General features: G+C 69.6%; 42 protein-coding genes and 1 pseudogene (1 of these 43 running past the window's edge). 25 read left to right on the top strand and 18 right to left on the bottom strand.

What is annotated here, in order from left to right; translation table 11 throughout:
• Positions 1–937, bottom strand: partial view of a hypothetical protein gene (locus tag ABS52_07770; GenBank protein ID ODT03816.1) — the 5' portion only. The gene continues 1,079 nt to the left of window position 1, outside the view; only the first 937 of its 2,016 coding nucleotides appear in the window; its start codon is at positions 935–937; its stop codon lies off the left edge, out of view.
• 708 nt (positions 938–1,645) lie between these two features.
• Here ABS52_07770 and ABS52_07765 point away from each other — a divergent pair.
• The 15 genes from ABS52_07765 to ABS52_07695 all read left to right on the top strand — a co-directional run bounded on the left by ABS52_07765 (position 1,646) and on the right by ABS52_07695 (position 17,691).
• Positions 1,646–1,849 (top strand): hypothetical protein, encoded by a 204-nt coding sequence (locus tag ABS52_07765; protein ODT03815.1) that lies wholly within the window; start codon positions 1,646–1,648, stop codon positions 1,847–1,849.
• Positions 1,846–3,111, top strand: coding sequence for a hypothetical protein (locus ABS52_07760; GenBank protein ID ODT03814.1), 1,266 nt, complete (start codon positions 1,846–1,848; stop codon positions 3,109–3,111). The genes ABS52_07765 and ABS52_07760 overlap by 4 nt, the downstream gene beginning before the upstream one ends.
• Positions 3,108–3,941 (top strand): hypothetical protein, encoded by an 834-nt coding sequence (locus tag ABS52_07755; protein ID ODT03813.1) that lies wholly within the window; start codon positions 3,108–3,110, stop codon positions 3,939–3,941. Before ABS52_07760 ends, ABS52_07755 begins: the two co-directional genes overlap by 4 nt.
• Before the next feature lie 8 nt (positions 3,942–3,949).
• Positions 3,950–5,728 carry a hypothetical protein gene (locus tag ABS52_07750; protein ODT03812.1) on the top strand — a complete coding sequence of 593 codons (1,779 nt, stop codon included), beginning with the start codon at positions 3,950–3,952 and terminating at the stop codon, positions 5,726–5,728.
• Positions 5,729–5,901: 173 nt separating this feature from the next.
• Entirely contained in the window at positions 5,902–6,987 is a 1,086-nt protein-coding gene (locus tag ABS52_07745; protein ID ODT03811.1) for a hypothetical protein, read from the top strand.
• A complete protein-coding gene (locus tag ABS52_07740; GenBank protein ODT03810.1) occupies positions 6,984–7,385 on the top strand; it encodes a hypothetical protein in 402 nt (133 codons plus the stop codon). The genes ABS52_07745 and ABS52_07740 overlap by 4 nt, the downstream gene beginning before the upstream one ends.
• Entirely contained in the window at positions 7,385–7,867 is a 483-nt protein-coding gene (locus tag ABS52_07735) for a hypothetical protein (protein ID ODT03809.1), read from the top strand. Before ABS52_07740 ends, ABS52_07735 begins: the two co-directional genes overlap by 1 nt.
• Before the next feature lie 822 nt (positions 7,868–8,689).
• Entirely contained in the window at positions 8,690–9,064 is a 375-nt protein-coding gene (locus ABS52_07730) for a hypothetical protein (protein ODT03808.1), read from the top strand.
• 107 nt (positions 9,065–9,171) lie between these two features.
• Positions 9,172–9,912 (top strand): hypothetical protein, encoded by a 741-nt coding sequence (locus ABS52_07725; GenBank protein ODT03807.1) that lies wholly within the window; start codon positions 9,172–9,174, stop codon positions 9,910–9,912.
• A 532-nt stretch (positions 9,913–10,444) separates the two neighbouring features.
• Positions 10,445–10,681, top strand: a complete 237-nt coding sequence (locus ABS52_07720) for a hypothetical protein (GenBank protein ODT03806.1) — start codon at positions 10,445–10,447, stop codon at positions 10,679–10,681.
• Positions 10,682–10,936: 255 nt separating this feature from the next.
• Positions 10,937–11,212, top strand: coding sequence for a hypothetical protein (locus tag ABS52_07715; protein ODT03805.1), 276 nt, complete (start codon positions 10,937–10,939; stop codon positions 11,210–11,212).
• A gap of 271 nt (positions 11,213–11,483) precedes the next feature.
• Positions 11,484–12,023 (top strand): hypothetical protein, encoded by a 540-nt coding sequence (locus tag ABS52_07710; protein ID ODT03804.1) that lies wholly within the window; start codon positions 11,484–11,486, stop codon positions 12,021–12,023.
• Positions 12,024–12,450: 427 nt separating this feature from the next.
• On the top strand, positions 12,451–12,933 hold the full coding sequence (locus ABS52_07705) for a hypothetical protein (GenBank protein ID ODT03803.1): 483 nt from the start codon (positions 12,451–12,453) through the stop codon (positions 12,931–12,933).
• A 134-nt stretch (positions 12,934–13,067) separates the two neighbouring features.
• On the top strand, positions 13,068–16,304 hold the full coding sequence (locus ABS52_07700; GenBank protein ID ODT03802.1) for a hypothetical protein: 3,237 nt from the start codon (positions 13,068–13,070) through the stop codon (positions 16,302–16,304).
• Positions 16,305–16,344: 40 nt separating this feature from the next.
• The gene (locus ABS52_07695; GenBank protein ID ODT03801.1) at positions 16,345–17,691 is read left to right on the top strand and encodes a hypothetical protein; all 1,347 of its coding nucleotides are present in this window, start codon (positions 16,345–16,347) and stop codon (positions 17,689–17,691) included.
• Between the two features lie 123 nt (positions 17,692–17,814).
• Here ABS52_07695 and ABS52_07690 read toward each other — a convergent pair whose 3' ends face one another.
• Both ABS52_07690 and ABS52_07685 read right to left on the bottom strand, forming a co-directional pair.
• Positions 17,815–18,393, bottom strand: coding sequence for a hypothetical protein (locus ABS52_07690; protein ID ODT03835.1), 579 nt, complete (start codon positions 18,391–18,393; stop codon positions 17,815–17,817).
• Positions 18,394–18,468: 75 nt separating this feature from the next.
• Complete coding sequence (locus ABS52_07685) at positions 18,469–20,223, bottom strand: hypothetical protein (GenBank protein ID ODT03800.1); 1,755 nt, start codon at positions 20,221–20,223, stop codon at positions 18,469–18,471.
• Between the two features lie 120 nt (positions 20,224–20,343).
• Between ABS52_07685 and ABS52_07680 the strand changes: the two genes are divergently transcribed.
• Positions 20,344–22,725, top strand: coding sequence for a hypothetical protein (locus ABS52_07680; GenBank protein ODT03799.1), 2,382 nt, complete (start codon positions 20,344–20,346; stop codon positions 22,723–22,725).
• Complete coding sequence (locus ABS52_07675) at positions 22,722–24,131, top strand: hypothetical protein (protein ID ODT03798.1); 1,410 nt, start codon at positions 22,722–22,724, stop codon at positions 24,129–24,131. Before ABS52_07680 ends, ABS52_07675 begins: the two co-directional genes overlap by 4 nt.
• Positions 24,132–24,140: 9 nt before the next feature.
• Here ABS52_07675 and ABS52_07670 read toward each other — a convergent pair whose 3' ends face one another.
• Both ABS52_07670 and ABS52_07665 read right to left on the bottom strand, forming a co-directional pair.
• Positions 24,141–24,659, bottom strand: a complete 519-nt coding sequence (locus ABS52_07670; GenBank protein ODT03797.1) for a hypothetical protein — start codon at positions 24,657–24,659, stop codon at positions 24,141–24,143.
• 20 nt (positions 24,660–24,679) lie between these two features.
• Positions 24,680–27,976 (bottom strand): glycosyl hydrolase, encoded by a 3,297-nt coding sequence (locus ABS52_07665; protein ODT03796.1) that lies wholly within the window; start codon positions 27,974–27,976, stop codon positions 24,680–24,682.
• A 239-nt stretch (positions 27,977–28,215) separates the two neighbouring features.
• Between ABS52_07665 and ABS52_07660 the strand changes: the two genes are divergently transcribed.
• From ABS52_07660 to ABS52_07650, 3 genes are all read left to right on the top strand, one after another.
• A complete protein-coding gene (locus ABS52_07660) occupies positions 28,216–29,640 on the top strand; it encodes a Na+/H+ antiporter NhaA (GenBank protein ID ODT03795.1) in 1,425 nt (474 codons plus the stop codon).
• A gap of 69 nt (positions 29,641–29,709) precedes the next feature.
• Positions 29,710–31,737: a hypothetical protein gene (locus tag ABS52_07655; protein ID ODT03794.1), complete on the top strand. Its 2,028-nt coding sequence runs from the start codon at positions 29,710–29,712 to the stop codon at positions 31,735–31,737.
• A 12-nt stretch (positions 31,738–31,749) separates the two neighbouring features.
• Positions 31,750–32,658, top strand: coding sequence for a hypothetical protein (locus ABS52_07650; protein ID ODT03793.1), 909 nt, complete (start codon positions 31,750–31,752; stop codon positions 32,656–32,658).
• A gap of 41 nt (positions 32,659–32,699) precedes the next feature.
• Here ABS52_07650 and ABS52_07645 read toward each other — a convergent pair whose 3' ends face one another.
• From ABS52_07645 to ABS52_07620, 6 genes are all read right to left on the bottom strand, one after another.
• Positions 32,700–33,221: a hypothetical protein gene (locus ABS52_07645; protein ID ODT03792.1), complete on the bottom strand. Its 522-nt coding sequence runs from the start codon at positions 33,219–33,221 to the stop codon at positions 32,700–32,702.
• 254 nt (positions 33,222–33,475) lie between these two features.
• Positions 33,476–34,681: a hypothetical protein gene (locus ABS52_07640; protein ID ODT03791.1), complete on the bottom strand. Its 1,206-nt coding sequence runs from the start codon at positions 34,679–34,681 to the stop codon at positions 33,476–33,478.
• A 334-nt stretch (positions 34,682–35,015) separates the two neighbouring features.
• The gene (locus tag ABS52_07635) at positions 35,016–36,566 is read right to left on the bottom strand and encodes a hypothetical protein (protein ID ODT03790.1); all 1,551 of its coding nucleotides are present in this window, start codon (positions 36,564–36,566) and stop codon (positions 35,016–35,018) included.
• A gap of 162 nt (positions 36,567–36,728) precedes the next feature.
• Positions 36,729–37,652: a hypothetical protein gene (locus ABS52_07630; GenBank protein ODT03789.1), complete on the bottom strand. Its 924-nt coding sequence runs from the start codon at positions 37,650–37,652 to the stop codon at positions 36,729–36,731.
• A gap of 191 nt (positions 37,653–37,843) precedes the next feature.
• Positions 37,844–38,299 carry a hypothetical protein gene (locus tag ABS52_07625; protein ID ODT03834.1) on the bottom strand — a complete coding sequence of 152 codons (456 nt, stop codon included), beginning with the start codon at positions 38,297–38,299 and terminating at the stop codon, positions 37,844–37,846.
• A 246-nt stretch (positions 38,300–38,545) separates the two neighbouring features.
• Positions 38,546–39,007 (bottom strand): hypothetical protein, encoded by a 462-nt coding sequence (locus tag ABS52_07620; GenBank protein ID ODT03788.1) that lies wholly within the window; start codon positions 39,005–39,007, stop codon positions 38,546–38,548.
• Between the two features lie 303 nt (positions 39,008–39,310).
• On the opposite strand from ABS52_07620, the gene ABS52_07615 reads away from it, so the two are divergent.
• Entirely contained in the window at positions 39,311–41,395 is a 2,085-nt protein-coding gene (locus ABS52_07615) for a hypothetical protein (protein ID ODT03787.1), read from the top strand.
• Positions 41,396–41,455: 60 nt separating this feature from the next.
• Here ABS52_07615 and ABS52_07610 read toward each other — a convergent pair whose 3' ends face one another.
• The 3 genes from ABS52_07610 to ABS52_07600 form a co-directional block, all read right to left on the bottom strand.
• On the bottom strand, positions 41,456–42,304 hold the full coding sequence (locus ABS52_07610; GenBank protein ODT03786.1) for a hypothetical protein: 849 nt from the start codon (positions 42,302–42,304) through the stop codon (positions 41,456–41,458).
• A 141-nt stretch (positions 42,305–42,445) separates the two neighbouring features.
• Positions 42,446–44,428, bottom strand: a complete 1,983-nt coding sequence (locus tag ABS52_07605) for a hypothetical protein (protein ODT03833.1) — start codon at positions 44,426–44,428, stop codon at positions 42,446–42,448.
• A gap of 159 nt (positions 44,429–44,587) precedes the next feature.
• Positions 44,588–45,196, bottom strand: a complete 609-nt coding sequence (locus ABS52_07600) for a hypothetical protein (GenBank protein ID ODT03785.1) — start codon at positions 45,194–45,196, stop codon at positions 44,588–44,590.
• Positions 45,197–45,355: 159 nt separating this feature from the next.
• Between ABS52_07600 and ABS52_07595 the strand changes: the two genes are divergently transcribed.
• The gene (locus tag ABS52_07595; protein ODT03784.1) at positions 45,356–49,048 is read left to right on the top strand and encodes a hypothetical protein; all 3,693 of its coding nucleotides are present in this window, start codon (positions 45,356–45,358) and stop codon (positions 49,046–49,048) included.
• 78 nt (positions 49,049–49,126) lie between these two features.
• Here ABS52_07595 and ABS52_07590 read toward each other — a convergent pair whose 3' ends face one another.
• A complete protein-coding gene (locus tag ABS52_07590; protein ID ODT03832.1) occupies positions 49,127–50,299 on the bottom strand; it encodes a di-heme enzyme in 1,173 nt (390 codons plus the stop codon).
• A gap of 323 nt (positions 50,300–50,622) precedes the next feature.
• Here ABS52_07590 and ABS52_07585 point away from each other — a divergent pair, with 323 nt between their 5' ends.
• Entirely contained in the window at positions 50,623–51,555 is a 933-nt protein-coding gene (locus ABS52_07585) for a hypothetical protein (protein ID ODT03783.1), read from the top strand.
• 3 nt (positions 51,556–51,558) lie between these two features.
• Here the strand turns inward: ABS52_07585 and ABS52_07580 are convergent, their stop codons facing one another.
• From ABS52_07580 to ABS52_07570, 3 genes are all read right to left on the bottom strand, one after another.
• The gene (locus ABS52_07580; GenBank protein ODT03782.1) at positions 51,559–52,755 is read right to left on the bottom strand and encodes a hypothetical protein; all 1,197 of its coding nucleotides are present in this window, start codon (positions 52,753–52,755) and stop codon (positions 51,559–51,561) included.
• Positions 52,756–52,836: 81 nt separating this feature from the next.
• Positions 52,837–54,300, bottom strand: a complete 1,464-nt coding sequence (locus tag ABS52_07575; protein ID ODT03781.1) for an amidohydrolase — start codon at positions 54,298–54,300, stop codon at positions 52,837–52,839.
• 131 nt (positions 54,301–54,431) lie between these two features.
• On the bottom strand, positions 54,432–56,051 hold the full coding sequence (locus tag ABS52_07570; protein ODT03780.1) for a hypothetical protein: 1,620 nt from the start codon (positions 56,049–56,051) through the stop codon (positions 54,432–54,434).
• 193 nt (positions 56,052–56,244) lie between these two features.
• Here ABS52_07570 and ABS52_07565 point away from each other — a divergent pair, with 193 nt between their 5' ends.
• Together ABS52_07565 and ABS52_07560 are read left to right on the top strand one after the other, a co-directional pair.
• Positions 56,245–56,640, top strand: a complete 396-nt coding sequence (locus ABS52_07565) for a hypothetical protein (protein ODT03779.1) — start codon at positions 56,245–56,247, stop codon at positions 56,638–56,640.
• A pseudogene (locus ABS52_07560) lies at positions 56,630–57,671 on the top strand (hypothetical protein). Before ABS52_07565 ends, ABS52_07560 begins: the two are co-directional and overlap by 11 nt.

Here is a 57,671-nt window from a genome sequence, read left to right as displayed (position 1 = left end):
CGGCGACAGCGGGTGTCGAGTCGTTTTCGGGCTGGAGAGTCGCCGCGGCAGGACGCAGCAACGCCCTCAAGGTCGTGAGCTGCTGCTCCCTCCAATCCGGTCGCTGATCGCTCCTCACGTCGATGCACCGGACTCGGCGCGACTCCGTGAGCCGGTTCGAGAGGTCGCGCCAGTCGCACACAACGTGGTGTGCCACCATGAGACCGCCGAGGCTATCTCCCTCTGACAGCAGGGCACGCTCGGCCTTCGCGGCGGCGCCACGCTCGCGGTTTGGGACTTCTCGACGCACGGAGATGGTGATGAGTTGGCCGAACGATTCGCGTGCGGCATCGAATCGTACTGCTCCCCCACTCGCCAGCTGCATCTCGAGGTTCCACACGGTGCGGGGATCGCACCACTCGTCGGCGGCGAGGTGGTCACGCTCGACGATACGGGCGATGTCCTCGTTCGGCCGCTCGAACCCCTGATAGGCATAGTCCTTACACCCACCCCAGAGGTCGAGCAGCGTCCGGACTCCCAGGTCGGCGAGTGCGATGCGATGCGTGGTCTCGCGCGGCTCGAACACCTGGACGCGACAGTATCCGCCAATCGGGTTCGGGCTCAGGAAGCGTGTCCCGGCGGGCATGGCCGCCGCGATGGTCACGATGAAGGAGCGCATTCCGGCCGCGACGTTGCTGACGGGCGGCGATTGCCCGGTTCGATCGGAACCGAGTGCGGTCTGCACGACGTCGCGGAGTTCACGCAGTCCCGCGGGCAGCGGCACGTGATCTACCTCCGTGCACACCTCCCGTGTGATCCACTGCCCCAGGCGCGCCGAGGCACCGGATGACTTCGCCCAGTGCGTCTCCAGAAGTATCACGCGGTCGATGGCGTTCGGCTGGTACGCCAGCCACGCCTTCAGGGCTACGGCGTTAGCGGCGGGGCTCTTCCCGACCATCGTGACATATGTCGCCCCCATTAGCCCGTCCTCCCGTCCCGGCGCGTCCAGTCTTCGGTGTATTCGCCATCGTCGTCATGCGCGCTGGCGGTGCTGTTGCGACGCGCAACATGCGGGCGAATCGGCGCGGTGGCAAGGCGGCGGCGTGCGAAGCAGCTGTGGGACGCGGATCTCCAAGACGGCGAGAAGGTGTCGCATGGCGCAGAGGTGCGTGCGTCTATGCGATGCAGGCACGAGCCAACCCCTCTTGCGAGGTCTCCGATGCTGGTACTCCCGCTCGTTCTAACGATGGCACTCTCGGTGGATTCCGTTCCGGTCCGACGCCTGGTGGTGTGCGGGATTGATCGGAGTGGCAGCGCATACTCGATGCGCGAGGATGCGGTCTACGAGTGCGCGCGCGTACTGGCCAAGGCGGGAAGCGGCGATGAGGTCATCGTGCGCTGGATTTCCGAGCGGTCGTACGCCGCCACCGAGCGTGTGGTTCACCTGCGAGTACCCGAGGCACCACGTGTGTGTGGGAGCAGAATGGACGTGCCATGCAGCAGGGCCTACGCGCAGTGGGAAACCCGAGCAGCAGCCGCGAAACGCGCCGCCGTTGCGCGCCTGCTAGCCGCCCCAATCGTGCGAGCCCCGGCGACCGATATCAGGGGCTTTCTTCAGAGTGCTAGCGAGGCAGCGACAGCGGCACCCGCTGGCGTCCAGCGGGAAGTGCGAATCGTCACTGATGGATTCGACAACCTCCAGCAGAAGATCGCCCCTGATCTGCAGGGGGTCGTCATCTCGATCGTCATGCTGCAGGTCGAGAGCGCAGTCGCGAGGTCTCTCGCGACGCGCGAGGTGTGGAAGGAGTACTTCCGCGCTCACGGCGCCGTTGAAGTGAACATCTACCCCGCGGAGGGCAAGCCCCGATGATGATACCAGGACTCCTGCTGCTGAGTGTCGTTGTCATCGGCCTCTATCACCAGACCGCGCACCGCGTGCTGGCGGCCATCTTCAGTGCGCCACACGTTGCCCTCATCGGGGCGCGCGATCGTATGACGGCGCGCGCCGCGTCGCTGCGGCAGCGGGTCGACGCGACGCGCGAGGCCAGCGGTGGTGGAACGCTCTTCGGCGCCGCAATCACGACGCTGATCTGGACGATCCTGGCCGTGGCCGACGCGGAGTTGGCCGCGGTCACGTTCGGCCCGGTCCTCGGATGGGACTTGGGCACCCTCGAACGGCGCCTCGGCGTCCCGGCGGGCGCGATCGAGACCTATGCCATGCCCGCACTCCTCCTCACGACCCTCGCGACGGCCCTCTTCGCGCCCTGGTTCGCGTCTGAACTCACGAGGCCACGGCTTCTGGCAACGCGCGGTTTGGGTCGTGGCGAGCGCATCGCCTACAGGGGCGCCGCCCTCGTAGCGCTCTTCGCCACGGCCGGAAGCTTGTTAGTCTCGAGTCTCTACCGAGTCGAGGTGTATACCTCGGCCCAGCCGGCGACATCAGCCGTGTCCGCGATGCCCGAAGGGGTGGTGGATGAAGTGGCGGCGCTGATCGAGGCGCCATCCGAGGATGTCGCGCCGGTCACGCCGGCCTCTGGCATCGAGCGGGCGATGTACGAGTGGCTGTTCATCGGCCTCGCGGTGTCCACATTCCTCTTGGTAATGGTCACGTGGCACTACGGACCCGTAGCGCTTTCGATCGAACTCTGGCTCCTCCTGCTGACGCTCACGGCGACGGCTGCCCGCTTGGCCGGAGCGGCCGCGGTCGTTGCGAATGGTCTGCTCGGATGGCTCTACGAGTTTGCGCACCCTGCGATGGAACTCTGCCAGAAGGGCACGATCACGCTTACGCGCCCGGCCATCTCTTACGTGCGCGCGCTAAATCGTCGTGAGAGCGCGCTGGGCCAAGGGGCGCGGCCGTGGATGATCGCACTCACGTCCTGGACCGACGACCTGGAAGTGACCGACGCCCCCGCCGGTCCCGGATCACTGCACGAGGGTGTCGCACCAGCGAAGGCGGCGGCGTCTCCTGTACAGGAGTCGCCGGACACGAGAACGCCAGAGCAAGGCGTTGAGTTCGAGGAGCCCGTTGTGTCGCAACAGCACGCGTGGGAGGCGTACCCCGGCCGCAACGCCGAGGCCACCGCCAACGCCAACGTCAACGCCAACGCCGACGAGGGACTGAGCCGATGAGCGAGGAGAGCTACTACACGGTTGACGCCTTCACCTCGGTCGCGAGCGAGCAGATTGCGCAATCGGCCATGCTTCGCGCCGACGTCGGCGCCGCCCGCGGCCGGCCTACGGCGGTCGTGCTGGCTGAGCTGCTGTCGGGATTGGGCGCCGCCCTGACGCGCTCCTCCGCCCGCTTGGACGAGGCGTTGGCCGGGACGACCAGTGCGCTCGCGACCCTTCGAGTCGCTCCGCACGCCGCGCTGATGCGGGCGTCGCTCGACGCCGAGCGTCCTGGTCTGCTCGAGCGGGTGGAGGGGATGGCAAGTGCGGCATCGCTCGCCGCCGGCGGCACGGCCGATCCGTTTGGTCGTTGTGAGGCCCTCACCGCGGCCGCACGCGAACTGACGTCCGGACTCGAGGCCGCGGCGCTGCGACTCGCCGTCGCCGAGCGCACGGTGCAGCTGCGTATGGTGAGCGCCGCGCTGTCCGAGTGCGGGTTCACGGTCGGTCGATCCGCCAACTGGTCCGGCGGACGCGCGGCCCTTACCGCGATCGGTGCGGGCCGGTCCGCGGTGACGGTGGAACTCGATCCCGCGCGTGGCCACATCAACATGGACCTCCAGGGCATGGCAGGCCTGGACTGTCGCGCCGTGGCCGAACGGCTGCGGGCGGCCATGGGGCGCCACGGCTTGGCGCTCTCCCTGCGTGACCGGAGGACGCACGGCGATCCGAACGGCGGAGTGCTCGTGCGCCGACTGCGCTCGGCGCTGGGCGGTGTGCCGACCGCACAGGACGACGAACAGCGCCCTGTGCGGCGGTCGAGGGTCACCCTTTCGACTACCCGCAAATGAGCGCTCCCATGCCGCAATGGCTCCAGGAACTCGAGGAGGCGCGGACGTCGGGCGCGGCCGGCGTGATACTCACCGGCAACACCGTTGACCGTGTACACCTCGCATCTCCCGGGGTGGAGGTGGCGTTTCTTCGATACGCGATCGCGCACCATCTCTCCCAGCAGGGGTTACGCGTGGGCTACCACGCGCTCGGCACGGGATTCGAGGTATTGGAGACGCCGCCCAACCGCGGGAGCGCGGCGTCGCCGCCATTCGCCGACGTCCCCGTCGGACCGTCCGAGTGCCTGCTGGTGCTGTCCGCGCTGGAGCGCGTGCTGCGCCTGCCAGGGTCGCAGGCCGCCGTGATCCTCGACTATGCGGAATTGCTCCTGCCGCAGAGCAGCGGCTCGGCCGCTGGCATGTCGCCTTCACATGCCCAGGCCGTGCAGATCGTGCACCACTGGGCGCAGGACGACCTGATCCGCCAGGCGGGGAACTTCATCGTCATTGTGTCCAACGACGGCGCGCTCCATGAGCTGCTGCTCGGCACCGGCGGGTTCCGCACGGTGCGGATCGACCTGCCGACGGAGGAGGAGCGCGCGCGCTTCACGACGCACCTATCGCACGTTCGTGCCAATGGCTATGCGCGCACGCTGGGAACGCTCGCCGCGGACTACCCGGTGGAGGAGTTCGCACGCAACACGTGCGGCCTGCGCCTCAGCGACATCGAATACCTGATGCGCCGTGCCGCCGCCCGCAAGACCGACGTGACACGTGACGACGCGCGGACCGAGAAGCAGCATGCCATTGCGCAGATTTCGCGCGATCTCGTGGAAGTCGTCGAACCGCGCGCGGGATTCGAGTCCGTTGCCGGAGCCGCGCACGCGAAGCGCTACTTCAGCGCAGTGCGGGGACAGTGGATGCGTGGGACCGCGTCGTGCCCGCAGGCGATCCTCCTGGCCGGGGTGCCAGGGTGCGGCAAGAGCCACATCGTGCGCGCGGTCGCCCGCGAGTTCGGGGCGCCGCTCCTGATCATGCGGAACGTGCGCGACCAGTTCGTGGGCCAGAGCGAGCGCAACCTCGAGCGTGTACTCTGGATCGCCGAGAACCTGTCGCCGTGCATCCTGTGGACGGACGAACTGGATCAGGCCATTGGGCAGCGGAGCACTGGGCAGTCTGCCGATGGAGGGACGTCGGAGCGCATGCTCGCCCGACTGTTCGAGTACTTCGGCGGGATGAACAAGCGGGGGCGGATCCTGTGGATTGGCACGACCAACCGTCCCGACATCCTGGATCCGGCGCTCTTGGACCGTTTCCAGGTCGTGCTACCCTGGATTCACCCGACCACGCGGGAGCGTGGCGAGCTGATTCCGTTGCTGGCGAAGCAGATCGACCGGCAGCTCGCCGAAGGCATCGACCTAGGAGTCTTCGAGTCGAGCGCCGCGCTGGAGATGCTGACGGTCAGGTCGCTCCAGGAAATCATCGTGGCTGCGGCGATGTTGGCGGACGCGCGCACGGGAGAGTTCGGTGCTCCGATTGGGCACGGCGATCTCGCCGGGGCAATCGAGGACTATAAGTCGTCGCAGAATACGACGGAGCACGAGTTTCTCGCATTGAAGGCGCTGCAGATGGCGTCGTTCACCTCGTTGCTTCCGTGGATGAGCGAGGGTGGGTGCGACGTGCGCGACCTTCCCCCGTACCTCCGGGACCTGGTCGATCCCGCAACCGGCCGAATGAACGACGAGGAGCTCGCAAATCGCATCAGCCAGCGCGAGCGGGAGCGCGCGGAAGGACGGTGGCGCCGATGATCGTCACGCCGCAGTCCCTCGCCGTGCACGGCGGCACGCCGACGGTGCGAACGGCCGAGTTGGCCGTTGCATGGACGGGGGCGCGGGGGCGTCGGGCAGTTGCGCAACATCTGCTTGCCGCTGCAGACGATGCGCTGCTGCTCTCGGATCACGAGGGCTCAGGTGCTGTCGGAATGTTCGAGCGCGCGTTCGCGCGAATGGTGGGCGCCTCGTTCGCGATCGGCACGTCGTCGGGAACGGCGGCGCTCATCGCGATTCTCCACGCGTTGGGTGTCGCGCCCGGCGACGAGGTCATCGTCTCTACGTACGGGTGGGGTTCCACGGTGGGCGCAGTACTCGCTGTTGGCGCCATCCCACGATTCGCGGACATCGATCCGCTCACTGCGTGCCTGGACGCTACCACATTGGGGACACTCATCAACAAGCGCACGCGCGCGATCCTGGCCACCCACATGTTCGGGATTCCAGCCGATGTCCGGAAGTTGCGTGATGTTGCCGACGCTCATGGCCTGCACCTGATCTTCGATGCGGCGCAGGCGATGGGTGCATCCGTTGACGCGGAGCCGCTAGGCCGATTCGGGGATGCCGTCGCCTGGAGCTTCGGCCGCTACAAGCTGCCATACGTTGGCGAGGGGGGAATGATCACGACGAACGATCCTTCAATTGCCGATGCGTTGGTCGTCGTCAGTCAGCACCCGTCGCGTGCGCGTCGGGAGGTGCTCGATCCGGCCATGCGCCCGCTGATCGACGAGTGCTCGCTGTCGTTGCGGATGCATCCACTCGCCGCTGTCATGGGGACGGCGGCTCTTCCGGAACTGCCCGCCCGGATTGCGCGGCGCCGGCGTGCGTGCGAAGCGCTCCGCGCGCGGATTGCCGAGCTGCCCGGCGTATCGGTCGTCGCTTCACACGGGGGGGCGATCTCGGGGTGGTACTCGTTTCCCCTTGCCTTCGACCGGGAGGGCTGCCTCGGCGTGACGCGCTCGGCGATCGTTTCAGCACTCCGTGCGGAAGGTGTTCCCCTGGAAGAAGGGCCGGTGCGGGTTCCGATTCACCTGCGGCCGCGATGGGCCGGTGTGCAACCGGGAGCGCGACTCGCCGTCGCCGAGCGTCGTTGTGAGGAGGAGTACCTCATTGCAAGCGAGAGTCGCTGGTTAGGGGTACCGCCGGCACGAGTTCGTGAACTCGGCGATGCCTTCGAGAAGGTATTCACGAACTTGCCGTGCCTGGCTCGCAAACGTTCAGCCATGGAGGCGTCATGAGCGTCGGCGAACTCGCGTTGTTCTTCCTGCCGCAGTCGGCGTATCCGCTGGCGATCGTCGCACTCGCGCTGGGAGTGATCGTCGGGTTCCTGCCCGTGTCCAAGGCGGTGCGTCTCATGTTGCTGCTCGCATTCCTGCCGATCCTGACGACTGTGATGGTGCAGGTGCTCGCGATGTTCCCATGGTACGTCGCGGCAGGGCTTTTCCTCTTCGTGCTCTTGTCAGTCGTTCGTGGCGTGCTGGAGTTGTTCCTGGGGCGCGAGGCTGCGGGACATGTGCTCGGATGGATGGTGGTGTCGTGCATCCGGCTGGCGTTCAGGATTGCGGTGGGCGCGCTGAGGCTGGGGGTGCAGGCTACGCGACGCGTGGCATATGCAGATCCACGGAGGCTCAACTGATGCGGATTCACGTGACGCTTCTGCTCGTGCTGATTGTCATCAGTGCTCCCTCGCTCGGAGCCCAGCCGGCGCGTGCGGCGGCGCGCGCTGCACGGCGGGCGGTCGCCGCCGACCTGCGGGCGATATTCAAGCGCGATCTCGCGCGAGACGCAGCGACTGCGTCGAGGCGTCTGCTCGCGCCGCGCCGGGTCTTTCGGTACACCACGAAGTCGCGAGCCCTGCGAGAGGCGAAGCACGGCTTGCCTGCGGGCACGCACATGACTGGCACGGCTGGCCCAGGGCGGCCGATGAGCGGTGCAACGGCGGCGCGGAAGTATGGCCTGCCTCGCATTCCCACGGTGCGCGAATTGATCGAGCTGCCTCGCGGCGCCATGGTCCGGGTGAACAAGGCGCTCAATGGATGGCGAGGGGCTGGTGAGACGACGTCACGCCAAGTGGTGAAGCCGGGGGCGATCAAGCGGATTGTGCCGCTTCGGAAATAGAGGGGAGGACGGCCAGGGACCTCGCTCCCGGCGTGTTGCCGCCGATTGAATACTGGACACCCACCGACTGAAGATGGGACACGCATCCGCCGGCCGCGTCTAGCGGCCGGGTCCCGTTCGTCGACCTTCGGGCTTTCGGCCCGTGAGAGCCCGATATGCATGGAGCGTCCACACGTATGCGCTCGTCACAACTGTCGGCCGAGGCCGGAGGAGGTCGCCTCGAAGCGGCTCGGGGGACCCGAGTGGGGAGGGGCACGACGTATCGGTGGATCCACAAGGGCTCAATGGAGGAGCCGCTGGCCCTCATCCAGGCGCGCTACCACCCTTGGCCTGGGGTCCGTCCCCAATCTCCCGGCGCTCACCGCCCGTATCACTGACCGTCTGCGGGACCACCGCGACCGAAGTCCCACCCGCCTCTTCGCCGAGTGCCGGGCGGCGGGCTATAACGGCGGGATCTTCCAGCTCCGCGTCTTCGTCGCCGGCCTTCGTCCACCGCCCTCAACCGGAGCGCTTCCAGACCGTTCCGGTACATCAGGCGCAGGTCGACTTCGCGCGGTGCCGCTTGCCCTGTGGCGTGCGTTGGGCGCTCGTCGTGGTGCTCGGGCACTCGCGCCTGCTCTGGATGCAGTTCTATCCGCCGCAGGATCTCCAGGCGCTTGAGCATCACGACTTGTCGGCCTGCTTCGCCACCTGGGCGGCGTGCCGCGCGAGCTGCTATTCGACCGGATGCGGAGCGTGCTCACGCGCAACGATCACCTGGCGGGCGGGGGCCTCGAGGCGAATCTCAAGTTCGTGCGCTTTGCGCGACATTAGGGCGCCCCCGTGCAGGCCTGTCATTCCGGCCGGGCCCAGACCAAGGACAAGGGCGAGCGGCCGATCCGCTACCTCCGCGAGAGCATTCACTACGGCCGCACGCTCGTGAGCGATGCGGACCTCAACGCGCAGGTCATGACGTGGCTCGACACGGTCGCCAACGTCAGCGTTCACAGCACGACGGACTGCGTGCCGGCCGATCGGTTCGCCACGGTCGTGCGGCCGACGTTGCAGCCGTTACCCACGAGCCCTCATCGCAGCGGGCTGGTCGCGCTGCCCGCACGAAGCGCCGCTCCGCGCACGGCGTCGCCAGTCCCCAGCGTGGTCGTCGAGCGGCGGTCGCTGCAAGACTACGCGGCGTTAGGCCGTGTGGGCGTTTCATGAGCGCCGCCCGTCTGGCCACCACGGCCCCCTCGGTGCGTAAGCATCTCCGCACGCAGCCCCTTAGCGCCCACATCGACCTGCGCAACGCCCGGCGGCTCCAGACTGCGATGCGGGCCGCGCGCCTCCCCGTCCTCACGACGCTCGCCGACTTCGACTTCACGTTCCAGCCGTCGGTCAAGCGCGAGCAACTCGAGAGCCTGTACACGCGCGGCTTCCTCGACCGCAAGGAGAACGTCGAGTTCCTCGGGCCGCCCGGTGTGGGCAGGACGCACCTCGCGCTGTCGCTCGCCGTGCGGGCCGCCGAGCAGGGACGTCGGGTCTACTTTACGACGCTCACAGATCTCCTCCACGCGTTGGAGGATGCCCAAGCCGCGGTACGCTTGCCGCAGTGGCTCCAGACGCTCGTCTTCCTCAGTCTCATGGTGATCGACGAGATCGGCTACCTCCCGATCTCGCGCGTCGGGGCGATGCTCTTCTTCCAGGTCATCGCCCGGCGCTACGAGCACGCCTCGACGATCCGCACGAGCAACAAGGGCTTCGAGGAGTGGGGCGAGAGCTTCGGCGACAACGTCATGGCCGCGGGCCTCATGGACCGCCTCGTGCAACACTGTCACATCGTCAACATTCGGGGCAACAGCTACCGCCTCCGTCCGCACGCCGAACTCACCCGGCGGCTCCATACCCGCCGCCCCCCACCCCCTCCTCACCCCGGGAGCGACGAGGACGTCGCATCGACACCACAGCTGACCTGCCGGGCTAGCCCCCCACCCCGTGTCCCATTTTCCATCGGCGTTGACGGAGGACTCCCCAAGACGCGGTGCAGGACCGCATGGTGCCGCAAGCGATAGCTGTTGCCGCGGATATTCACGATGTGGCAGTCGCGCACGAGCCCGTCGATGCGCTCCGCCGCCATGACGTTGTCGCCGAAGATGTCGCCCCACTCCGACTGCCGGCCGACGTCTGCCATTCCCCACCCCTCCCAAGCGACGAGGCGGGCAGGGACTTGGGCGCGGCGCGCCGCGTAAGTTCGCGCGACCCCGTTGCCGTGAACGCCGGACCAGTGCCGCCGATCGAGCAGACAGCTGGGATCCTCGTCCGATCGGCCCCAAGGAGCGTCGGCCAGAAGCTGCGCGCCCGACCACCTCCACGTTCGACGGTCGAAGCATCCGCCGATGCGCCCGACCACGGCCGGTGGCCGTACTCGCATCCGACCACCCTGTCCCGAAGCCCCTCGGGGGCTCCGCTCTTGTCAGAACATTGCTGTGCGCAGCCGCATTCCATGCAATACACAGGACATTGGCTTTGCAGGAATGCGGCATGGCAACGGACGCACTGCACGAAGCACCGCTGCTACAGTCTCGAAAGGGACCGCTGGAGCTCGTGATCCTGGCGGCCCAGCGGGAGCAGCCGCGCTACAGCCTGGCGCTGTTGCGCCTTCTGCAGCGCCTCCCCACGACCACCGTCACAGAGGTCACCTTGCATCAGCCGCTGAATCGCCTCGAGCGGGACGGGCTGGTGAATGCCAACTGGGTGCAGGAAGGCGAGAGCCGACCTCGCAAATACTACGAGCTGTCCGCCAGGGGCAAGCACGAATTCATTGCGCTGGCGCAGGCATGAAAGCAGTCGGTCGCCGACATCAATGCGCTGCTGGCCGACCTGGACAGCGTCAAACATCCTACCGAACGACGCTGACATGATTGCCCGTCATCCGATCCAGGCCTACGTGCGCGCCGCCGCCGACGGGGTTCCGCATCATCCGGCGCGTCCGATCGCCGCGGGTGGCACGCCATCCTCTTGCCACCTTGGCGAGACCGACGTCGCTTACAGGGCGGGCGACGACGGACCATGCATGTTCCACCAGGGCGACGCGGGATGTCCCAGGCGGTGCGCGGCAACAGCCGTGAGGGATGTTACGCAGAGGAGAAGCGCCATGCAGTGACCGACTCCTTCGCGCTGGAGGTGACATGCCCGACGGACCAGAGTCGATTCATCATGCGGGCATCGCCGCGCTTACTCTTCGGGAATCACGAGACCAAGCACCTGCAGGGCAATCTCCAGTCGACGCACAAGAAGCACTTCAACGCTGCCGCCATTCTTGGCCGGCCCCAGTCCGAGCTCCTCGGCGATGATGCGTTCCTTGGTCGCTGAATGACCTCAATGGTATCGTGCGCAGGCGCTATCGCCGGATCTGGTATCCGACACCTGATGCCAATGAGGAGGCCTTGCTGCTCAACCCCGGGACGGGACCATCGTGGTAGCGCAGCGACTGCAAGGCCGCATCCCTCGCAGCACCCCGACTTTCGGCCAACGGGAGTCCACGATGCCCTCACGCACACCGCCGCACGTCACGCGCAGCCACTCGACGCTCCCCGCCGGTAATCGCGCGGACACCCCGCCAGTACCAACACCCCCCCCGACCGTGAACCCTCCGTCCGGTCTCCGCCTGATCGCGGCCTTCGAGGCCGCCAAGGGATTCCTGGTGCTCGTGGCGGGGTCGGGGGTGCTCCTCCTGCTTCATGCCAACGTCCAGGCGCTCGCGCAACGCCTGGTGGCGCACTTGCACCTGAATCCCGCCAACCGAATCCCGCTCGTCTTCCTGCACCTGGCCGCCGAATCGACCAGCACCCGGTTGCGGTGGCTCGCGATGGGGGCGCTGACGTACGCATTGCTCCGACTGTGGGAAGCCGTGGGGCTCTGGACTGGGCGGCGCTGGGCCGAGATGATGGGGGTGCTGTCAGGGCTCGTCTACATCCCGTTCGAGCTGCGGCTGCTATACCGGCACCCGGGTTTCGAACCCCTCATCGCCGTCTCGGTCAACGTGGTCGTGGTCTGGTACCTGTGGGTACGACTCCGGCCTGATGGGGAGCCTGCTGATCGGCACGGCGGGTGGCGTCGTTGGGGTCCGGGTGCTCGACGGAGCCGCGCGCACGCGTCGATGCGCAGAACGACGACAAGGTGAACCTGAACGCGGAGATGCAGGTCCTGAGCCTGCACGCCAAGTTCGACACGCTCATCGCCACGCGACTGGCGGAATTGGAGGCGCGGCTGGCGGCTCAGGCGGCGCTCCTGGAGCGCCTGGCTCGTCCGACGGGCGAGGAGACCGGCGGGGCGGAGTCGCCGGCGTCGTAGCGCGGGGCGATCTCCCAAGAGAATCTGAACGCCCAGCCCCCCTCAAACGTTGTATACGGTCCCGTCGCCCGATTTGGGTCTTGCGGTGATTTGCGCAGCGCGTACTGTGAGCGCCGATCAGGCGACACCTTTGCATACCGCTGACGTTGCAGCTGGAGAAGCTCAGGATGGCCTCACGGGCACCCGCCCACCGGTCAGACCAGGCCGGGGAACCGCCACGCATTCACCACGCGCACCCCACGCGTGCCGCGCGCCTGGTGCGCCCCGCACGTCGCGGGCGCCGGGCGCAGCTCGCGAGCGCGGCACGCCTCCTCACCCTCGCCCTCCTGGCCGGATGCTACAAGTTCGTCCCGGTGGCCGGCGGGGCACCGGCGGGGGCGATAGTGCGCGTGCGGCTCAACGAGCAGGGGGCCACGACCCTGGGCAAGCGGCTCGGCGTCGCCCCCGCGACCCTCGAGGGCGAAGTCCTCGACGCGACGCGTGACTCGCTGGTCATCCGGATGACCGCCTCCACCTCCGCCTTCACGGCGCAACGCGTCACCTGGGTGGGCGAGCGCGTCGCGATCCCCGCCGACGCGGTGGCATCCACGGAACGCCGCACCCTCGACAAGCGGCGCACGATGGTCGTGGCGGCATCGGCAGTGGCAGGTTCGATCGTGGTCTTCCTTGGCGTGCGAAACATGCGCGGTGTGGCGGGGGGCGACGGCACACCCGGGGGCGGTGGGGGAACTCCTCCCTGATCCGCCCCGCCGGGGCGCGGCAGTCGCCATCAGCTGGAAAGCTCGTGTCCATTAGTTGCATCTCACCACAGTCGGAGGGACGTTGGATGATCAGATGGGTCGTTAACCAAATCACCGGGGGCATCGCCGCGGCGATGTTCCTGGGACTGGCGAGCGCAGGAACGAGTGCGCACGCACAGGTCGCCCCGACCAGTGGCGGCACGATCGAGGGCGTGGTCCGCGACGCCGCCAGCCAGCAGCCGCTCGCCAACGCGCAGGCGTTCATCGTCGGCACGGGGATCGGCGCCAGCACCAGCGCCACCGGGACGTTCCGGCTCACCAACGTCCCGGTGGGGACGGTCGAGGTGCGCGTGCGCCTCATCGGCTATGCCCAGGCGACCCGGAGCGTGACGGTCACCCTGGGCGAGACGGCGCGCGTCGAGTTCGCCCTCCAGCAGTCGGCGTTGCAGCTGGAAGCGGTGGTCACCACGGGCACCGGCACGGCGGTGGAAACCAAGAAGCTCGGCAACACGATCGGCACGGTCGACGTCGCCGAGCTCCGGAGCGCCCCCATCCAGACGCCGACCGAGGCGCTCGCGGCCCGCATGCCGGGCGTCATGGTCCTCCCGTCCAGCGGCGTCACGGGCGGCGGCGCACGCATCCGCATCCGTGGCAACGCCTCGCTCTCGCAGTCCAACAACCCGATCATCTACATCGACGGCGTCCGGATGGACAACGGCGGGTCGGGCTTCGGCGGAACGGCGACCTCGCGCCTCGACGACATCGACCCGACGTCGATCGAGCGCATCGAGGTACTGAAGGGGGCCGCCGCCGCGACGCTCTACGGCACCGAGGCCTCCAACGGCGTCATCCAGATCTTCACCAAGAAGGGCGCGCAGGGAAATGCCCGGTGGAACCTGGACTACGAGCGCTCACAGCTGGCATACCCGGGCGACCGCGTCGCCCCCAATACGGGCTTCGCCCGTACCCCGGAGCAGGCCGCGCTGCTGAGCAAGCTGTACAGCCAGAAGATCACCCCCTTCGTGCCGTTCGGCTACAACGTCACGGAGCAGCTGTACGAGACGGGCTACGGCAACGTGGTCAACGGCTCGGTGGCCGGCGGCACGGAGCGCATGACGTACTACGTGGGCGGGCGCTATCAGTATGAAGACGGCCCCTTCACGTCGGACAAGCTGGGCGGCCTGGCCGCCGACATCGCGCGCCGCACGCAGACCTCGATGAACCTGAACATCTTCCCGCGCGAGAAGATCAACATCGGCTTCCAGTCACGCTACACGCTGCTGCACAGCGAGGTCCCGCAGGGGGGCAACTCGATCTACTCGCCGTATGCCCAGGCGATGTATGCGCGCCCGGACATGGGGTATTGCCTCGACGACAACGGCGTCAAGTCGATCGATGCCATTGCGGGCAACGGGCGCTGCAAGCGCATCGGGAATCCGTTCGGCAACACGCTCAGCAACACCGTCCGCGAGTCGTTGCAGCATGAGATCTACCAGGACGGGACGCACTACACGGGCGCCCTGAGCGCCCGCTGGACGCCGAGCACGGAGTTCAACTTCGACGCGACGCTCGGGCTCGACAACACGTCGATGCGCGCGGTGAGCTTCTGGCCGTTCGGGAACGCGGTGGACCGCTTCTCGCTCAACGCCCCCGACGGCTCGCGCAGCGTCGACGACCTCTGGCAGCAGAACATCACCCTGGACGTGAAGACGAGCTGGGATCGCCAGTTCACCCCCGCCATCCGCTCGACGCTCGTGGTGGGCGGGCAGGGGTTCATCACGCACCAGCGCAACGAAGGGGGGTCCAACCGGAACTTCCCCGGCCCGGGGCTCGAAGTGGTCGGGGCCGGCAACACGCCGAGCGTGTACGAGGGGCTCGTGAAGGTGGTGAACGCGGGCTACTTCGTGCAGGAGCAGGTGGGGTTGAACGACTGGATCTTCGGTACCGTCGGGGCGCGCTACGACTACAACAGCGCCTTCGGCGAGAGCGCCGGCGGAGTGCTGTACCCGAAGGCGAGCATCTCGGTGGTCCCGTCCGACCGCCCGTGGTGGACCTCGGGACTGGTGTCGACGTTCCGCGTTCGCGCGGCGATCGGCCGTTCGGGGCGCCAGCCGGGGGCGTTCGACAAGTTCACGACGTATCGCGCGCAGGCGGCATCGACGGGCGGTGGCCTGATGCCCGACAACCTCGGGAACCCGGACCTCAAGCCCGAGGTCTCGACCGAGATCGAGGCGGGCGCCGAAGCGGGCTTCCTCAACGATCGCGTGAGCCTCACGGTCACCAACTGGCACCGCAAGGTGACGGACGCGCTGGTGCAGAAGCAGTTCCCGCTCTCCGGTGGCTTCACCGCCCGCCAGCTGGCCAACATCGGCGAGCTCGAGGCGAACGGGTGGGAGATCGGCCTGAACGGGTACGTGGTCAACAAGCCGAACCTGTCGGTCGACCTCTTCGCGAACGCGTCGTACCTGCACCAGAACGTGGTGAGCCTGGGTGGCGCGCCGCCAATCAAGGTGCAGGGGTCGTACGTGCGCATTCGCGGCTTCATCAAGGAGGGGTATGCCCCGGGTTCGCTGTTCGGGGCCAAGATCATGGCGCCGTGCAGCAGCTACGGGAATCCGGCGGCACAGGCCAAGGGCGGCTGCCTCAAGGCGGACGAGACGCCGTTCACGTTAGGCACGACCGGGCGCGCGGCCACCAAGGCCGAGCTGCTGGCGGCGCTCGCCAACCCGATCAACCCGACCAACCTGAAGCTCCTCCGCGCCGACGACAACGGCAACGGTGACTACCTCGATCACTACCAGGGGAAGCCGATGCCGGACTGGCAGGGCGCCTTCGGCGGCAACGTCCGCGTGGGGAAGCGCTGGAAGGTCGCGACCCTGTTCGAGTACAAGACGGGGAACTACACGATCACCAACCTCACCGACGCCTTCCGCAACGCCTCCCCGACGCTCGGCCGCAACAAGATGGCCGCCACGAAGGTCGAGGCCACGCTCCTGAACCCGGCGTCGACGGCGGAACAGCGCTACGACGCCGCCATGAAGTGGCTGGGACTGGTGGCGCTGTCGCCGTACGACGGGGCCAACCAGAACGATCCGGGCGACATGATCCGCTGGCGTGAGCTGAGCCTGACCTACACGGCGCCGGCAAGCTTCGCCTCGCGCATCGGCGCCAGCGAGATGCAGTTCATGTTCGCGGCGCGCAACCTGATGCTCTGGACGCGCTACCCCGGCACCGACCCCGAGGCCAACTGGGGCGGTGTCTCGAACAGCCTCTCGTCGAACCAGGTCGACAACAACTTCTATGAATCGAGCGACACCTTCGCACTTCCGCTTCCGCGTCGCTTCGCCCTCACCGTCCGCCTTGGCTTCTAGGGAGCATCGACGATCCATGATTTCGAGAATCGCAGATCCGATGCACGCGCGCCGGCAGGCTCGGCGGGCGACCCTCGCACTTGGCGTGGTCGGCGCCCTCCTGACGGGCGCGTGCGGCAGCCTGCTGGATGTAGAGAACCCGAACAACGTCAATGCCGATGCGCTCAAGGTGCCCGCGTCGGCCGCGGCGCAGGCAAACGGGACCCTGGCCGCGCTGACACGCGGCGCGGTGCAGCTGGTGGGGCACGCCGAAATCGCCAGCGACAACCTCGTCTGGAGCGGTTCGCTGGACGGCGTAGACCGGCTCAGCCGTGGCGAGGTGCGCGATCCCTACAACGAGTTCCTCGAGGACGCGTTCAATGGGATGACGCCAGCGCGCTTCATGGCGGCGCGCACCATCAAGCAGCTCGAGGAGTTCAAGGCAGCCGGGACGCTGGCCGATCCCACGCAGCTGGCGCTCGCCAACCTCTATGGTGCGATCACGTACGACTTCCTGGCCAACCACTTCGACAACTTCGTGATTGCCTCGAACCAGCGTGAGGCGGGCGATGCGGTGGGGCCGGACAAGATGGTCACACTGTACGACTCGGCGGAAGCGGCGGCGACCCGCGCCCTCACCTCCGTCCCGGCGGCCAACACGCTCCTCAGGGGACAGGTCCTGGCGATGCGAGCCCGGGCGAAGTTCGATCGCGCGATCTGGCGCAAGCTGAACCCCTCCGGCAAGACGCCGGCGCAGCCGCTGGTCGACGACCAGGGAGCGGCGGACGACGCCATCGCCGCACTCCCGCTGTTGGGTAGCGACTATCGCTACAAGCTGGAGGTGCAGACGGGAATGGGGTGGGGGAACTGCTTCCTCCCGTCGTGCACGAACTCCCGACGCGAAGTCATCTTCAACCCGGCGCTCGCCACCTACAACTACACCACCAAGGTGATGACGGTGGCGCTGAAGGATCCGATCACGGGGCAGCCCGATCCGGCGGTGGGGCAGCTGCTCACCGAGTTCGTCAACGGGCTGACGATGTCGCCGCTGACCGTGACCGGTTCGCGAGACATGCTCCTGATCGCGGCGGAGGTGGCGCTGGCGAAAGGGAACACCACGGAATTCACGTCGCGCATCAACCAGCTTCGCGCCCTCAACGCCCTCCCTCCGTGGACGGGCGCGGCGGGACAGCCCACCGCGCTCGAGATCCTGATACACGAGCGCCGGGCAAACACGGTGATGCAGGGACGGCGGCTGAACGACATGTACCGCTTCGGCATCGTGAGCCCGGCCTGGGGCGCGACGTCGGAGGCGCGAGTCTGTCCGGGATCCCTGTTCCCGATCACCAACGGCGAGCGCCTGTCCAACCCCAAGGTGGCCAGCGTGCAACCGGCCTGCGGGCAGTAACCGCGGCAGGCGATACGACAAACGGGGTGGTGCCGCAGCTGGCGCCACCCCGTTCGTGTTCTCCCCGCAAGACTTCCTGACGCAGGCTACCGATGCCTGGCGCGCCGCCTATGATCGCCGCGCTCAGCGCCGCGCTATGCGCACGATGCGCGCACGCCGGATCTGGTCGAGCATGGGGAAGTCGCGCGCCAGATACGCCTCTCCCTCGCTGGTGATGCGCTCCTGCGTGGGCCCCTTGCCGCGCGGTGCCCCCTCGCCGTAGCCGGTGTAGAGCGAGTCGACCACCGCCATCCCGGCCACCACCTGCCCCACCACGGCGAAGCCGAGGCGGTCGAGCCGCTGGTTGTCGCGCAGGTTGATGAACAGCTGCGTGGTGCGCGAGTCGCGGCCCGCGGCGGCGAAGGCCAGCGTCCCGCGCACGTTGCTGCGGGTCACCGAGTCGTCGGCGATGCGGCGCGTGCGGAAGGCGGCCGTCACGCTGGGGTCGGCAGCGAGCCCGAACTGCACGACGAAGTTTGGCACGGCGCGGAAGAAGCGCGCGCCGTCGTAGTAGCCGTTGCGCACGAGCCAGTACACGCGGTCCACGCCGCGCGGTGCCCAGTCGCGATGGAGCATCAGGTCGATGTCGCCCTTGCTGGTCTCGAAGCGGACGACGAACGAGTCGGGGGCGGGCGCGTCGAGTCCGGCGGGACTGGGTGCCAGGAGGGGCGATGGGCGCGAGCAGGCGGTGAGCGCGAGGGGCAAGGCCAGCGCGAGCAGGAAACGGCGAGGCATGGGTCAGGACGGGGTGAGGGCGGACAGGTGGCCGCGGAGCGCCTCGCGCACCCTCGCGCGCCCCTCGTCGATGGCACGCATGGTCTCGCCACTGGCCCCGCCGACCTCGATATCAGCAGTGGCGGCCAGGGCGCCGTCGTACCAGCTCCCCCACGTCTCCAGGATGTCGCGCTCCTTCACGATGTCGCCCCCCTTGGCCACCTCGGCGGCGCCGAGCGCGCGCTCCGCCGCGAGGCGAGCCAGCGCGGCACGCTCCACTTCGCCCACGATGGCTCGCGCCGCAGCGCCGTCGGCGCTCGCCAGCACCAACGCACTGGCCAACGCGCTCACGCCCACGTTCTTCAGCTCTGCCGCCGAGACCTTGTCGATGCGGTCGCCATCGGTATGGTAGAACTGGTCGGTGAAGTGCCAGAAGAGGAGCCCGGGCTTCTTCGCCTTGAGGAAGGGGGTATGGTCGCTCCCTCCCTCGAAGGGATTGGTCCTGACGACCCAACCGTTGGTGGCCGCCAGCTCGAGGCAGCGGTTCAGGACGTAGTCGTTGAAGTAGTGCGGCGCCATCTGCTCCTTCGTGAGCGGCGAACCGCCCCACTCGCTGTGCCGGTCCTCGCCGCGCGTCCAGATGGCGCTTGGGTCGGGCATCTTCTCGATGAGGAAGGTTCCTCCGGTCTTCTTCGTGTCCTCGCCGACCATGTCGAGCGAGAGTCCCCACCGGATGCCGCGCGCGCGCACGCTATCCTGCGTGATGTAGCGGTCGGTGGATCGGATCTCGAGCCCCCACAGGAAGGTGATGGTCCGCTTGGGGTCGGCCTTCCCCGCCTTGACCAGATCGGCCGCCACGCGCGCCATCTCGACCTGTGCCCCCACTCCGGAGGCGTTGTCGTTGGCCCCGGGCTCCTGCACGTGGGCGCTGAAGACGAAACGCTCGGCGGGGTGGCTGCTCCCGCGCACCTCGGCCACCACGGTGCGCTCCACGGCGTTCGGGGTCCAGGCGACTCCCGTCTTCACGCGGACCCGCACGGCCCCCTTGGCCAGCGCGGCGCGCAGGCGGGTGCGCGCGTCGTGGGAGAGGGCGATGCCCCACGCCCGATGGGTGGTGTCGTAGGGGATGCCGCCGAACTGGATGGAATGCGTGTTCTTCGACGGCTGGGTGTAGGCGGGCATGGCGTACGCGAGCACGCCGAGCGCCCCGCGCTTCAACACCGCCTCGGCGAAGAGGCGGCCGACGCTGGCGTCGGCGATGACGATGCGCCCGGCCACGTGCGCGGAGTCGAGGGCTGCGGGTGTCCCCGTCCCTGCGTCGACCAGCTCGGCGACGACGCCCGTGTCGGGCGTGCTCCAGGAGTTGGTGGCCAGCATGTTGCGGTTGGTGGTCAGCTGCAACACGGGAGCGCGCTGGCCCACGATCTCGACCGATGCCAAGCGCGGCTCCCACGCCGGGTTGCTCATGGGATAGCGTTCGATGCGATAGGTGAGGCGTGCCGAGGCGGGGGCCCGGTCTTCCCGCACGTACCCCGCGCGCTCGAGACGCTGGGCGACATGGTCGATGCTGGCGTCGAAGCCGCGATTCCCCGGCCAGCGGACGAACTGGTCGAGGAAGGCGACCGTCTCCCTGGCGCGCGCTCCCGAGTACCGTGGCTCGACCAGGCGCAGGACGCCGGCGGAGGGCGAGGGAGCAGGCTGCGCGTGGAGTGGGGGAGCAACGAGCCAGCAAGCGGCCCAGGTGGAAGCGAGGAGGAGCTGCGTGAGTTGGCGGCGCATGCGGTTGGCCTGAGGGTGTCGAGGTTGGAAAGGTATCATCGCCGAGCGTTGCTTGACGCTCTCCACCCCCCGGTCCAGCTTCGGGCAACGCAAGCGCACCGTCCCCACACCACGTCTCACATGCCAAGGATCCAACGCGCCCACGTCAGGTCCGCGCTGGCGGTCACGTGCCTCGCCATCGCCAGCGCCGCAGCGGCTCATGATGCCGCGGCGCAGGGAGCCCAGCGTGCAGCGGCATCGAGCGCCATCCCGACCCCTGCCTCGATCCTCGGCTGGGAGCCCGGGACGGACCGCAAGCTCCCCACCTGGAACCAGGTCACGACGTACTTCCGCGCCCTCGACAAGGCGTCGCCGCGCGTCGCGGTGCGCACCCTGGGCAAGACGGTGCAGGGGCGCGACTTCATCGTCGCCTTCATCGCCGACCCCGCCACCCTCGCCTCGCTCGAGCGCTACCGCCAGATCCAGCGCCGGTTGATGGACCCGCGGCTGCGATCGGCGGGAGAGCTGGAGCGCCTCCTCGACCAGGGGAAGAACGTCATCCTGGTGACGTCGAGCATCCACAGCACGGAGGTGGGCGGCTTCCTCACCCCGCTCGTCCTGGCCGATCGCCTGGCGCGCGGCAACTCGGCGGAGGTGCGGTCGATCCTGGCGAACACGATCATCATGCTCGTCCCGTCGCAGAATCCGGACGGCGTCGACATCGTGGGGAACTGGTATCGCTCGACGCTGGGGACGCCCGCCGAGGGGACGCCGCCACCGGAGCTGTACCACCACTACGTGGGGCACGACAACAACCGCGACTGGTACGCCTTCACCCAGCCCGAGACGCGGTACACCATCGATTCGCTGTACGGGCCGTGGGTGCCGCAGATCGTGAACGACATCCACCAGCAGCAGTCCAACGCGGGGCGGATCTTCATCCCGCCGTACATGGACCCGCTGGAGCCCAACATCGATCCCATCCTCACCGCGGCCACCAATTCGTTAGGCATGGCGATGGCGTGGCGGATGGTGTCGGAGGGGAAGGTGGGGATCGCGACCAACGCCTCGTACGACCAGTGGTCGCCGGCCCGGCAGTTCTCGCTCAACCATCGCGGGGTGCGCATCCTCACGGAGACGGCGAGCGCGCGCCTGGCGACGCCGATCGACGTCCCGTTCAGCGCCCTGGGGACGGCGCGCGGCTACGACGCGCGCGTGCAGAGCTGGAACTTCCCGGCGCTCTGGAAGGGGGGGCGCTGGGGGATCGGCGACATCGTGGCCTACCAGTCGAGCGCGACCTGGGCGCTGCTGTCGCAGGCGGCGCGCGACCGTCGCCAGTGGCTGGAGGGGTACGCCAGGCTCGGGGAGCGCGCGCTGGCGGCCGACCATCCGTGGACGATGGACTCGCTGGTGCCGACGGCGTACGTGATCCCGAAGGGGCAGAAGGACGCGCAGGCGGTGCAGCGCCTGCTGTGGACGCTGCAGCACGGGATGGTGGAGGTGCGCGAGACGACGGCCCCGGTGGCGGCCGAGGGGGAGACGTTCCCGGCGGGGAGCTACGCGGTCGTCATCCGCCAGAACTTCGGGGCGTACGCCAACGCCTTGTTGCAGCCGCAGCGCTATCCCAACCTGCGCGAGTATCCCGGCGGGCCGCCCAAGCGCCCGTACGACGTCACGGCGCACACCCTCCCGCTCCTGTTCGGCGTCGACGCCATCGCCGTGTACGGCGAGGTCCCGGTGTCGCGGGCGCCGATTGCCGCGGTGGCCGAGCCCGCGTACCGCGTGGCCGGGCTCACCGGCAACGCGTCGCGCCGCATCGCGATCTACAAGTCGCACGCCGCCAGCATGGACGAGGGGTGGACGCGGTGGGTCTTCGACAGCTACAAGGTTCCGTACCGCAGCATCGCCGATCGCGACCTGCGGGCGGGGCGGCTCAACGACCGCTTCGACGTCATCATCCTTCCCGACCAGTCGGCGGGGGCGATCGCCCGCGGGCTGGGGGGGAACTACCCCGACTCGCTGCGCGGCGGCGTGGGCGAGGCAGGGGCGCGCGCCCTCAACGCGTTCGTGGAGAACGGGGGGACGGTGCTCGCCTTCAACGAGGCGAGCGACTACGCCATCGAGACGTTCAAGCTCCCGGTGAAGAACGTCCTGTCGGGGGTGCGCTCCACGGACTTCTACGCCCCGGGGTCGCTCTTCCGGGTAAGGCTCGACAAGGCCAACCCGATCGCGGCCGGGCACACGGCGTCGACGGCGGCCGTCTGGTTCGAGGACTCGCCCGCCTTCGAGATCACCGACGCCACGCGCGCCCGCGCGGTGGCCACCTACGAGGCGAGCGGCAACGCGCTCCTCTCCGGCTGGCTCCTCGGCGCCGAGCGACTGAACGGCAAGGCGGCGCTGGTGGAGGCGACGGTGGGGAAGGGAAGGGTCGTCCTCTACGGCTTCCGCCCGCAGTACCGCGGGCAGTCGGTCGCCACCCTCCCGCTCATCTGGGACGCCATCGGGCGAGGGCCGGCGCAGTGACCACGATCCGCCGCTATTCCGCCGCCGCGTTGCTCCTGGCGGCCATCCCCGCACTGGCCGGGGCCCAGCACATCGGCAAGACCAGGTGGGACTCCACGGCCCGCGACCTGTTCAAGGAGCTCATCGAGATCAACACCACCGAGAGCTCGGGGAGCACGCTCACGGCCGCGCGGGCGATGGCGGCGCGACTCCAGGCGGCCGGCTTCCCCGACTCGGACGTCGTCGTGATCCGGCAGAACGACCGCAAGGGGAACCTGGTGGCCCGCCTGCGCGGGAAGAACGTGACCCGCAAGCCGCTCCTCCTCCTGTCGCACATCGACGTGGTCGAGGCGAAGGCCGAGGACTGGACGCTTCCGCCGTTCACCTTCGTGGAGAAGGACAGCACCTTCTACGGGCGCGGCGTGGCCGACGACAAGGACGACAGCGCCATGCACCTGACGACCATCATGCGCCTGAAGGCCGAAGGGTACGCCGGTGATCGCGACATCATCGTCGCGCTCACCGCCGACGAGGAAGGGGGGCCGGACAACGGCGTCGACTACCTCCTCGAGCACCACCGCGCGCTGATCGACGCCGAGTACGCCTTCAACGAAGGGGGAGGCGGGCGGGTGCGTGACGGGAGGTACCTCTCGCACGACATCCAGGCGGCCGAGAAGGTCTACGTCGACTTCCAGCTGGAGACGACGAATCCGGGCGGGCACTCGTCGCAGCCGGTCAAGGACAACGCCATCACGCAGCTGTCGCAGGCGCTGGTGAAGGTCGGGGCGTTCGACTTCCCCGTGCACCTCAACGACGTGACCCGCACCTACTTCGAGCGTTCGGCGGCGATCACCCCCGGCCCCATGGGCGAGGCGATGCGCGCGGTGGCCCGGAATCCGAACGACGCCAGGGCGGTGGCGCTGCTCTCGAGCGACAAGGCGTACAACTCGCAGCTGCGCACCAGTTGCGTGGCGACGATGCTGGAGGGGGGGCACGCGCCCAACGCCCTCCCGCAGCGCGCGCGCGCCAACGTGAACTGCCGCATCCTCCCCAACGACGACCCCGAGGAGATCCACCGGACGCTGGAGCGGGTGATCGGCGATCCCAAGGTCACGGTGAAGCCCGTTGCGCCTGCCAAGCCCTCGCCACCGTCGCCCCTGACGCCGGCGCTGATGGGAGAGGTGGAACGCGTCACGAAGGAGATGTGGCCCGGGGTCCCCGTGATCCCGACGATGAGCACCGGCGCCACCGACGGGCTGTACCTCCGCAACGCGGGGATCCCGGTGTACGGCGTGAGCGGCTTCTTCTACGGCGACACGTTCGCCCACGGAATGAACGAGCGCATCCCGCAGAAGGCGTTCTTCGAGGGGATCGAGTTCACGTACCGGCTGGTGAAGCGGGTGACGGCGCCGAGCGCGGTGCAGTAGGCGGGAGGGCTACCGCCCCGCCACCAGCGCCTGCACGCGCTCGGCGATCCGTTTCTCGAGCGCGCCGCGCGAGGTGCACGGCGAGTAGGCGCTGCGGCTCCCGGCGGGGTCGCGCCCGCTGGCGGCAATGGCGACCAGGAGCCGCTCCGGGGTGCCGTTCGCGGGTTCCACCCAGGCCGAGATGGCGAGGGTGATGCGGTAGAAGTCGGCGTTGTTCCCCGAGAAGCCACGCCCGCAGTCGAGATAGCGCGAGAGCGGCTGGCCGCCGAGGCGCCGCGACACCTCGGCGTCGAGGTTGCGCAGGAGCCCCGTCTGCGGGTCGCGGGCCTCGATGGGGATCTTGAGCTCCCTGAACGTCGTCTCGAGCGCGACGAAGATGGAATCGCGCGGTCCGTGGACCGGGAAGGCGAGCCCGATGGTGTCGAGGAGGATCGGGGCGTCGAGGCCGGGGAGCATCGCGCGCGCCCCCGGTGCCTGGGCGCGCGCGGCGGCCAGCGGTGCCGCCGCCAGGATCAGCGGCAGCACCAACCGGGCGAATCGCGGCGTCCTCATCGTCCGGGGATCCGGCCCGGGGTGTAGGGGGCGCCGGCCTTCTCGGCCGCGCGCTCGAGCGCCGGGATGTCGACCTCCACCAGCTGGCGCAGCCGGGCCAGCTCGGCGGCGAACAGCTCGCCGGCGATGGCGAGTTGCTCCTCGTGCGTCCCGGTGGGCCTGCCTAACGTGCGGCCCTGCTCGCCGCTGATCCCGTTGACCCGGTCGGCGATGGAGGAGGGGGTGGCTTCGCTGCGGCTGGCGAGGGCCCGGTCGCCCGAGAGCTCGCGCACCACCAGCCGGAGCCGTCCCTCGAGCGCGCGCACCTGGTCGTGCAGCGCCTGGGGTGCGGCGGGCGCCAGGTCGAGGGCCCGCCGGAGCTGCTCGAGCTGCTGCGCGGTGGCGTTGGTGAGCTCGACGGCGCCGGCCACCGAGCGCCGCAGCTCCTGCAGCCGCGCCTGGAAGGCGCCGCGCGCGGCGTGGTCGGCGAGCGTCACCGGCGACGCGGGCTCGGTGACCACGTTGAAGCTGACGGGGCCGGCCAGCGGCGTCACCACGCCCCCCACCCGCTGCGCGAGCGAGACGCTGTACCGCCCCGGCACCACGTACGGGCCGCCCGGCGGGTCGCCGAAGAGCTGCTCCATGGTGCCGGCCGCGCGCGGGAGGACATGCCCCGGCAGCCGCAAGTCCCAGGCGACGCGCTGGAAGCCCTTCCCCACCGGCCCGGTGAAGGTGCGGATGGGGGTGCCTGACGAGTCGGCGACCGTCAGGAGGATCGCCGGCGCCTCCTCCTCGGCCTCGGCGCGCAGCTGGTCGCTCGTCGGGTAGGGGATCGGCTTCCCCGCCTTCTCCGCCGCCTTCTCGGCGTCCACGCGCTGCTGCTTCAGCGACTTGAGGGGGTCCTCGAGGTGGTAGGTGACGATGGCGCCGTAGGGCGGATTGTCGCCGCCGTAGAGCATCTCCCCCTGGAACGCCTTGCCGCGGCCGCCATACTGCTGCGTGGGGACGTAGAGCATCGCGTCCTTCACCGGGAAGAGCGTGGCCGCCGCCGCCAGCGTGGCCGGCGTGGTGGTGCGGAGGGGGCGGAAGTCGTCGAGGATGTAGATCCCGCGCCCGAAGGTCGCGATGACCAGGTCGTGCTCGCGCTTCTGGATCGCGAGGTCGCGCACCGCGATGGTGGGCAGGCCGGCCAGCCGGAACCAGTGGGCGCCGCCGTCGCGCGTGGCGTAGGCGCCGAACTCCGTCCCGATGAAGAGGAGGCTGGGATCGACCACGTCCTCGATGATCGCGTGGGTGGAGCCGCGCGACGGGAGGTCGCCGCTGATCGAGACCCAACTGCGCCCGCCGTCGGTCGTCTTCAGCGCGTACGGCTTGAAGTCGCCGTTCTGGTGGTTGGTGAAGGTGACGTAGGCGGTGTTGGCGTCGAACTGCGACGCCTTGATGCGCGAGACGTAGGCGTTGGCGGGGACGCCGGGGAACGACTCGATCCTGCGCCAGGTGGCGCCGCCGTCCTCGCTCACCTGGACGAGGCCGTCGTCGGTTCCCACCCAGAGCATCCCTTCCTTGCGCGGCGATTCGGCGATGGCGCTGACGTTGGAGTAGAGCGCGGTGGAGGTGTTCTTGGCGACCGCGTCGGGCCCCCACACCTTGCCCATCACCGGGAGGAGGTTGCGCTGCACCTGGCGGGTGAGGTCGGGGGAGACCTTCCGCCAGCTGTTGCCGCGGTCGTCGGAGCGGAAGAGGAACTGGGCCGCCATGTACAGCCGCCGCGGCGCGTGCGGCGAGAGGATGAACGGGGCGTCCCAGTTCCAGCGGAAGGGGACGTCGCCCCTGGCCTCCTGCGGCTGGATCCCCACTCGCTCGTGCGTGCGCTTGTCGAAGCGGACGATCACGCCGTGCTGCAGCTCGGCGTAGATGATGTTGGGGTCCTCGGGGTCGATGCGCGAGACGAAGCCGTCACCCCCCATCGTCACGAAGACGTCGGAGTTGAGGATTCCGTGGTCCGACTTGGTGCGCGACGGCATCCCGAGGGAGTTGTTGTCCTGCAGCCCCCCGTAGACGTTGTAGAAGGGGGCCGCGTCGTCGACGTCCACGTCGTAGTACTGCGCCAGCGGGAGGTTCTCGAAGAAGACCCACGTCTGGCCGCGGTCGTACGAGCGATACAATCCGCCGTCGTTCCCCACCAGCATGTGGTTGGCGTTCCTCGGGTCGACCCAGATGATGTGGTTGTCCACGTGCATGGCGCGCGTGCTCATGGCCCGCATCGTGCGCCCGCCGTCGTCGCTCACCTGGAAGAGGACGTCGGGGACGTAGATGCGGTCGAAGTCGTGCGGGTCGGCGAAGACGTCGCCGTAGTACATCGCCCCCTGGTTGAAGTCCGACATCCTCTGCCAGGTGACGCCGTTGTCGGTGGAGCGATACATCCCGCCGCGGCGGTTGGCCGCCTCGACGTTGGCGTAGAGGACGTCCGGGTCCTGCGGCGAGATGGCGAGGCCGATGCGCCCCAGCTCCTCGCTGGGGAGCCCGGTGTTGACCTTGGTCCAGCTCTTTCCGCCATCGGTGCTGCGATGGATCGCGCTCTCCGGCCCGCCGTTGATGAGGGTGAAGAAGTGGCGGCGGCGCTGGTACGACGCGGCCACGATCACGTCGGGGTTGCGCGGGTCGAGCACCACGTCGCTGACCCCCGTGTTGTCGGAGATGGCGAGCACCCGCGTCCACGACTTGCCGCCGTCGGACGTCTTGTACAGCCCGCGATCGCCCCCCGCGCTCCAGAGCGGTCCCTGCGCGGCGACGTACACCACGTCGCTGTTCCGGGGGTCGACCACGATGCGTCCGATGTGCTCGGACTCCTTGAGGCCGACGTTCTTCCACGAGCGCCCGCCATCTTCCGACTTGTAGACCCCGTCGCCGTACGCCACCGAGCGCTGCGAATTGCGCTCGCCCGTCCCCACCCAGACGACGTTCGGGTTCCTGGGGTCGAGGGTGACCCACCCGATGGAGTACGATCCCTCGCGGTCCATGATCGGGTCCCACGTGGCGCCGCCGTTGGTCGTCTTCCACAGCCCACCCGACGCCGTCCCCACGTAGATGATCCCCACGTTGGCGGGGTGGACGGCGATCGACATCACGCGCCCGGACGTCATCGCCGGGCCGATGGCGCGTGCCTTGAGCCCGGCGAAAGCCTCGGCGGAGAACGGCGAGCGCGCCGCGGTGTCGGGACGCGCCGCGCGCCCTCCGGCGCGCTGGGCGAGGGCGGGAGTGCCTAACGCGACGAGGGCGATGGCGAGCGTGGGAAGGAGGCGCGGGAACCGCACGGGATGCTCCGAGGCGATGACGGGAAGGGACGCACGACGTCCAGGCGCCCCGGGACCTGGGCGAGGCGCCCCGACATTCTGCCCACCCGCGCACCGCGGCGCCAGCGTGTGGCACCAACGGCGGGCCCCCCGGGGCGCAATCTCCCTCGCCGCAAGGGGTCCGATTGGCCCTGCACGTTTCTATGTTGCCACAACGCCCGCCCCGATCGGGAATTGGTTCCACCGGAGTCGCGTTGCCGATGTCACCTCCCCCCTCGCCCTCGCCGTCAGGCGCCGCACGGCGCGCGCCGCGCCCTCGTCTCCTCGAGCGGGTACTCTATCCGTTTGCCGAGTTTGCCCGCATCGGCTCGCTCGGCGGGGTGGTGCTCCTCATCGTCACCGCCATCGCCCTGGCCTGGTCCAACTCGCCGTGGGGCGATGCGTACTTCCACCTGTGGGAGAAGAAGGTCTCGATCGGCCCCGCGGCCGACCCGCTGACCCTCTCCCTTCACCACTGGATCAACGACGCGCTGATGGTGGTCTTCTTCCTCCTCGTGGGGCTGGAGATCAAGCGCGAGTTCCTGGTCGGCGAGCTGGCCTCGGCGCGCCAGGCGGCGCTCCCGATCGTCGCCGCGATCGGGGGGATGCTCGTCCCCGCTGCCCTCTATGCCCTCGTGAACGTTGGTGGCGAGGGGAGCGCGGGGTGGGGGATCCCGATGGCGACCGACATCGCCTTCGCGCTCGGCATCCTCGCGCTCCTCGGGTCGCGCGTCCCCATCGGGCTCAAGGTCTTCCTTGCGGCGCTGGCGATCGTGGACGACCTGGGGGCGGTGCTGGTGATCGCCATCTTCTACACGGCGACGATCAAGTGGGCGGCGGTGATCGGGGCCGCGGCGTGCGTCGCCCTCCTCACCACGCTCAACATCCGGCGCGTGGGGGCGCTGACGCCGTACCTCGTCATCGGCGTCGTGCTGTGGTACTTCCTGCTGCGGTCGGGGATCCACTCGACGATTGCCGGGGTCCTGCTGGCCATGACCATCCCGACCAGCTCGCACCTCAACGCCGCCGAGTTCTCGGAGCGGGCGCGGGCCCTGGTGGACGACTTCGACCGCACCGAGACGGGAGACCTCCTGGTGATCACGAGCAAGGGGCAGCAGGAGGCGTTGCACCGGCTCGACGTGGCGGTGAGCGCGGTGAACGCCCCGCTGCTCAAGCTCGAGCACTCGCTGCACAACCTGGTGAGCTTCGCCATCATGCCGCTCTTCGCCTTCGCCAACGCCGGGGTCCGGTTGGGCGGGGTGGGTGATGCGCTGCTGAACCCCGTGGCACTGGGTGTCATGCTGGGGCTCGTGGTGGGGAAGTCCATGGGGATCACGGCGTTCAGCGCGCTCGCCGTTCGCCTGGGGATCGCGGCGCTCCCGGCCGGGGTCACGTGGCGCATGTTGCACGGGGCGGCGTGGCTCGGGGGGATCGGCTTCACGATGTCGCTCTTCATCGCCGAACTGGCCTTCGGCGAGGCGCCGCTCCTGGATGCGGCGAAGATCGGGGTCCTGGTCGCGTCGCTCGTCGCCGGCGGCGTGGGGTTCCTGCTCCTGCGGCGCCCCGGGTCGCCACGCGGACATGCCGTTGCCGAGGGTGCGCCTGACGACGGCGGAGGGGGCGAGGAGGGGGCCTCGGCGCCGTAGCCGCCGGGACGGGGGGCGATTTCGCGCATCGCCTCGACAAACCCCTGCGAGGGACGAGAGCTTTCGCGGATGCACGGAATCCCGCTCCTGCGCGACCTGGTGATCCTGGTCGCGGTGGCCGTCCCCGTCGTCGTCCTCGCCTATCGACTGCGCATCCCCAGCGTGGTCGGGTTCCTGGTCAGCGGCATCGCCATCGGCCCCACCGCGCTCGGGCTCGTGCGCGAGACGGAGTCGGTGGCGTCGCTGGCCGAGATCGGGGTCGTGCTGCTCCTCTTCGCGGTCGGGCTCGAGCTGTCGCTGTCGCGCATCGTGCGGATGGGGAAGCTGGTGCTGCGCGGCGGGGCGTTGCAGGTGGTGGGGACGATCGCGTTGGTGACGCTGATCGCGATGGCCTTCGGGGGCAACTGGCGCGAGGGCGAGCTGTTCGGCGCCCTCATCGCCCTCTCGTCGACGGCGATCATCCTCAAGGTCTACGCCGACCGCGGCGAGCTGGATTCGACGTACGGGCGCGTCGTGGTGGCGATCCTCCTCTTCCAGGACCTGTGCGTCGTCCCACTCATGCTCTTCCTTCCCCTGCTGGCGGGGAGCGGGGAGTCGGTGGGGACGATCGTGCGGAACGTGGCGGTGGCCATCGCGGTGACCACCGCGATGCTGGTGGTGGGGCGCTGGGTGGTGCCGCGGCTCCTTGCGCGCATCGCCGCGATGCGGAACCAGGAGATCTTCACGCTCGTGGTGGTGGCCATCGGCCTCGGCGCCGCCTTCGTGACCTCGTCGTTCGGCCTGTCGCTGGCGCTGGGGGCGTTCCTGGCGGGGCTCATCATCGCCGAGTCGGAGTTCGGGCTGCAGGCGCTGTCCGACATCCTGCCGTTCCGCGACACCTTCAGCGGGATCTTCTTCATCTCGGTCGGGATGCTCCTCGACCTCGACTACTTCGCCACCCACGCCGCCGCCGTCATCGGCGTCGCGGTGGGGATCATCGTCCTCAAGGGGTTGACCGGGTGGGCGGTGGTGCGGATGGTGCGCCGCTCGGACCGGGTGGGGTTCGTGGCCGGGATCGGGCTGGCGCAGGTGGGGGAGTTCTCGTTCATCCTGGCCAGCAGCGCCGTGGCGTTAGGCATCCTGAGCCAGGATCGCTACCAGCTCTTCCTCGGGGCGGCGGTCATCACGATGCTGGTCGCCCCCTTCGCGGTGGCTGCCGCCCCCGACCTGGCCGACCGGCTCTTCGCGCTCCGCGCCATGCCGACCATGGAGTTCGCCACGCGCGAGGTGCGCGCGGTGGGGCCGGTCACCGATCACGTGATCATCGTGGGCTACGGGCTCAACGGGCGCAACCTGGCCCGGGCGCTCCGGCGGGCCAAGGTTCCCTACGTCATCCTCGACTCCAACGGCGCGCTGGTCCGGCAGGCGCGCCTGGAGCGCGAGCCGATCTTCTTCGGCGACGGGACGCGCGCCGAGGTCCTCGACCGCGTCGGGCTCATGCGGGCGCGGGTGATCGTCTTCGCCATCGCCTCGATCGCCGAGGAACGGCGCGGAGTGGTGGTGGCGCGGCACCACAACCCCGACATCCACATCGTCACCCGCACGCGCTACGTGTCGGAGATTGCCGAGCTCCAGAAGCTGGGGGCCAACGAGGTCGTTCCCGAGGAGTTCGAGACGTCGCTGGAGATCTTCGCGCGCGTGCTGCGCCGCTACGACATCGCCCCCGCGCGCATCCGCGAGTCGGCCGAGGCGGCGCGTCGCGATCACTACGAGGTGCTGCGCGAGCGTGGGGCGACGGTCGCGCCGATGGACGAGGTGCTGTCGCGCATCGGGGCCCGGCTCGACCTCGAGGTCGTGGTGGCGCGCGCGGGTAGCGAGGCCATCGGGCAGACGGCACGCGCCCTCAAGCTGCGGACGCGGACCGGCGCCATCGCCGCGGCCGTGATCCGCCGCGGCGAAGGGATCTTCCAGCCGGTGTCGGAGATCGTCATCGAGGATGGCGACGAGATCGTCCTCATCGGCGAGTCGAAGGCGCTGACCGAGGCGGCGCTCCTGTTCCGACCGGCCACGCGCATGATGACCGCTGCGCACCCCGTCCCGCCGCGACCGACGGCGTAGCGTTCGGGAGCCATGCCCGCTTCCGCCCTCCCGTCGCGCGCGATCGTCTCCCCGGGAATACGGGCCATGGCGATCGGGGCGTGGTGGTTCGCGGTGATGGGGCTCTTCGTGAAGCTCGCGGGGCGGCGCCTCCCCTCGTCACAGATCGTCCTCGTTCGCGCGGCGCTCACGCTGGCCATGAGCTGGTGGGCGGTGCGCCAGGCGCGCGTCCCGAGCATCTGGGGGAACAACCGCCGCCTCCTCCTGGTGCGCGGTGCGCTGGGCGCCATCGGGATCAACTGCTTCTACTGGTCGCTGGTCCATCTTCCGCTGGGCGACGCGACGCTGATCCAGTACACCAACCCGGTCTTCGCGACGGTGCTGGCGGCGCTCTGGGTGGGGGAGCGGGTGCACGCCGGCGAGGTATTGTGCCTGGCGGCGGCGATGGTCGGGGTCGTCCTCATCACGCGTCCGGCCTTCCTGTTCGGGAGCGCGGCATCGCCCTACGACACGCGCGACGTGGCGATCGCCCTCCTCGGGGCGGTGAGCAGCGGCGCCGCCTACGCCGCGGTGCGCAAGCTGGGGACGGGCGAGCACCCGGCGGTGATCGTCTTCTACCTGCCGCTCGTGACCTTTCCCATCTCCATCCCCTTCGCCACGACGTCGTGGCTGCTGCCGCGCGGCGTGGAGTGGCTGCTGCTGCTCGGCGTCGGTGCCGCCACGCAGGCGGCGCAGGTGTACATGACCCGCGGGCTGCAGGCGGAGACGGCGGTGCGGGCGACGACCACCGGCTACCTGCAGATCGTCTTCGCGGGGATGTGGGGGGCGCTCTTGTTAGGCGAGCGGCCGTCGGCGTGGACGCTGGCGGGGGCGGCGGTGATCGTGGGGAGCGCGCTGGTGCTCGCCTTCGGCAAGGCGGGGGCGGGGGTGGGGGACGAGTAGGGACGGTTTCAGTAGTCCCCGTACATGCGGTCGTAGGCGGTTCACATATGCCAGCGTGCCGTGTACCCCGAGCAGGTGCGCTGGATCATCGTCTCGTACTCCGCATCCACATCTACACCCAGGTTGTTCGGTCGTGGCAGCGCCGGCGGATGGACGTTGTCGATAAAGACGGGGACCAGAAGCACAGAATCATACGCCACGAGATGCGTCTGGGCGCTTCCACGCAAGGGGAGCGAGCGGAAGAGCTCCAGTGTCTTCCGTGGCGCCGTACGGCTGTTCTCGCTAATCGCGAAGCTGAAATCGATGAGCAGCGATTCATCTCCGGACGAGAGACGCGGAAGAACGTCGCGTTCGAACTCGTCCTCGCGGTCACGATAGAACCTGTGCACCTGATCAGGAATGTTGAGAAACCGCTCGGCGGTTCCAATGAGTACTGTGGCAATCAACAGCGCTTCGGGCCTCGCACCCTGTACCGCGGCAACCACCTTCTTGAGATCATCGAAGCGATTCGTCGCGTTGCGGTGAGCCGTGATGACCGACTTGTTCTCGATGGCGATGCGCACCTTGGAGACGTCGGGCTTCCCTTCCGGATCCGGCTCGCCGACGAAGAGATCGACCTTTCGTTCGCGATCTCCGGGTGAGGAGACATTCTTCCAAACGCGGACTACTCCTCGATCGAGGTCCTTTCGAATAACTGGGCATCGCGCCCGCAAATCATCGAGAATACCGTCACTCACGATATCGGAGTGCGCTTCGAGCCGGTGGTTATGGTATCGTGCTCGGGCGATGAACTCGATCGCAGCGTCGAACGGCGTTCTCATGCGCAACTCACCGCCGCTTCTGTCAGCAGACTGTGGTCGACGGTGGGTGATGACACGACCTCCTGCGGGATTGGCAGCTGCTTCAATACCTGACTCTGCAACCTCAGAAAGCCCCCAGCGGCACGCTGGCAGTTTCTAGCCATCCAGGCGCGGGCTTCGCGCGAATTCAAGTACGAGGCCAGGGGTACCAGGTCCTCCGGATTCTTGGGCACGATGTAGTAGACGGAATGACGGGGCACGATCTCTCCGCTCCAGTCGATTATGAAGCTTGGGGACGCCGTTATGTCCTTGCAGAGGAGCTTGGGCTGCAGAATATCGGGGAGCACGCAGGCATCATGAAATGCATACCAGGGCTTCCGAGTGTTGCACGACCGTGCTTCAAGGCGGGTTCGGCGGGGCGGTGTGCCGAGATATGAACCCAGCGCACCAAGTGCGTGCTCGGGAAGCAGCCGACCCGTCTCGTCGTAGGGTACCAGGATTCTTGACCGCGTCGAGTGGAGTGGTGACTCAGTCAGCTCTCGTCCCGAAATGGTTGGGTGCGCGAAGTCCGCGATACTATCCGGTACTTCGTCCGTGCGAACCACGAAAACGGAATCCGCGCCGGTGGCCACCCCGCAGCTGACCCGGCGGGAAACGTCAGCCAATCGGATTCCGTCATGCTCTCCCCAGTCATCATTGAGAAGCGGAAGCCATGAGTCTCCGGTGCGAATCGATGCCGATCGCACACCGCCGTCCCGATCGTGTACTGTCGTGAGCCCGAGCGACGCGCCCGCTTGCACGGTGGTGACCAGCGGATAGGTAACCAGGTCGCCGAAGGTCGCCTCGCTCAGAAAATGGAGCTCCTCGATGGCGTACCTGTTGAGCAGGTTACGTAATGGCCGAGCGGTCTCGACGTAGAGGAACTTCTCCGGTGTGATGAATACCAGGCGCCCCCGCGGGCGCAATGCGCGAAGCGCTCGCTCGAAGAAGAGCAAGTACAAGTCGAACCGGCCACGCGCCGTAGCGAAGGAGGCCCGGTACTCCTCGCGCTCCTCCAGGCTCAAGCGCCCGATGGAGACATACGGCGGATTCCCAACGATATAGTCGTATTCGTCGTCGCTCGACCGGAGGAAGTCATCGCGCCGGATCTGCACGAAATCGAGCCCGGCAAACTTGCTGGCCGACTCTGCAGCACGAGCCGGATCCAGTTCAACTCCGACCATTCGCGGTGGTCGCCACCCGCGTTCACGGCAGTAGCGAAGAACCCCTTCGAGGAAGACTCCCTCCCCACACCCCGGGTCCAGCAGGGAGCTGGATGGATCGGGGGGAGTATCTCCGAAGAGTTTCGCAACCATCAGATCGACGGTTGTCGCGGGAGTCGGAACAAAGCCTTTCACGACGAACACCGCGGGCTAGGGCAATCAGGCAGTGGTGCCAAGGGCCGAATGGACCCCGAAATATGCCCCTTCGGAACGAAGGGATGCAATCGATCTCTACACACCTCCGTCCGGGTCGTCGCGGAGGTGAAGAGCACGGCCGGCAATAGACGCGCGGCCGTCACGGCACGATCGGCGCCCACTCCTTCCCCAACCGGCTCAGCATCCCCGCGTACAGCTCGATCGCGTTCCACAGGTTCTGCACGCGCAGGTTCTCGTTGGCCGCGTGCTGGTTGTTGTCGTAGTTGGCGATGGGGAGGGTGACCACGGGGGCGCCGAGCACCTTCGTGAACAGGTAGCTGGGCCCGCTCCCCCCCAGCGTGGGGACGAGGAGGGGGCGCTGCTCGGCGCCGTCGCTCACCGACGCGACCAGCGCCCGCCCGAAGGCGTCGTCCATGGACGAGCGCTGCGCCGGGTAGCCGCTCTCCCATTGCAGCCGCACCAGACGGGGGTAGGCGAGCCGGTCGCCCAGCGACGGGGTGTCGCTCACGATGTGCCACCCGGTGGCGCGCAGGTGGCGCTCCACCAGCTCGCGCACGCGCGCCGGCGTCTGGTTCGGGACCAGGCGGAAGTCGATGGAGGCGTAGGCCTCGGTGGAGATCGTGTTGGACCCCAGCTCCTGCACGCCGCCCACCCGGATGCCGCGCAGGTTGAGGGCGGGGCGCATGATGCGCTCGGCCAGGAGGGCGTTGTTCCCCTCGGTGCGGGCCAGCCCTAACGAGTGGCGCAAGGCGGAGTCGACGGGCGGGAGCCCGGCGATGGCCCGGCGCTCGGCGGCGCTGAGCGGGCGCACGTCGTCGTAGAAGTGCGGCACCAGGATCTCGCCGTCGTCGTTCCGCAGCCCCGCCAGGAGGTGCGTCAGCAGCATGCCCGGGTTGGGGGCCCAGTTCCCGTAATGCCCGCTGTGCAGGGGGCGGGTGGGGCCGAAGACGGTGATCTCGAGCCCCGTCACGCCGCGCAGCCCGAAGACGAGCTGCTGCGCCCCGCTCTGGTGCACCGGGCCGTCGCAGAAGAGCCAGGCGTCGGCCTTCAACAGCTCCTTGTACTTCGTCAGGATCGCCTCGAGGTGCCCCGATCCCGCCTCCTCCTCGCCCTCGAAGAAGAACTTGACGTTGAGCGAGGGCCCCGCGCCGCGCGACCGGAGGGCGTCGAGCGCGGTGAGCATGGCGATGATCGACCCCTTGTCGTCACTCGCCGAGCGGGCGTAGACGCGGGCCTCGCCATCCACGCGCTGGCCGTCGGCGGGAAACGGGATGTCCTTCCCGCCCAGGTACAGCGCCTTGTCGCGCAGCACCGGCGTGAAGGGCGCGCCCCCCGTCCACTGCTTCGGGTCCACCGGCTGGCCGTCGTAGTGGGCGTAGAGGATGATCGTCCGGGTGGCCCCCGGGACGATGATCTCGCCGTAGACCGACGGCGGCCCTCCCGGGACCTCGAGGAGCCGGGTCGTCGCCCCGCGCCGGCGCAGCATTTCCACCAGCGCCGCCGCATTGCGGCGGATGTTGACGCTGTCGCTCGCCACGTTAGGCAGCGAGAGCAGGGCGGTGTATTCGCGCAGGATTGCCGCCTCGTTGGCCTCGCGGAAGGCGCGGGCCGCCTGGCGCGCCGCGCGGCCGTCGAGCTCCTGCGCGGCGGCCGGTGGCGCCAGCGCCGCGAGCGCCGCCAGCGTCGCCATTGCCGCCAGCAGCAAAGCGACGCCGCCAGGCGCCCGGCTCGTCCCCATCACCCGCGTCGACCAGGCTCGCATGTGCATCTCCTCATGTGACAATGAAACAGGCCGCCCGAAGCTGTCCGGGCGGCCTGCGCGATGGAAGGGGCGATCGCTCGCCAATCGTCGCTACGCGCGCTTCCTGATCTCCATCGTCCCGTTGCCGGTGTGCATCCGGAGCAGGCGCCCCCCGTTCCCGATGGTTCCGCGAAGGCGCGACGGCGTCAGGCGCCCCTTGATGGTGATCGGAAAGTCGGTGGTGACGCGCCCGTTTCCGGAATTCGCCTCCACTTCGGCGGAGAAGTCGGCCGGGACCTCGACCACGATGCGCCCGTTCCCCGACGAGAACTCGAGGTCGCCACTGCCGGTCAGGCGCTCCATCGAGACACGGATGTCGCCGTTCCCCGACGAGGCGCTCACCGGGCCGTTCACCGTCCCGATCGTCACGTCGCCGTTCCCCGAACGGGCCTTGACCGGGCCGCCGGTGCCATCCACCGTCACCTCGCCGTTCCCGGTGGATGCGTCGACGCTCCCGCTCACCCCGCTCACCTTCACCCGCCCGTTCCCGCTCCTGATCCGCGCCTCGGCGAGCGCAGCGGTCGCGGCGATGTCGCCATTCCCGCTCGTGGTTCGGAGCCTGGTCCCGCGCGGGACCTTCACGGTGATCGCGAGCTTGATGGAGCGATTGCCCCGCGTCCAGCGTGAGCGCGATTCGGTGTTCAGCCCGTCGGCATCGCACTCGTCGTCTTCGGACATCACGGCGCAGATCGTGACGCCCCCGGCATCACGCAGCACCACGAAGCCCACGTCTTCCAGCTCGCCGCGCCGCACGTCCTTCTCGGCGCGGAACTCCATCGTGTTTCCGCTCCCCTCGGTGATGGTGATGTCGCCGATGGCGGCGTAGATGTTCACCACACCGCCGGCCGCAACGCGCTCGCTGACGGAAAAGGTGCGTTCGCTGCGCCCCTGGATCTGCTGGGCGGCGAGGGTGACGGGGACGCCGACGAGGAGGGTCGCGGCGATGGCGGATATCGAGAGACGCTGGCGCATCATTGGAGGGGTGCGGGTACGCCAGATGTGACAACGCCGGGCCCGGAACGGTTTGAGGCGCGGCCGCGTGACCGTGCACGCAGCCGCGCCTCCTCCAATCTCCGCCGAGCCTCTCCGCCGGCGCTCGGCTCACGCAGCCCCACCGGCGCCGCGCGGGGCGTCCGGCGGCGACAGTGCGGCGCCGCCAGGATCGCTCAGCCGGCGACCTGCTTGGCTTCGGCCGGCGTCTGGATCTGGATCTTCCGCGGCTTGGCCGCCTCGGACTTCGGGATGCGGACGGTGAGGACCCCGGCGTCGAAGGTGGCCGTGATGTCGTCGCCCGCCACGTGCTGCGGGAAGCGCAGCGAGCGCGTGAACGTCCCCCAGTCACGCTCGGCGAAGAATACGCGGAGCTCTCCCTTCTCGGGGGCGACGAAGCCGCGATCGCGCTGGCCGCGGACGGACAGCGTGTTCCGTTCGAAGTTGATGTCCACGTTCTCCGGCTTCACGCCGGGGAGGTCGAGCTGGACGACGTACTCGCCCTCCGTCTCCCACGCATCCAGTTCGGGGACCCAGGAGGGCTGGGCGGGGGCCTGGCCGAGGGCTTCCGGCGTGCCGTTCACGAAAGCCTGATCCATGGCCCGGCTCAGGGTGACCATCCGATCGAGCATCGAGTTGAGGGGCGTCAGGGTGACCATACGAATTCCTCCGAATGGGAAATGGGTGATGCGAGAGAAACTCGCGCTGCCCATGCCGACGCACCCAGCGTGCCGCCCTAAGCTGGCCAGATTGAACGAGTTGGGACGATCAGGGCTGCACGGTCGACAGAACCCCTGTCAGGATGGCAAGCGTCGCTCCGCTCACCGGGCACTCCCCAACGCCCGTCCCCCGTCCCCCGTCTCTCGTCTCCCGTCTCCTCAGAACACCACCTCCTGCGGCTTGGCGTCCTCGCGCACGAAATACATCGAGTACCGCTTCTCCCCCGGCATCTTCAGCAGCGTCACGATGTTTCGCTGGTCGGTGAAGTGCTCGAACAGGAGTCCGACCCGCATCGAGAGGGATGTGACGGGGGAGGGGGCAGTGAGCTCGACCAGGTACCACCACATCTCCTGGTCGGTGACGTCCATGTCCTTCCCCGACTGGATGACGCGGGGTGCCAGGCGCCTGCCATTGGCGGTGACCGGGACGTGGGCGTCGAAGTACGAGGCGAAGGCGGTGTCGGCGACGGCCATCCCGGGGGCGACCTTCAATGCCGGGTTGTGCGCGTGCACCTGGAGCGCCTTCTCCAGGTCGTCGTGAAAGAGTCGCACGCGAAAGATGACGCTCGCCCCATCCACTACCACGCGGGAGTAGGTGAGGTGGATGTCGTGTGGCGGCACGGGGGCGAGCGGTGCGGGGGCGAGCCGCGCGCGAGCCGCGGGGGTTGTGGGAGCCGCGGGGGCCGCAGGTGTGCGCGGTGGCGAGGGCGCAAGGGCGCGGGCGATAGCCGGGACCACGAGGCTCGCGCCGAGCGCAGCGTACAGGAGGGGGCGAAGTGCCCGGCCGAAGGCGAGCACCGGGGGGGTGCGCGGCTGGCCGCTTCGGGCGAGTGCCGCGGTGCCGCGCGGCGCGCTAGGATAGTCGAGGCTGTTCACGTTGGGATGCAGGAGACACGGAGTCGTTACCCCATGGCGGAAGATAGGTTGTCCGGCGCCGTCGGCCTGATGGTCGCGGGGACCCTGGCCCTTGCCCCCCTGCCGACGGCGGAGGCGCAGGGACGCGATAGCGTGGCTCGCCCGCTGCAGGCGGTGCGCGTCACCGTCTCTCGCGAGTCGTCGCGCTCGGTCCTCGACCTCCCCTTCGGCGTCTCGCGCCTGGAGGTCGACTCGGCGCGGACGGGGATCCGGCGGGGTTCGCTGACCGAGCTCCTCCTCGTGGTTCCGGGGGTCGTGGTGTCGAACCGGCACAACCCGACGCAGGACCCGCGGCTGGCGGTCCGAGGTTTCGGATCGCGTTCGGCGTTCGGCATTCGTGGCGTGCGCGTGGTGCGGGATGGGGTGCCGTTGACGCTTGCCGACGGGCAGACGGCGGTGGACTTCGTCGACCTGGAGGCGGTGGGGAGCGCCGAGGTGATGCGCGGCGCGGCGGGCGCGCTGTATGGCAACGCCTCCGGCGGGGTGCTGGAGCTCAAGAGTGCGCCGTATGCGTCGCGCGGGTTCTCCCCGTCGTTGCGATACGTCGCGAACGCCGACGCCCACCGCTGGTCGGCGGCGGGGAGCGGGAGCTCCGGATCGTTTGGGTGGCGGGGGACGCTGACCGGGAACCGGAGCGACGGGCCGCGCGACTATTCAGCGGCTCGCTCCACCGGCTTCTTCGGCGACGCCGGCTGGCGCGGTGCCGCCGGGACGCTGCGCGCGCAGTTCACCTGGTACGATTCGCCCAAGGCGGAGAATCCCGGGGCCGTGACCGCCGCCGAGCTGCGCGACACGCCGGCGGTGGCCGATTCGCAGAACATCCGCAAGCGCGCCAGCAAGACGGTGGGGCAGAAGCTCCTCTCGCTCACGGGGGAACGGACGTGGGATGCCGGGGGGGCCAGCGTGACGCTCTTCAGCGGGTGGCGCGACCTGTACAACCCGCAGGCCTTCGCCATCGTCGGCTTCGACCGGCGCACGTTAGGCGCGTCGGCACGGGTGGAGCAGCGCGGGATGGTGCGGCGCCACCTGTGGCGCCTCACCTTCGGGAGCGACGTGCAGTCGCAGGGCGACGACCGGCGCAACTTCGTCAACTGTGCGGGGCTCACCGGGGCGGGGCGTCCGGCGGCCACCTGCCCCACGCTGGCCGACCGCGGCGCCGAGACGATCCACCAGGAGGAGAAGGTCGCGAGCGCGGGGGTCTTCGCCCGCGGCGAGGTGAACCGCGCCGCCCTCACCGTCACGGGGACGCTGCGCGGCGACCGGACCACCTTCACCGTGCGCGACTACCGGGCGACATATGCCACCGGGGGAGCGGTGCAGTCGCGCTCGATGGGGGCGGTGACGCCGATGTTCGGGGTCGCCTACCGCGTGCGCCCGGCGTTCTCCGTCTACGCCAACGTTGCCAGCTCGTTCGAGACGCCGACCACCACGGAGCTGGCCAACCGCCCCGACGGCTCGGCGGGGCTCAACCGCGACCTCGAGCCGCAGCGCGGGCGGACGCTGGAGACGGGGGTGAAGGGGGTGGTGGGGGGGCGCGTCTTCGTGGACGTCGCGCTGTTCGACATCGCGACGCGCGACGAGCTGATCCCGTTCGAGATCCCCAACAGCGGGGGGCGGCGGTACTTCCGCAATGCGGGCGCGACGCAGCGGCGTGGCGCCGAGCTCGGCGTGACCGCGTCGTTAGGCGCGGTGGAGCTCGGGGGGACGCTCACGCGCCTGGCGTACACGTACGAGGAGTACCGGGTGGGGGCCACGCGCCTGGACGGCAAGGACGTCCCCGGGGTGGCGCCGATGACGGCGTCGCTCTTCGCCACGGCGCGGCGGCGGCTCGGGTTCGCGACCCTCGAGATGCAGCAGGCATCGCGCACCGCCACCGACGACGCCAACGCGAACCACGCCCCCGGGTGGGTGCTCTGGAACGCCCGCGCGGGATTGGCGCCCGGCAACCGCTTCGGGATCGAGCCGGTGGTCGGCGTCGAGAACCTCTTCGGTCGCCACTATGCGGCCAACATCGTGACCAACGCGACGCGCGGGCGGTACTTCGAGCCGGGGGCCGGGAGACGGGTGTATGTGGCCGTCAGGGTCGGGCGGTAGGGCCGCCGGGGGCGGGCGAGAGGGGGGACGGGAGACGGGAGATGGGAAGGCGGGGCGCCGTTAGGCGCCCCGCTTGGCCATCACCGCCATGTCGGCGTGGGCGTAGCCGGCGGCGATGAGCTGGTCCATGCGCGCGGCGATGGCGGCGATGACGGGCATCGGCTCGTCGCCCGCCGACTCCAGCATCAATCGCGCGTCCTTGCGCGCCACCTGCAGCTCGAAGAGCGCCTCGTAGTCCTCCTCGAGGATCTTCTTCGAGCGGGTCGTGAACGTCCCCTCCGGCTTGAAGCGTGAGAAGAGCGCCCACGCCTCGTTCCGGTCCACCTCGAGAGCGTCGGCCATGTGGAAGATGTCGGCCATCGTGGCCGACATCGCCAGGATCATGAGGTTGCCAAACAGTTTGTAGCAGGCGGCGAGGTCGGGGCGCTCGCCCACGTACCACAGGTCCTTCGTCATCCGGGCCAGCGCCTCGCGCACGAGGTTGAAGCGTCCCTCGGGGCCGGCGACGAGCATGTGCCCCCCGATGTTGCGGGCCGCCATCGGCGACATGAAGACCGGGGCGTGCAGGTAGCGGACCCCCTCGTGCTCCAGCCGTTCGCAGCGCGCTGCCACCAGCGCGGGGCGGTTGGTGGTGTGATCGACGACGATCGACTCGGCGCTGAGCCCGTCGCGCATGGCCTCGATCGTGGCGTCGACCGAGGCATCGTCGAGGAGGACCAGGTGCACGCGCGTCGCCCCCTTCACCGCGTCGTCCGGCGAGTCGGCGACGATCGCCCCCTTGGCCGCCAGCGGCTCGGCCTTTTCGCGCGTCCGATTCCAGACCGTGAGCTTCACGTTGCCCCGGGCGAGGATGCCCTCGGCGAAGCCGGTGCCCAGCAGTCCGGTTCCCATCAATGCGACTGATTCCACGACGACTCCCTCACGAGCGGCAGAGATAGACGTCGGGAAGTCTAGCGACTAGACGTGGTGAACGGTCGGGGATGGCGAAAATGAACGGCGCCGTCCTCGCGGGCGGCGCCACTCCCATCTCCCGTCTCCCGTCTCCCGTCCCTAGTCCGACACCGTATTGCGCTTGACCCACGTGTTGTTGGAGCGATCCACGTCGGCCAGCACCTCCTTCGGGTCGAGCACGACCTGCGTGACGACCTTCTTCGTAAAGAAACCGTAAGTGAACTGCAGCTCGTTGCGGCGCCACACGTCGGCGGGGAGCTTCACCAGCTCCGTGGTCCCGTCGTCGAAGGTGAGCTCGATCTGGAGCGGGAGAACGAGCCCGCCCTTGTTCTCGATCTTGATGCGGTAGTACGTCTCGCCGGCCCTGGCCGGCCCCAGCAGCGAGTCGCCCGCCTGGGTTTCCACGCTCCCGATCGCCTGGTCGTTGGCGTAGGTGGTGTAGAACCAGCCGCGCCAGAAGTGGTTGAGCTGCTCGCCGGCGCCGTCCTCGATGGAGCGGAAGAAGTCGGCGGGCTGCGGGTGCTTGAACATCCACTTGCGCGAGTACTCGCGGAATGCCTCGTCGAAGAGCGAGTCGCCCAGGATCTGCTCGCGGAGCATGACGAGCCCGGCGGCCGGTTTGGAGTAGCCGTTGTTGCCGAACTGCGTCTGGATGTCGTTGGACTCCGTCATGAGCGGGACCTGCGCGTCCTGCTTCATGTAGCCGACGATGTTCCGGGCCGGGCCGCGCTGCGACGGATAGTTGGGGTCCCAGTCCCGCTCGGCGTAGTACTGGAGGAACGAGTTGATTCCCTCGTCCATCCAGGTCCACTTGCGCTCGTCGCTGGCCACGATCATGGGGAACCAGTTGTGGCCGACCTCGTGGATGGTGACCGAGATGAGGGCGCGGGCCAGCCCGGGGGTGACCTTGCCGTCCGGGGTGGGACGGGCGCCGCAGAAGGCGATCATCGGGTACTCCATCCCGAAGACCGGGCCGTGCACGTTGACCGCCTTGGGGTACGGGTACTCGAACGACATCCGCCCGTAGGTCTTCATCGTCTGGGCGATCGCCTTGGTGCTGACGGAGTCCCAGAGCGGCATGGCGTCGCGCGGGTACAGCGAGTGGAGCTCGATGGGCTTGTCGGCGGGGCGGTAGCGGAAGCCCATCGCGTCCCACACGTACGTCTTGCTCGAGACCCAGGCGAAGTCGCGCACGTTCTCGGCCCGGAAGTGCCAGGTGAGGGGACCGGTCCCGGCGGGGCGCGTCTCGGGGCGCATGACCTCGTCGGGCGCAACGATGAAGACCGGCGTCTCGCTCGTCCATGCCTTCGCCAGGCGCTGCTGCTGGGTGGCGGTGAGGACCTGCGCGGCGTTGGCGAGGACGCCGGTGGCGTTGACGATGTGGTTGCGCGGGACGGTGAGCTCGACGTCGTAGTTGCCGAAGTTGAGGTAGAACTCGCCCTGGCCCAGGAACTGGTCGGTGGCCCACCCGTTGACGTCGTCGTACACGGAGGCGCGGGGGAACCATTGCGCCAGTTCATAGAGCCAGCCGTCCTTGACCAGCTCCTTGGCCCCGCGCCCGTTGCGCCCCCCTTCGGGGATGAGGTTGTTCCAGTCGATCTCGATCACCGCCGCCTGCCCGGTGGAGATCGGCGCCGCCAGGTGCACCTTCATCACCGTCCCGTTGATGATGTAGCGGGCGTCGCGCTTCACCCCCTTGGCGTCCACCACCTGCACGCGGGTGAGCTTGTAGCCGCCGTCGAAGGCCTCGGGGGCCAGGAAGCGGCGCGCCTGCTCGGGGATGCGCGTGGGAAGGGCCTGCTCCACCAGCGCCGCCCGCGAGTCGGGACGGTCGATGTTCTGGTCCAGCTGGAACCAGACGTACGAGAGCACGTCCGGCGAGTTGTTGCGATAGGTCACCCGCTCGCTTCCGGTCACCGCGTGCCGCACGGTGTCGAGCGTGGCCTTGATGGCGTAGTCCACCTGCTGCTGCCAGTACTTGGGCCCGGGCGAACCGGCGGCATTCCGGTACTCGTTGGGGTCCGGCCATTCCTCGATGGCGCGGAACGACGACTGGTTGGTCTTCCGGTCCTTCGCGTTCACCCAGTTCTGGGCGTGCGCGGCGGGGGCGATCAACGCGAGGGAGATGAAGACGAGAAGACGGGAAGACGGGAAGACGAGGAGATGGGTTCTCATTGAACCGAGGAAAGGGGATGAAGAGACGACGGTCATTCTCTCTGGCAGGCGGTCACGCATGGCGGCTCATCCTGATGGCATCCTGTCCACGATCATCCGCAGTCCGGCCAGGACGATAAGGAGCGACAGCCCGGTCGCCCAGCGGCGCCGTGCCACCCCGGCGACGTCGCAAGCCAGGGCCCCCGCCAGCAGGACGCAGGCGACGATGGCCAGCTGCCCGATCTCGAGCCCGACGTTGAACGCGAACAGGGGGAGGAGGATGCTCTCCTCTCCCCCCAGGATCGCCCGCAGGAAGTTGGAGAAGCCGAGTCCATGGATAAGCCCGAAACACCCGGCAAGGATGTACAGGAGTACATGACGCTCGGGTGAATAGCCCTCGCCGCTGCGCTCGGAGCGGGTCCGGGCAATCATGGAATACCCGGCCGTGAGGACGATGGTGATGGGGATGAGGAGCTCGATGGTGGGGGCGTGCACGCGGACCAGCCGCAGGGTGGCCAGCACCAGCGTCACCGAATGCCCGACGGTGAAGGCGGTCACCAGCCAGAGGAGCCGCCTCCAGTCGCGCAGCGCATAGCCGGCGGTGAGCGCCACGACGAAGAGGATGTGGTCGTAGCCCGCGAGGTCGGCGATGTGGCCGACGCCGAGGCGGAAGTAGGTCAGGAATTCGGAGGTCATGCGAACCGGGGGTGCTTGCCGAACGATAGCGGGTGCAAGAAGTCGTTAACACTCGCCATGTCCGGGAGTCCAACGGCTGTCCCCAGAGACGTGTCACCAGAGGTCCAACTCGTGCAGACATTTGCAGGCCCCTTCGTCGCGCGACTCCTGCGCCGGGCCGTGTTCGCCTTCGCCGTCGTCGTCCCGGTCTCCGCCCGCGCCCAGATGGGCGCCACGACCGACATCATCACCGGCACGGTCACGCGTGCGGAAGTGAACACGCCGATCGAGGCGGCCAACATCGAGGTGATGTCGATCGAGACGAACGTGACGCGCCGGGTGCGGACCAACGCCCAGGGGCGTTTCACCGTGCTTTTCCCAGATGGAGGGGGACAGTATCGCGTCACTGCACGAGCACTTGGCCTTGCACCAGCGACAGTAATGGTGGTTCGCCAGGCCGACGAGGACCGGCTGGTCGTCAACATCAAGATGACGACCAACCCGACCGTCCTCGCCGCCGTCACCGTCCAGGCCCGGCAGAACGTCCCGCGCGAGGGCGACCGCCCAGCCCCCGGTTCCGTCGAACGGGCGATGAACACCGACCAGGCGGCTCGCCTCCCCCTCGACGCGTCGGACCTGACCCAGCTCGCCCTCACCGCCCCGGGCGTCGTCAGCATCACCGGGAGCGACAGCACGGCCGCCGGCTTCTCGGTGGCCGGCCAGGCGCCGACGGCCAACAACATCACCCTCGACGGCCTCTCCTTCGGCTCGGCGCAGGTCCCGCAGGAGGCGGTGCGCACCTCGCGCGTCATCACCTCGGGCTACGACGTGGCGCGGGGGCAGTTCTCGGGGGGGCAGATCGCCTCGACCACCCGAAGCGGGACCAACACCCCGCAGGGGAACTTCACCTACTCGCTCCGCGACCGCAGCCTGGCGGTCGAGGGCGAGGAGGCATCGCCCGCCTCGCAGGGCTTCAACCAGAACCAGCTGTCGTTGGGAGTCGGTGGCCCCATCGTGAAGGACAAGCTCTTCGTCTTCGGCGCCCTCCAGCTGCGTCGTCGCGAGGACGTCATTCCCAACCTCGGCAACGCCGACGCCACCACGCTCTCGCGCTTCGGCGTCGCCCCCGACTCGGTGGCTCGTTTCTTCGACCTCGCTTCGGCGGCCGGGATCGCCCCACGCGGGATCCTCGCCAACGATCGCACGGGCGACAACGTCTCCGGGATCGTCCGTTTCGACTATCTCACCGACGGCGGGCAGTCGCTCTCCATTCGCGGCGACTACAACTACAGCAACTCCGACCCCACGCGCATCGGGACGCTCTCGCTGCCGCAGACCGGCGGCGACTCGCGCAACTGGGGGGGAGGGATGGCGGCGACGCTCACCTCGAACATCGGCGGGCGCTTCCTGAACGAGCTCAAGGTCTATGGCGCGGTGAGCAAGAACGCCGGCAACCCCTTCATCACCCTCCCCTTCGGGCGGGTGCAGGTCTCCTCGGACCTGGGGGGAGGCGAGACGGGCGTGTCATCGCTGACCTTCGGCGGCAACACCGGGCTCCCGCAGGCGGGGAAGACCAACACCTTCGAGGCGACCAACGAGACGTCGTGGCTCTCCGAGGGGGGGGCGCACCGCTTCAAGCTGGGGGGGCTGTTCAACGTGCAGTCCTTCGAGCGTGACGTGACCACGAACCGGTGGGGGACCTTCTCCTTCAACTCGCTGGGCGACTTCGCGGCGGGGACGCCGGCCACCTACACCCGCACCCTCACGCCGCGCCTGCGCGAGGGGGCAGGGGCCAACGCGGCGGTGTACCTGGGCGACACGTGGCGCGTGAGCCGCGCCTTGCAGCTCACGGCCGGCGCCCGCGCCGAGGGGTCGTACTTCGGCTCCACCCCCGCCTACAACCCGGCGGTGGCGCAGGCCTTCGGCTTCCGCACCGACGAGGTCCCGACCGAGTTCCGCGTGAGCCCGCGCATCGGCTTCACCTATTCGTTGGGCCTGCCGGAGCAGGGGCGCTTCGCCCCGCCGTCGTGGATCATCCGCGGCGGGATCGGCGAGTTCCGCTCGGCGCCGTCGATCGGCCTCGTCGCCTCGGCGGCCGGCGCCACCGGGCTCCCCGACAACGAGTCGCAGCTGGTCTGCATCGGCGCCAACGTCCCGGTCCCCGACTGGAACCTGTACGCGCAGGACCAGGGATCCATCCCGATGCAGTGCGCCAGCGGGGGAAACCAGTACCTCCCGACGTCGCTCCCCAACGTGACGGTCTTCGCCAACGACTTCGCGGCGGCGCGCTCCATCCGGAGCTCGCTCGGCGTCCAGAAGCGCTTCGCGCAGCGCTACAACTTCAACCTCGACTTCCAGTACGCCCGCGGCGTGGCCCTCACCGGCTACACCGACGTCAACCTGCGCAGCACGCCGCAGTTCACCCTCGCCGCCGAGGGGGGGCGCCCGGTCTATGTCGACCCGGCCACCATCGTCCCGACGACCGGCGCCACCTCGGTGCTCGGCTCGCGCAAGAACGGGAGCTTCGGGCAGGTCCTGGCCACCGGGTCGGACCTGGCGAGCGACTCGAAGCAGGTCACGATGTCGTTAGGCGGCATCACCGGGAAGGGGGCGATCTTCAACGTCTCCTACACCTGGGGGCAGACGGTGGACCAGGGGGCGAACGGGATGGGCGGGGGCGGGCCGTTCGGCGGGATGTTCGGCGGCGGCGGCTCGTTCGGGAGCCCGACGACCGTCGGCAACCCCAACGTCCGCGAGTGGGCGCCCAGCAACTTCGACCGCCGTCACACCATGGTGGGGACGGTCACCTACCCCTTCAGCCAGGCCATCGAGGTCACCGCCTTCGGCCGCCTGAGCTCGGGGTCGCCCTTCACCCCGATCGTGGGGAGCGACATCAACGGTGACGGCGCGCGCAACGACCGCGCCTTCCTCTTCGACCCGGCCAGCACCGCCGATGCGCAGGTGGCGTCGGGGATGCAGTACCTGCTGGCCAACGCCCCGGATGCGGTGCGGTCGTGCCTCCGCGGCCAGCTGGGGAGCGCCGCCGGGCGCAACTCGTGCCGCGGCCCGTGGCAGCCCTCGCTCGACCTGCAGCTCAACTGGCGCCCGAACTTCCTCGGGCTCAACCGTCGCCTGGCGGTGTCGGTGATGACGGTGAACGCGTTAGGCGGCCTGGACCAGCTGCTGCACGGGAGCGACAACCTGCGCGGGTGGGGGCAGTACCGCGGCACCGACAACACGCTGCTGTACGTACGGGGCTTCGACCCGGTCACCCAGGCGTACAAGTACGAGGTCAACGAGCGCTTCGGCGCCAACCGCGCCGGGCAGAACGGGATCACCCTGCCCTTCCAGCTCGGGATCCAGGCGCGCTACACCCTGGGCCCCGATCGCTTCCGCGACATGATTCGCGGGATGATCGCCGGCGGTGGGCGCGGCGGCCCGGGTGGTCCCGGTGGCTTCGGCGGTCCCGGGGGGCAGCCTGGCGCTCCCGGCGCTGGCGGCCCCGGCGGCTTCGCGATGGGGGGGATGAACGCCAACCCGGTCCAGTCGATCATCGCCCTCAAGGACTCGATCGCCCTCACCGCGGAGCAGCTGGCGAAGCTGCAACCGTTGAGCGACACGCTCGCCGCCCGCAACAAGGCGCTGGGCGAGGAGTTCCAGAAGCTCATGAAGGACGCCGGCGCCAACCCCGACATGGGGGCGCTCTTCGGGCGCATCCGGCCGAAGATGGAGGCCGCGCAGCGCGAGCGCGCGGCCACGCTCAGGCACGTGCAGGAGATCCTCACCCCCGAGCAGTGGGCGAAGGTTCCCGAGCGCGTCCGCAACCCGCAGGCGGGGCCGGGAGGGGCGCGCCGCCCGCCGGGAGATCGTTAGGCAGGCCACGGGGGCTCGCACTTACGGGGCGCCCGGCCGGGATGGCCGGGCGCCCCGTGTCGCATCGGCACCCCGCCATCAGGGGGGCGGCGCCCAGGGGTTCGAGAAGCGCCGGTCGGTGAGGAGCGACGAGTCGCTCAGGGCACGCAGGAAGGCGACCAGGTCGCCCTTGTCGCGGGCGGTGAGGGCGTGCGGGACGATGCGCGGGTCCTTCCGCGGGCTCAGCGCCCCGTCGCCGGCCAGCGGTCCCGACGCCACCAGTCGCCCGCCGCGCGCGTAGTGCTCGACGACGTCCTCGAGCGATCCGATGCTCCCGTCGTGCATGTAGGGAAAGGTGAAGGCCAGGTTCCGCAGCGACGGGATGCGGAAGCGCCCCATGTCCTCGGCGCGCCCGGTGCGCCCGATGAGCCCCGGGTTGTCGGGAGGGTAGCTCCCGTCGCCACCGATGTTGTACAGCCCGTTGTTGGCGAAGGGCGACGGAGGGGGCGCGTCCAGGTCGAAGCTCGTGGCGGCGGAGAGGAGCGTTCCGCCGTGGCACTCCGCGCACCCGAGCGCCGGCGAGGCGAAGAGCGCGGCGCCACGGATCGCAGCGGCGCCGACGGCCCCCGTCTCGCCGCGCTGGTAGCGGTCCCAGGGCGAGTTGCCGGTGATGATCGTGCGCTGGAAGGCCGCCAGCGCCTTGGTGACGTTGGCGACCGAGACCGGTTCGGCGTCGGACGGGAACGACGCGGCGAAGAGCTGGCGATACAGCGCGACCGCGCGCAGGCGCGAGACGAGCTCGCCCTCCAGTCCCTTGAGCCCGAGCTCCACCGGCCGGTCGCCGAACATCGGGACCAGCGCCTGCTGCTCGAGGGCCGGGGTCACGGGGTCGACCCAGTTGAAGACGCGCGCGTAGGCGCTGTTGGCCAGGCCGATCGAGTTGCGGGGGTGTGGCTCGCCGGTGCTCCCCAACGAGATGTTGCGGGCGTCGGCGAAGCCGAACTCCTGGCGGTGGCACGAGCTGCACGCGAAGGCGCCGTTGCCCGAGAGGCGCGTATCGTAGAACAGCCGACGTCCCAGCTCCACCTTGGCGGGCGACATGGGGTTGTCGGGCGGGATGGGCGGAGGGGGCCAGCCAGGGGGGAGATTCCACTGGAAGGCGGTAGGGTCTCCCGAGATGGGGGCCACGACCTGGTGCCCCTCGCCCGCGCAAGCGCTCGCGAGCACGGCGGCGGCCGTGGTCGCCAGCGCCAGCCGCACGCGCCCGTGCATCGCACGCGTCGTCACGTCACTCACCTGCAGCATCTCCTTTGGTCCAGGCGCCGGGTACGGTGACGGGGTGGGCACCACCCACATCACTCGCCGCACGCACGTCGCTCCGGTACAAGCTCGCGAGCGGGAGGCGAAGGTCAAGCGAGGCGTGGCGCCTCGCGCTGGCTTCCGTGCGGTCCCGCGGCAATACTTTCGGCAGGTGCGGCGGATGGCAGTGGTGGGGGCAAGATCAACATCGTTCGCGTCGTCCCGGCTTTCACCCGCTTTCCCGCGTACGCATGCCCGCGTCCAGACGACGTCGCTGCACGCAGCTCCTTGCCGGATTGGCCCTGCTCGCGGGGTGTGGGCACGGCCGCTCCCTTCCAGACGACGAAGCGAAATCGGGGTCGGTCGCCGATTCGGTGCGCGTGGCGCCGACGATCGAGACGTATTACCTGGCCGAGAACTCCGGGGCGGCCATGGCGGTGCGGCACCCGGGGGTGCTGTACACCATCAACGACTCGGGGAACGATCCCGTCGTCTACGCGGTCGATACGACGGGGAGCGGGCGCGGGCGCTGGACGCTGCAGGGGGCCGCCAATCGCGACTGGGAGGCCATCGCGGTGGGCCCCTGTGCGGGGGCGCACGCGCCGGCAGCGAGCTGCATCTACGTCGGCGATGTGGGCGACAACGGGCTCGAGCGTCCCACGGTCAGGATCTACCGCACCCCTGAACCCGACTCGCTCGGGCCGGACATCGTGACGACGCGGGCAGTGGACTCGGTCGTGGTGCGGTACGAGGACGGGCCGCACAACGTGGAGGCGATGTACGTTGCCCCTGACGGTTCCGTCGTCCTGATCACCAAGGAACGGAGGCGGAAGGGGACGACGGAAACGCGTCCCACGCTCATGTTCCGGGTGGCCCCGTCGGCATGGGACACGACGGGGATCGCCCCGGCCGTGCTCGTCGATTCGCTCCCCATCCTCCCGCGCGCCGCCACCTCGCACCAGGTCACCGATGCCGCGCTCGCCCTCGATGGGCGCACGCTCGCGGTGCGTACCTACGCCCAGGTCTTCCTGTTCACCGTCGACCCGGCCACCGGGCTCCCGGCGGCGGGGGACGCGTACACCGTGTGCGACGTTCGCGCACTGGGCGAGCCGCAGGGCGAGGGGGTGGCGTTCGTGGCCCGCCGCGGGACCAGTGCACGCCTCGTCCTCACCAGCGAGCGCGAAGGCCAGCCCCTCCGCCTGGTGAGCTGCGCGATCCCGCCGCGTTAGGCCTCACTCGTACAGCAGTGCCTCGCGCACCTGGCCCGCCCACGCCGTGGCCGCGGTCCACTGGCGCACCAGGGCCGGCGTCACCGGCGACGACAGGTCCAGGAGCCGGGGGGCGACATGCCGCACGCCGACGATCCGCGCGAAGTGATCGTCGCCCCCGGGGTTGGCGGCCGTGCGATACGGGGCCCACGCGAACTCGCGGGGGTGCGCGCGCACGACGGCGGCCAGGAGGGCGAGCCCCGCGGCCACCGGGCGCACGCGCCTGGCGTCCACGGCGGTGAGCCGTACGCCGTGGCACGCCTGGCCGGCGTACGGCCCCTCGCCGGGCGAGAACGACGTGGCCGCCAGCTGCATCCCCCACTCGGCGGGGAGTTGCACCGCGTCGAGCACGCGCGCCGCGTCGAGCCACGGCGCGCCGACCTGCTGGAAGGGGTGGGCGGTCCCGCGCCCGACGCCGAGGTTGGTCCCCTCGAACAGGCAGGTCCCGGGGTAGGCCAGCGCGGCGTCGAACGACGGCATCGCGGGCGACGTCGGGATCCACGGGAGCGCGAGGGCCGGCCACATCATGTCGCGCCGCCACCCGTCGCACGTCACCACCGACAGCCGCGCCTCCCGCACGCGGGTCTGCGCCCACAGGCGCGCCAGCTCGCCCAGGGTGAGCGCATGCCGGATCGGGATGGACCAGCGCCCGATGAACGACGCGCACGTCGCCTCGTCCAGCATGGGCCCCTCGGCGCCCTCGAGCACGCCGCCTAACGGGTTGGGACGGTCGAGCACGGCCAGCGGCGTCCCGGCGCGCGCGCACGCTTCCAGCACGTGGGACAGCGTCCAGGCATACGTATAGAAGCGTGCCCCCACGTCCGGGACGTCGAACAGGACCAGGTCCAGGTCGGCGAGCGATTCCGCCGGGGGGGCGAAGCGCTCGCCGTAGAGCGAGACGACCGGAAGCCCGGTCGTGGCATCGACGCCGTCGCGCATCGGCGCGCCGTCCTCGCCCACGGCGGCAAGGCCGTGCTCGGGAGAGAAGAGCCGGACGATCGGAATTCCTGCCTCGAGGAGCGCCACGCGTGAGCGCGCCGCCGCGTCAGCGGCGAGGCGCGCGGCCTCGTTGGTCACCAGCCCGACGCGCGCCGCCAGGGGGAGGAGCGCGCCGTCGCGCACGACGCGGTCGACACCGAACGCCACCCCGGCGCCACTCATGCGGCGGCGCCGGGGGGCGACGCGATCCCGCGCCGAAGCATCCCTTCGTGCCCGGGCACGACGCGTCGGTCTCCGCGCCGCCTACTTCCGGTAGTCCAGCGCCGGCTTGTCGCGGTCGAGGCGCGTCTTGTACACGAAGTCGGCGCCACGCCGCTGGTCGAACTCGGCCCGGGCCTTCACCAGGAGGGACGGATCGCGGAAGAGGTCGATGGCGGTGAGCGACATCGTCTTGGCGGCGACCATCATCCCCTTGGCGCCGATCGGCGTGCCGCCAGCCGCAACCGCCTGCCACGAGTGCGCCGGCGTCCCCGGCACCCAGGTGGCGGCGCTGAGCTGCACCGTCGGCACCGCCCACGACACGTCGCCCATGTCGGTGCTGGCCGGGTCGACGCTCCCCCCGGAGAAGGGGAAGACCTTCGCCGCATCGTCGATGGGCGGCACCGGCCCCTGGAGCGTCTTCCGCAGCTGCTCGGCGAAGGCCCGATCGTCGGCCGTGTACTGCACGCCCCCCACGCGCTCGAGGTTCTTCTGCTGGACCCTCGACAGCACCTCGTTGGGAAGGATGTTGTAGACCGCGCCGATGGTCTCGTGATCCACCGTCGTCCCCGTCCCGAGCGCGGCGCCCTTGGAGGCGTTGATGATCCGCTCCCAGATCTCGTCCAGCACCCGCATGTCGCCCTGGCGCGCGTAGATGAACAGCTCGGCGAAGTCGGGGACCACGTTCGGTGCCCGCCCGCCGGCGGTGATGATGTAGTGGATGCGCGTGTCCTGCGGGACGTGCTCGCGCATCATGTTCACCATGTGCGTCATCGCCTCGACGCCATCGAGCGCGGAGCGTCCCTTGTCGGGTGCCGCGGCCGCGTGCGCCGAGATGCCGCGGAAGCGGAACTTGGCCGAGATGTTGGCCAGCGTGCTGTTGGCGTCGACGCCGTTGCGGTCGCCCGGATGCCACGACACCACGGCGTCGACATCCTTGAACAGCCCGGCGCGCACCATGTAGACCTTGCCGCTCCCCCCTTCTTCGGCGGGGGTGCCGTAGAAGCGGAGCGTCCCCGGAACCTTGTTGGCCACCATCCACTCCTTGACCGCGATCGCGGCCGCGGTGGAGGCGGTGCCGAACAGGTGATGCCCGCACCCGTGCCCCGCCCCGCCCTCGGCGACCGCCTTCTTGAACGGGGTCGCCTCCTGCGAGAGCCCGGGAAGGGCGTCGAACTCGCCGACGATGGCGATGACGGGTTTGCCACTTCCGTAGGAAGCGACGAAGGCGGTGGGCTCGCCGGCGACGCCGACCTCGAGCGAGAAGCCGGCCCCCTCGAGCTCCCGCTGGAGGAGGGCGCTCGACCTCTCCTCCTGGTAGCCGACTTCGGCGAAGCCCCAGATCTGCTTGGCGACGCCGGCGTAGTGGTCGAACCGCGCGTCGAGGGCGGCGAGGACGGCAGCGCCCGGATCACCCTTCTTGCCCTGCGCGCCGAGCGAGAGCGGCGCGAGGGCGGCGGCGAAGCAGGCGAGGGCGAGCGACCGGGGAAGGCCAGGGAAGGCGCGCATGGGTGCGGGAGGGTGGGGGATGCCGCGAACATAGCCCGCACCACGGACGCGTCAATCGGCGGGCGCGCTCCCGGGACGTGAGAGCGCGCCAACCACGCAGGAGGTTACGGCGCCGGCGCGCGATGCCCGCCCTACCGCTCCCTCCAGGGGATGTCGCGCGCGCGGTGGAAGTTGATGCCTAACGCGGCCAGGCGGGGGGCGTGGTCGCCAAGGCGGCGCTGGAACGACGCCCAGGTGCGGTTGCCCTGCATGGACCATCCGACCTCGGCGAGCGCGACCAGGCGCGGGAAGGCCATGAACTCGAAATCGGTGCGGCGCTCCAGCGTCTCGGACCAGAGCGGCGCCTCGACGCCGAGGATCGCCTGGTCGGCCACGCCGGGGATCGCCGTTGCCGGGTCCCAGTCATAGGCGAAGCGCACGCCGAACACCCCGGCCCACATGAGCCCGAGCGTCGTGGCGCTATCGTACTTCATGTCGAGGTACGTGCGATTGCCGGGGGAGAGGATCACGCGGCCACCGCGCGCCGCATGCACGTGCGACGAGTCGCTGGCCCGTCCCCGCGCCGGGCGCCAGTGCTGCACGACGGTGCCGGGGTCGAGGCGCGCCGCCGCGATCTCGCCCCACCCGATGACCCGCTTCCCGTGTCCGCGCACGATCCCCTCCACGCGTTCGACGAAGCGCAGGTACTCGTCGTGCGAGAGCTTCTCCACCTCGTCGCCCCCGATGTGGAAGTACTCGCCGGGGGTGAGCGCCGTGATCTCGCGCACCACGTCGTCGATGAAGCGGTAGACCGTGTCGCGCGAGGCGCACAGCGCGCTGAAGCCCACGCGGATCCCGGTGTAGAGCGGGGGGGCGACGCCGTTGCAGTTGAGCTCGGGATACGAGGCGAGCGCCGCGTTCGTGTGCCCCGGCATGTCGATCTCGGGGACGACGGTGATGAAGCGCTCGGCGGCGTAGGCGACGAGGTCGGCGTACTGTGCCTGGGTGTAGTACCCGCCCGCCGCCCCGCCCACCTGCGTGCTCCCGCCGGTGCGCGCGAGGTTCGACCACGACGCGATCTCGATGCGCCACCCCTGGTCGTCGGACAGGTGCAGGTGCAAGCGGTTGAGCTTGTGCAGCGCCATGGCGTCGATGTAGCGCTTGACGTCGTCGGCGGGGAGGAAGTGGCGCGCCACGTCGAGCATCGCCCCGCGCCATGCATAACGAGGGCGGTCGACGATGCGCACCGCGGGGACGGCCAGGCTCCGTCGCACCGCGGCCCGGTGCTCGACCGACGGCGGGAGGAGCTGCCGCAGCGTCTGCACCGCGTTGAAGAGCCCGTGGGGGGCGCTGGCGCGGAGCGCGACGCCGCTGCCATCGGCCGACAGGGTGTATCCCTCGTCCCCGAGCGTGTCCGGGGCCATGAGGAGGGCGATGCTGCGCGCCGGGATCGCCTGCCCCGGCGCCAGGCGGCCCACCCCCCCGATCGAGGTGGCGGGTGCCAGCATGGCCGCCAGTTGACGCGCCACTCGCTCCACCTCGGCCGGGGCGTCGGCGGCGATCACGATGCGCGTGCTGTCGGTGACGGTGAACGAGTCGCCCGGCGTCGCGCGCACGCTCAGCGGGGCGGGGATGACTCCCTGCGCGCGCGGAAGCGGGTGCGGGGCGAGGCGTACCCCGGGGGCGCGGTGGCACCCCGCCGTGGCGAGGAGCGTGACGAGCGCGAGCGGCAGCGCTCGCGGCAACGCAGGAAGGGACAAGCGAGGGCGCATTGGATTGGCGGACCATTCGAGGGAGCGAGCCAATAGTATCGCGCGCGCCCGGGGGCGCCACCGCTCGGGCGCGACCCGAGATTCCGGCGCCGGTAAACGCATCCGGGCGCCGAGGTGTCAGACCCTACGACAGCAGTAAGGAAGGACGCGAGCAATTCCGACTCGTCGACTCGCCCTCTCGTCTTCCAGGGAAATGCCCGAGCCCACCCATCTCACCGACCTCCAGCTCGCGATCGTTCGGATCCTCTGGACCCGCGGCCCATCCACCGTGATCGAGGTGCAGGAGTCGCTCCTTCCCGACCGTCCCCTGGCGCAGACGACGGTCGCGACGCTCCTGACGCGCCTCGAGAAGCGTGGTGTCGTGACCCACGGCAACTCGGGGCGGCAGTACCAGTACCGGGCGCTGGTGACCGAGATCGAGGTCCGTCGCTCGATGGTGTCGGAGCTGACGGAGATGCTCTTCGCCGGGCGGCCGGCGGCGCTCATCTCGCACCTCATCGGCGAGCGGGAGATTGCCCCGGGTGACCTGGACGAGGTGAAGCGGCTGATTGCCGACGCCGAGCAGCGGGCCGCGGGCAATGGACGCTAGGCTCCTCTTCCCGCTCGTGGCGATGGTCGGGCGCGCCAGCGCGGTCATCGGGGGCTGGCTCCTGACGTATGCCGTGCACAGCACGGTGCTGATTGCCGCCGCCTGGTTGCTGGCGTCGCGCTCGCGCATCCGGTGGTCGGCGGCGGCGCGCCACGCCATCTGGGGAGTGGCGCTGGTGGCCGGGTTCGTCACGGCGGCGATGCAGCTGGCCAGCCCGTGGGCGCCGGCCGGCGGGACGTTGCGGCTGCCGGGGGCACGGCGGGTCGTGGCGGCGGTGCGGGTGGTGGAGCGCGAGACCCCGGGAGCGCGGGCGCCCGGTGGCGAGCTCCCCGCCCCGGGCGCGCGGCGCCCCCCGGAGGTGCCGCCGCGAATGACACCCCCGGCCGCGACCAGGCTCGTCATGGTGGGGGTGCCGTGGACGACGATCGCCGTGTCGGCGTGGGCGCTGGTGACGCTGGCGCTGGTGGGGCGACATGTCGCCGCCCGGCGGCGGCTGGCGCACGCGCTCGCCGGCCGGCGCAGCGCCGAGCATTCGCTGGCGGCAGGGGCGCTGCGCCACATCCGGTCGCTGGCGGGGATCCGGCGCCCGGTGGCGCTCAGCACCAGCGAGGCGCTCGCGGCGCCCGCGGCCATCTCGTCCGACGAGATCGTCCTCCCCGCCCGCGTGCTGCGCGAGCTCTCGCTCGCCGAGCAGGAGGGGGTGCTGGCACACGAGCTGGCGCACGTGGTACGGCGCGACACGCTGTGGTTGCGCCTGGCGGCTTGGGCGGGGGCGCTGGCCTGGTTCCAGCCGCTCAATCGCCTGGCCGTTCGCCAGATGCAACTCTCGGCCGAATTCGCCGCCGATGCCTGGGCGGTCGGGGTGACGCGCGCGCCGCTGGCGCTGGCGCAGGCGCTGGCCCGGGTGGCGGAGTGGGTCGCCCCCGGCACGGGGGCGCACGCGGCGGTGGCGCCGGGCGCCGACGGCTCGCCCCTCGTCGAGCGCGTCCGCCGCCTGACGACGCTGCGCCGCGAGCCCGAGGGGGCGGGGA

It is taken from the genome of Gemmatimonadetes bacterium SCN 70-22 (genome assembly GCA_001724275.1).
Taxonomy (GTDB): Bacteria; Gemmatimonadota; Gemmatimonadetes; order Gemmatimonadales; family Gemmatimonadaceae; genus SCN-70-22.
Note: the sequence above shows the minus strand (reverse complement) of the source record. Positions and strands in the feature narration are given on the sequence as shown.

Coding starts and splice junctions, on each gene's coding strand:
- ABS52_07760 (ODT03814.1), top strand. CDS start 1,846: ATGATGATACCAGGACTCCTGCTGCTGAGTGTCGTTGTCATCGGCCTC.
- ABS52_07755 (ODT03813.1), top strand. CDS start 3,108: ATGAGCGAGGAGAGCTACTACACGGTTGACGCCTTCACCTCGGTCGCG.
- ABS52_07750 (ODT03812.1), top strand. CDS start 3,950: ATGCCGCAATGGCTCCAGGAACTCGAGGAGGCGCGGACGTCGGGCGCG.
- ABS52_07745 (ODT03811.1), top strand. CDS start 5,902: ATGTTCGAGCGCGCGTTCGCGCGAATGGTGGGCGCCTCGTTCGCGATC.
- ABS52_07740 (ODT03810.1), top strand. CDS start 6,984: ATGAGCGTCGGCGAACTCGCGTTGTTCTTCCTGCCGCAGTCGGCGTAT.
- ABS52_07735 (ODT03809.1), top strand. CDS start 7,385: ATGCGGATTCACGTGACGCTTCTGCTCGTGCTGATTGTCATCAGTGCT.
- ABS52_07725 (ODT03807.1), top strand. CDS start 9,172: ATGCGGGCCGCGCGCCTCCCCGTCCTCACGACGCTCGCCGACTTCGAC.
- ABS52_07715 (ODT03805.1), top strand. CDS start 10,937: ATGTCCCAGGCGGTGCGCGGCAACAGCCGTGAGGGATGTTACGCAGAG.
- ABS52_07700 (ODT03802.1), top strand. CDS start 13,068: ATGTTCCTGGGACTGGCGAGCGCAGGAACGAGTGCGCACGCACAGGTC.
- ABS52_07695 (ODT03801.1), top strand. CDS start 16,345: ATGCACGCGCGCCGGCAGGCTCGGCGGGCGACCCTCGCACTTGGCGTG.
- ABS52_07685 (ODT03800.1), bottom strand. CDS start 20,223: ATGCGCCGCCAACTCACGCAGCTCCTCCTCGCTTCCACCTGGGCCGCT.
- ABS52_07680 (ODT03799.1), top strand. CDS start 20,344: ATGCCAAGGATCCAACGCGCCCACGTCAGGTCCGCGCTGGCGGTCACG.
- ABS52_07660 (ODT03795.1), top strand. CDS start 28,216: ATGTCACCTCCCCCCTCGCCCTCGCCGTCAGGCGCCGCACGGCGCGCG.
- ABS52_07655 (ODT03794.1), top strand. CDS start 29,710: ATGCACGGAATCCCGCTCCTGCGCGACCTGGTGATCCTGGTCGCGGTG.
- ABS52_07650 (ODT03793.1), top strand. CDS start 31,750: ATGCCCGCTTCCGCCCTCCCGTCGCGCGCGATCGTCTCCCCGGGAATA.
- ABS52_07640 (ODT03791.1), bottom strand. CDS start 34,681: ATGGTCGGAGTTGAACTGGATCCGGCTCGTGCTGCAGAGTCGGCCAGC.
- ABS52_07635 (ODT03790.1), bottom strand. CDS start 36,566: ATGGCGACGCTGGCGGCGCTCGCGGCGCTGGCGCCACCGGCCGCCGCG.
- ABS52_07630 (ODT03789.1), bottom strand. CDS start 37,652: ATGATGCGCCAGCGTCTCTCGATATCCGCCATCGCCGCGACCCTCCTC.
- ABS52_07625 (ODT03834.1), bottom strand. CDS start 38,299: ATGCTCGATCGGATGGTCACCCTGAGCCGGGCCATGGATCAGGCTTTC.
- ABS52_07600 (ODT03785.1), bottom strand. CDS start 45,196: ATGACCTCCGAATTCCTGACCTACTTCCGCCTCGGCGTCGGCCACATC.
- ABS52_07590 (ODT03832.1), bottom strand. CDS start 50,299: ATGCACGGGCGCGTGCGGCTGGCGCTGGCGACCACGGCCGCCGCCGTG.
- ABS52_07580 (ODT03782.1), bottom strand. CDS start 52,755: ATGAGTGGCGCCGGGGTGGCGTTCGGTGTCGACCGCGTCGTGCGCGAC.
- ABS52_07575 (ODT03781.1), bottom strand. CDS start 54,300: ATGCGCGCCTTCCCTGGCCTTCCCCGGTCGCTCGCCCTCGCCTGCTTC.
- ABS52_07570 (ODT03780.1), bottom strand. CDS start 56,051: ATGCGCCCTCGCTTGTCCCTTCCTGCGTTGCCGCGAGCGCTGCCGCTC.
- ABS52_07565 (ODT03779.1), top strand. CDS start 56,245: ATGCCCGAGCCCACCCATCTCACCGACCTCCAGCTCGCGATCGTTCGG.